The following is a 54,575-nucleotide window of genomic DNA, read 5'->3' on the forward strand; positions in this document are numbered from 1 at the left end:
GCTTTAACACATTCATGGAAGCATTCTCCCCAAAGTTATTGCCATACCGCCGTATATTAGAAGAGACGGCCGAAGAAGAAGCGGCCCGGGAGAAAACGGAACAATGAATAATTCCGTTGAAAATAGGTTTTTTGCGATCGTTTGCGGCGCGCTACTTGTATTTGTAGCCCCACTCTTCGTGCTTTTCCTTTTCCTCTCCTCCGAACGCGCCGACAAGGAAATCCGCGACCATATTTCCGTGTTGCTGGTCGCCAATTCGCAGGCGCTCGCCAAGCCGCTTTGGGATCTCGACGAAGACAGCGTCACGCAGATCTCCGCGACGATCGTTTCCCAGGGCGCCATCGTCAAGGTCGAGGTCCGCGACCAGTCCGGCCAGCTCGACGTCACCCAGAGCACCATTCCGAAGTCCTTCACCGGCGAGCTCGAGCAGGTCTCGCGCGCCATCATCTACAACAATGTCGATGGCCCGAAGAACCTCGGCAGCATCTCCGTCTACTATCCGAAACTCGGCCTTTTCGCCGGTCTGAAGCATGAGGAAGTGGTCTTCATCTCGATCTTCCTTTTCGCCGTGCTCGCCGTCTTCGGCAGCGCCCTGATCGGCAACCGCATCTTCGTCATCCAGCCGCTGATGCGCCTGATCGCCGCCATCGAGGCCACCAGCCAGCTCGGCTCGCGCCACCATGTCGACTGGCAGTCGGGCGACGAGATGGGCCGCCTCGCCAGCAGCTTCAACGACATGCAGACCAAGCTGGAGCGCGAGGAAAAGGAGCTGAAGCTCGCCCACCGCCGCGCCACCGATATCTACGACCTGACGCCCGCCATGCTCTTCTCGCTCGACGAGGAAGACCGCATCACCGCCGTCAGCGACTACTGGCTGGTCGCCACCGGTTACAGCCGCACCGACGCCGTCGGCCGCAAGTTCGCCGAGCTCGTGACAGCCGATACCCGCGAGATCTTCCTGTCGCGCCGCAACACCGCCGAGGAAGGCGCGCTCGACGTCACCGTCAAGTTCAGATGCGCCGATGGCCGCGTCATCGACGTGCTGGTGCTGGAATCCAACGCCGCGACCGGCGGCACCGACAAGCTGTCGCTATCCGTCATGACCGACGTGACCGAGCTCAAGGCCTCCGAAGACCGCAATCACCGCCAGGCGATCACCGATCACCTGACAGGCCTCCTGAACCGCCAGGGCTTCGAAGCCGTGCTCGACCGCAAGATTGCCGAAGCCGATGCAGCAGGCCAGGAACTCGCCTGCCTCTTCGTCGACCTCGACCGCTTCAAGTGGATCAACGACAATATGGGCCATGCAGAGGGCGACCGTGCGCTGCGCGAACTCGTCGACCGTTTCAAGACCCATCTGGCGCCGTCCGATGAGGCCGCCCGCCTCGGGGGTGACGAATTCGCCATCCTGCTGCCGGCGGCCGATGCCGAAAAGCGGGCGCGCGCCATGTGCGACCAGATCGCCACCATCTTCGACACGCCCTTCGGCCCTGACCTCCATCTCAGCGCCAGCGTCGGCGTCGCCATCTATCCGCGCCACGCCGCCAACGCCTCCGAGCTGCTGCAGAAGTCCGACATGGCGATGTATGCCAAGAAGCGCGACGGCAAGAATGGCGCCCGCCTCTTCGATGCCAGCATGCTCGACAAGGCCCGCGGCCGCGCCGAGATCGAAAGCTGCATCGAGGCCGGCCTCGCCGAAGACTGGTTCGAAGCCTATCTGCAGCCGATCGTCGGCCTGACGCATGGCAACATCGCCGGCTTCGAAGCGCTGATGCGCCTCAACCATCCGCAGAAGGGCCTGATGCCCCCTGCCGAGATCATCAACGTTGCCGAAGAGACCGCCAAGATCGTCCGCGTCGGCAATGTCATCATGGAAAAGGCAATCGCCAATCTCGCCCGCATCTCCCGCATCTCGGGCATGCAGGACACCTATCTGGCGATCAACTTCTCGCCGTTGCAGTTCGAGGCAGCCCTGCCCTCACGGCTCGCCGGCCTGCTCGGCCGTCACGGCATCCGCCCGGAACGCATCGTCGTCGAAATCACCGAAGCCGTGCTGATGCACGACAATCCGCAGATCCGCATGATCGTGACGGAGCTGCGCCGCTTCGGCTGCCGCATCGCGCTCGACGATTTCGGCACAGGCTACTCGTCTTTGAGCTACCTCAATCGCTTCCCGGTTGATATCATCAAGATCGACCAGTCGTTCACCCGCGCGATCAACGACGCCAACGACAATGTCGGCCACAAGAGCCGCATGCTGATCGAGGCGATCACCACGCTGTCGCACAAGATGAACTGCACTGTGATTGCCGAAGGTATCGAGACCGAAGAGGAATGCCGCACGCTGCAGCAGATGGGGCTGGACTATGGACAGGGCTATCTCTTCCACAGGCCGCAGACTGCAGCGCAGCTGATCGAGAAACTGAGCGGTGTGATCCCCTTCGTGGCGCGTGCCTCATAAACCAACGACGGAGCCATGCGAATGAAAAAGCTGCTGCTTCTCGCCTTTCTGATGTTGCCCACAGCAGCTGCCGCCGAGACGGTGTCCTTCTTCACGGAAGAATATGCGCCGTTCAACTACCGCGACGGCAAGGTGATCAAGGGCGCGACCGTCGAGCAGGTCGAAAAGGTGATGGCCGATATCGGCGTCGATTATACACTGGAGCTGGTTCCCTGGGCCCGTGCCTATGGCATGGCGCAGACGACGCCGATGACCTGCGTCTTCGCCACCGCCCATAACAGCACCCGCGATCCGCTGTTCAAATGGATCGAGCCCCTGCTCGTCGACCGCAACATCCTGATCACCAAGACCGGTTCCGGCGTCAAGGCTGATACGCTCGACGAGGCCAAGCAATATACGGTCGGCACCCAGCGCGAGGATTATACGGAGACCACGCTGAAGGAGAAGGGCTTCACCAAGCTCGACGTCGCCAGCGACTTCAACGCCACGCTGCGCAAGCTGCTGGGCGGCCGCATCGACATGATGCCGATCTCCGAGCTCTATTTCGACAAGCTGAAGCAGGAACAGCCGCTGGAGATGGTGACAGTGCTGTCGACCCAGCCGATGGGTATCGCCTGCCAGAAGGATTTCCCCGACGATCTCAGGCGCAGGATGCAGGTCGCCCTCGACAAGCTGATCGCCGACGGCACGCAGCGGCAGATCTTCCAGAAATACGGCCTCACCCTGCTGCACTGAGGCGCATTCGCCCCTTAGCGCTTGACTTCGTGCCCGTTTCGCGGTGGTGAAACGGGCATCATCGTTTCAAGGAATGGATTGGCTATGCTGATCATCGCGGGTCTCGGCAATCCCGGCAGCAAATATGCCGGCAACCGGCACAATATCGGCTTCATGGCGCTCGATGCCATCTACCGCCGCCACAGCTTTTCGCCCTGGTCGAAAAAGTTCAAGGCTGAGATCGCCGAAGGCGAGCTCGAGGGCGAGAAGGTGCTGCTGATCAAGCCGCAGACCTACATGAACCTCTCGGGCGAATCCGTCGGCGAAGCCATGCGCTTTTACAAGCTGCAGCCTGCCGATCTCGTCGCCATCTATGACGAACTCGACCTGGCGCCCGGCAAGGCGCGGCTGAAGACCGGCGGCGGTCATGGCGGCCATAACGGCATCAAGTCGCTCGATGCCCATTGCGGCCGCGAATACCGCCGCCTGCGGCTCGGCATCGGTCATCCCGGTGTCAAGGAAATGGTGCAGCATCATGTTCTCGGCGACTTCGCCAAGGCCGACCAGAGCTGGCTGGAACCGCTGCTCGACGCCCTGGCCGATAATGCCGGTATGCTGGTGCGCAATGAGGATTCACAGCTGATGAACAAGCTGGCGCTCGCCGTCGGCGGCAAGGCGGAAGAGGAAAAGCCGAAGGCCGAGAAGAAGCCTGCGGCGAAATCCCATATCCATCAGGCCCGCAACCACAACCAGCCGAAGATCCTGCCGGCCACCGGCCCGATGGCCGAGATGCTGAAGAAACTGCTCGGCAACAAGGGCGACTGATCACATGAGCGAAGCGCTGGCCATTCGCACCGCCGGGGCCGGCGACCTCGCCGCCCTGCTCGCGCTCTATGCCGAACTGAACCCGTCCGATCCGCCGGTGGAACCAGCGATCGCCAAAAAGCAGATGGATGCCATCCTCGCCCAGCCCGGCATGCAGATCTTCATCGGCTTTTCCGGTGAGGAAGCGGCGGCGACCGTCACCCTGTCGGTCATCCCTAACTTAACGCGCGCAGGCGCCCCCTACGCGCTGATCGAGAACGTCGTGACGCTGTCGGCCAATCGCAAGAAGGGCTATGGCGCCGCGCTGATCGCCCATGCGATCGAAACCGCCTGGCAGGCCGGCTGCTATAAGGTGATGCTGCTGACCGGCTCGAAAACACCGGCGACCCTACGCTTCTACGAGAACTGCGGCTTCACGCAGGACAAGACCGGCTATCAGGTCCGCCGCCCCGCCGGCCGCTGACGCCTATAGGCCGATGCTGTGCAGCCGGTAGAGGAAGAGGTTCCACAGCGCCGAAAACCCGCTGTCGATCATCCAGGCAATCGCGCCCGAGGCTCCCGGCGAAAACAGCATGACCAGCAGACCGCCGACCGTGCTCAGCATCACCGAGATCCGGAAATTCTTCAGGCTGTCGAGCCGGTAGTAGCCGTTGTCGTCATATTCGGTGCCGAACAGCAGGTCGGGAAGGTTGTAGCCGCTGGAGAGCGGCAGATCCATCAGCGGCCGGTCGGTGATGCGATCCGGCAGCACGTTGAACACCGCCCGGCACACATGGCCGATGGCCCCGAGCAGCGCAAAGATTGCCGCTGCCACGAAATAATGCCAGGTCGCCGCTTCAGCAGGCATGAGCACCTCCTCGTTTCGCCCATCCTGCGGCAAAACAGCGGAGATCGGATGAAGAGGACTGGTTAAGAGATCGCCAAACTATTCTTCCGGTTCGGCCGTCAGCATCAGCGGAAAGCCCGCTTCCTTGGCATAGTCCATCGCCTCCTTGACCTTGGTCTCGGCGATATCCTTCGCGCAGACCACGACGACGCTCGACCCCATCTTGTGGGCGGTCAGCATGATCCGGTAACCGGCCTCTTCGCTCATCCGGAACACGGCCTTCAGCACCATCGTCACGAATTCACGCGGCGTATAGTCGTCGTTGAACAGGATGACCTTATAGAGCTTCGGCCGGTCGAGCTTCGGCTTGGTCTTGGTTTTTGGCTTCAACGCAATATCGTTGTCACTCATCGGAAGTCCATCATCAATGACAGGGGGAAGCCTCGCGCTACCCCTATTATATTGCATCGCCACACACGGGTTCAAGGGAAAGACCCGCCAGAGGGGCCGAGTTTGGCGCGAAAAGCTTGACCGGGGGGCGCCATTCCCCCATAGGCAAGGCAACGATTTCAGCGAATACGGACATTCAGCCATGGGCTTCAAATGCGGTATCGTCGGTCTGCCGAATGTCGGCAAGTCGACCCTCTTCAACGCGCTCACCAAGACGGCAGCGGCGCAGGCGGCAAACTATCCTTTCTGCACGATCGAGCCGAACACCGGCGAAGTCGCCGTTCCCGATCCGCGCATGCAGAAGCTGGCGGCGATTGCCGGCTCCAAGGAAATCATCCCGACCCGCATCTCCTTCGTCGATATCGCCGGCCTGGTGCGCGGCGCGTCGAAGGGTGAAGGCCTCGGCAACAAGTTCCTCGCCAACATCCGCGAAGTTGATGCCGTGGTGCATGTGCTGCGCTGCTTCGAGGACGACGACATCACCCATGTCGAAGGCCGCATCAATCCGGTGGGAGACGCCGACACGATCGAGACCGAGCTGATGCTCGCCGACCTCGAAAGCCTGGAGCGCCGCGTCGAGCAGACCCGCAAGCGCGCCGCCAGCAAGGACAAGGATTCCGTGGCGCAGCTGCCGATCATGGAAGCCGTGGTCAAGCTCCTCAACGAGGGCAAGCCCGCCCGTCTTCTCCTGAAGACGCTGGCACCCGAGGAAATCGAGATCCTCAAGGGCCTCAACCTCCTGACCTCGCACCCGGTCCTTTACGTCTGCAATGTCGCCGAGGCCGATGCCTCCACCGGCAACGAGCACACCAAAGCCGTCGCCGAAATGGCCGAGAAGCAGGGCGCCGAATGCGTCATCATCTCGGCCGCGATCGAATCCGAAGTGGCGCAGCTGCCGGAAGAAGAATCCAAGGAATTCCTCTCCGCGCTCGGCCTCGAGGAAGCCGGTCTCGACCGCCTGATCCGCGCCGGTTACCACCTGCTCGACCTGATCACCTATTTCACCGTCGGTCCGAAGGAAACGCGCGCCTGGACGATCGTGCGCGGCACCAAGGCCCCGCAGGCCGCCGGCGTCATCCACACCGATTTCGAACGCGGCTTCATCCGCGCCTTCACCATCGGCTACGACGACTACATCAACTTCAAGGGTGAAGTCGGCGCCAAGGAAGCCGGCAAGGGCCGCGACGAAGGCAAGGAATATATCGTTGCCGACGGCGACGTGATCCACTTCCGCTTCAACACGTAAGCGTCCGCGCTCTAGCAGGCGTTCGCGCGATCGCTGGGAGGGCGAAGCGAAATGAAGCTAGCATTTGAAGACTTCGAACCGGGCCGTAGCTTTCCGCTCGGCCCGATTCCGGTGACAGCCGAAGAGATCATCGAGTTCGCCACCGAATTCGACCCGCAGCTGATGCATACGTCCGAGGCCGCCGGCAAGGCCAGCATCCTCGGCGGTCTCGCCGCCTCCGGCTGGCATACGTCGGCGCTGTTCATGCGGATGATGGCCGAGGGCTACCTGCTGAATTCCTACTCGCAAGGCGCCCCGGGCATCGATCTGATGGAATGGAAGAAGCCGGTGCTGGCCGGTGATACGCTCTCCGGCCGCTCGATCGTGCTGGAATCCCGGCTGATGCGCTCGCGCCCCGGCATCGGCATCGCCCGTTTCAAGCACGAGATCGAGAACCAGCGCGGCGAGCTCGTCTGCTACTCCGAAAACTGGATCATGTTCAGCACCCGCGAAGCGGGGGAGACGCGCGCATGAGGATGACCGAGCTCTACACCGTCGGCCAGAAGATCGAAATCGGCAGCTACACCTTCACCGAAGAGCGGATCGTCCATTTCGCCACCCGCTTCGATCCGCAGCGCTTCCATGTCGATCGTGAGGCCGCAAAGCACACGCTGTTCGGCGATCTCTGCGCCTCCGGCTGGCACAATTGCGCAGCCTGGATGCGGACCTTCCTGGATTACTGGATGGCGCAGAGCGTGCGCCTTGCCAAGGAGGGGCTCGCCGCCCCGAAGCTCGGCCCCTCGCCCGGCTTCGAGAAGCTGCAATGGCTGAAGCCCGTCTTCGTCGATGAGACGATCGCCTATTCGGTGACCTTCCTCTCCAGCCGCCCGCTCGCATCGCGCCCGGGCTGGCATCTGAACAAGATCCTCAACGAGGGCGTCAACCAGGACGGCGTCCCGGTCATCCGCTTCGAAAGCAGCGTCCTCGAATTCGAATAGGATAAGCCGGGTGATTAATGCCCTGCAAATTCCACCAGCGTATAAACATCGACGCCGAGCTCCTCGAGCTTCTTGCGGCCGCCGAGATCCGGCAGGTCGATGACGAAGCAGGCGCCGACGACTTCGGCGCCGATCTGGCGCAAGAGCTTGGTCGCGCCGACAGCCGTGCCGCCCGTGGCGATCAGGTCGTCGACGAGAATGACCTTCTCGCCCGGCTGCACCGCGTCGCGATGCATCTCCATTTCATCGACGCCATATTCCAGGCTGTAGGCGATGCGCACGGTCTCGTGCGGCAGCTTGCCCTTCTTGCGGATCGGCACGAAGCCGGCCGACAGCTGGTGCGCCACGGCGCCGCCGAGGATGAAGCCACGCGCCTCCATGCCGGCGATCTTGTCGACCTTCAGGCCCGCATAGGGCTGCACCAGCTCGTCGACGGCGCGGCGGAAGGCGCGCGGATTTCCGAGCAGCGTGGTGATGTCGCGAAAGATGATGCCGGGCTTGGGATAGTCCGTAATGGAGCGGATGCTGGCGGCAAGCTCCGAGGCAATGGTGTTCATGGAAAGTCCGTCTGTCTGCGAGGGCACAAAGAGGCTGCACCCTATCAATTGCCCGAGGCGGAACCAACAAAAAAGGCGGCCCGGAGGCCGCCTTTTGCAATCGGTATCGAACCCGCTCAGTGGTCCTTGCTGGCGTAGACAGAACGCTTCGTCAGGAAGATGAGACCCGAGAAGATCAGCAGGAACACCATGACCATGAAGCCGGTGCGCTTGCGCTCTTCGAGATGCGGCTCTGCAGCCCACATCAGGAAGGCAGAAACGTCGCGCGAATACTGGTCGACGGTCTGCGGCGAGCCATCGTCATAGGTGACCTGGTCGTCGGAGAGCGGCTTCGGCATCGCGAAGGCTGCAGCGGCATGGAAGTACGGGTTGTAGTGCGCACCAGCCGGAACCTGGAAGCCAGCCGGCGGATCCTGGTAGCCGGTCAGCAGCGAGTGGATGTAGTCCGGGCCGCTTTCCTGGTACTGGGTGAAAATGTCGAAGACGAACTGCGGGAAGCCGCGCTCGACTTCACGAGCCTTGGCGAGCAGCGACATGTCCGGCGGCGCCGCACCGTTGTTGGAGGCTGCAGCCGCTTCCGCATTCGGATAGGGCGACGGGAAGTGGTCGGACGGAACAGCCTTGCGGGTGAACATTTCACCGTTGGCATCAGGACCGTCCTGGACTTCGTAATTTGCCGCGAATGCCTTCACCTGCGCGTCCGAGTAGCCGAGGTTGCTCAGCATGCGGAACGGCACGAGGTTCATCGAGTGGCAGGCAGAACAGACTTCGGTGTAGACCTTCAGACCGCGCTGCAGCTGGCCCTTGTCATAGTGACCGAAGGGACCTGCGAAGCTCCACTTTTCCTCGGTCGGCTCCTTCAGGGGATAGTGCGGGGTCGCACTTTCCTCGTGATGGGCCGGAGCTGCACCGGCGGCCGGTGCTGCATCCTCGGCGAAAGCAGCGCCGGCAAAAGCGGCGACGGCTGCGAGCGACAGAATGCTTGTAACAAGCTTTTTCATGTTTCTATTTCCTTCCGCCGCTCGATTATGCCTTGGCCGCAGACTTGGCACGCTTCTCAAGCACCGCTTCAGTGATCGAGTTCGGAATGCGGCGCGGCGTCTCGACGAGACCAAGCACCGGCATGGCGACCAGGAAGAAAGCGAAGTAGAGCAGAGTGCAGATCTGCGAGATGGTGGTGAACAGGCCTTCGGCAGGCTGGGAACCGAGCCAGCCCAGGATGATCGCGTTGATCACGAACAGCCAGTAGAACAGCTTGTACCACGGACGGTAAACGGCCGAACGGACCTTCGAGGTGTCGAGCCACGGCAGGAAGAACAGCACGATGATCGCGCCGAACATCACGAGGACGCCGCCGAGCTTGGAGTCGATCGGACCGACATTGAAGGTGATCGAGCGCAGCATCGCGTAGAACGGCAGGAAGTACCATTCCGGAACGATGTGAGCCGGGGTCTTCAACGGGTCAGCCGGGATGTAGTTGTCGGCGTGACCGAGGAAGTTCGGCAGGTAGAAGACGAAGTAGGCGTAGACGAGCAGGAAGATCGAAACGCCGAGCGCATCCTTGAGCGTTGCGTAAGGCGTGAAACGGACGGTGTCCGTCTTCGTCTTGACTTCGACGCCGGTCGGGTTCGTCTGGCCGGTGACGTGCAGCGCCCAGATGTGCAGGATAACAACGCCTGCGATCATGAAGGGCAGCAGGTAGTGCAGCGAGAAGAAGCGGTTCAGCGTCGGCTGATCGACGGCAAAGCCGCCGAGCAGGAACTGCTGGATCCACTCGCCAACCAGCGGGAAGGCCGAGAAGAAGCCGGTGATAACGGTCGCGCCCCAGAAGGACATCTGACCCCAGGGCAGAACGTAGCCCATGAAGCCCGTCGCCATCATCAGGAGGTAGATGACAACGCCGAGAATCCAGAGGATTTCGCGCGGTGCCTTGTACGAGCCGTAGTAGAGGCCGCGGGCAATGTGCAGGTAGACGGCAACGAAGAAGAACGATGCGCCGTTGGCGTGCATGTAGCGCAGCAGCCAGCCGTGGTTGACGTCACGCATGATCTTTTCAACCGAGTTGAAAGCGATCGACGTGTCGGCGGCGTAGTGCATGGCAAGCACGATACCGGTCAGGATCTGAACGACCAGCATGACCGAAAGCATGGCACCGAAGGTGTAGGCATAGTTCAGGTTACGCGGAACCGGGTATGCAACGAAGCTGTCATAGATCATACGCGGCAGCGGAAGGCGCGCGTCGATCCATTTTTCCAAGCCGGTTGATGGCTCGTAGCTGGAATGGCCACTCATGTATCAGTCTCCCCTCAACCGATCTTGATCTTAGTGTCGGACACGAACGAAAAGGTCGGAATCGCCAGGTTCTGCGGCGCCGGACCCTTACGGATGCGGCCGGCCGTGTCGTAGACCGAACCATGGCAGGGACAGAACCAACCGTTATATTCGCCGGCCTGACCAAGCGGCACGCAGCCGAGATGGGTGCAGGTACCGATCATGACAATCCAGTTTTCCTTGCCCTTGCCGCCCGAGCGGTCGATGCCGGTCGCCTGAGCGTCTGCAGGAAGGTTTGCGTTGCGTGCAACCGGATCCTTGAGGTCTGCCATCGGCGTATCGTCGGCAGCCTTGATCTCTTCCGGCGTACGGTTGCGGATGAAGATCGGCTTGCCGCGCCACTTGACCGTCAGCGACATGCCGGGCGTCAAGCTTGTAACGTCGACTTCGATCGACGCCAGTGCCAGCGTCGATGCATCCGGGCGCATCTGATCGATGAACGGCCATGCGACCGAAACAGCGCCGACTGCACCCGCCATACCTGTGGTGAGATAAAGGAAATCACGGCGAGTGGGCTCTGCTGAAGCCCCGCTTGTCGTATCGTGTTCGCTCACGGCTAAACCATCCTCTGCGAATTTTTGCGGAATTCCGCCCTGCCCCTCTCGACGGCGAATCAGTCAAAGACACAATTCGGCCATAGATTCCCCGCCAATCCGGCGCGTTCTATGCTTGATCGCAAATTATGTCCAGCCTTGACAAGGGGCTGACGGCACAATGTCGCGGGAATTTTCAGATGAAATTTTCAAGTCAATCCGCAGGCTTCGCGGGTTTGCAGGGCGTTTGCGCCTAAGGTCTAGACCACGCTCGCCTCACGCCCGCTTTGCGCCCCGGCGTCCCCATCATCCGACGCGAGGAACCCGCCCGACTGGCGCGCCCACAGCTCGGCATAGAGCCCGCCCCTCCCAATCAGTGCCTCATGCGTGCCTTCCTCGATGATTTTGCCCTGATCGACGACGATCAGCCGGTCGAGGGCCGCAATGGTCGAGAGCCGGTGAGCGATGGCAAGCACGGTCTTGCCGTCCATGATCCGGTTGAGGTTCGACTGGATCGCCTCTTCCACTTCCGAATCCAGCGCCGAGGTTGCCTCGTCGAGCACAAGGATCGGCGCGTCCTTCAGCATCACCCGGGCAATGGCGATGCGCTGCCGCTGGCCGCCGGAGAGCTTTACGCCGCGCTCGCCGACATGGGCGTCGAAGCCCTTGCGGCCATTCTGATCCTGCAGCCGGTCGATGAAGCCCATCGCCTCGGCTCGGGTCGCCGCCTCGATCAGCTTGCCCTCACCCGCATCCGGACGGCCGAAGAGGATGTTGTCGCGCACCGAGCGGTGCAGCAGTGAAGTATCCTGGCTGACGACGCCGATCTGCATGCGCAGCGTTTCCTGGCGCACCGCAGAAACATCCTGGCCGTCGACAAGAATCCGTCCACCCTCGACGTCGTACATCCGGAGCAGCAGGCTGACGAGCGTCGACTTGCCGGCGCCGGAGCGGCCGACGATGCCGACCTTTTCGCCCGGCGCGATCGTCAGCGAGAAATTGTCGATGACGCCTTTGCCCTTGCCGTAGTGGAACGAGACATTCTCGAAGCGGATGCTGGGCTCGCGGATCACCAGTTCCTTCGCATCCGGCCTGTCGACCAGACCCAGCGGCTGCGAGATCAGTTCGGCGGCGTTCTGGATCGTGCCGAGATTGCGCATGATGCCGTTGAACTGCGTCATCAGGCGACCGAGCAGGAAGTTGAGGCGCAGCACGAGCGCCAGCGAGAAGGCAACGGCACCGGAGCTCACGAGACCGCGCAGCCAGAGATCGACGCTGAGGCCCGCCATCGTCACGATCATCAGACCCGACAGCAGTGCCATGGAGGCACGCACGCCGGTGATGAAGCGCGTGAAGCGCAGCACCGTTTCCTGGTACATATCGAAGCCCTGCCGCATGTAGCGGTCGCTTTCCTCGTCACGGGCGAAGAGCTTCAGCGTCTGGATATTGCTGTAGGAATCGACCATGCGGCCGTTCAGCATCGAGGCGGCCTCGGCCGTCTCGCGGGAGTGATAGCGGATGCGCGGCACGAAATAGCGTGCCAGCACGCCGAAGGCGATGAGCCAGAAAAGCACGACCGCCGCGAGCGAGAAATCCAGCCGCGCGACGAGAAACAGCGTCGTCGCCGCATAGATGCCGACGAACCAGACGCTCTCCATCAGCGACGTCACGAGGTCGCCGACCGCCTGCCCTGCCGACCACACCTTGGTGACGATGCGGCCTGAAAAATCGCTCTGGAAGAAATGCAGCGATTGGCGCGAGACATGCAGATAGGACTGCCAGCGCGCCAGGTTGTAGAAGCCCGGCGTGATCACCTGCTGATCGACCAGCGCCGTCAGGAAGGCGACGACGAAGCGCACGATGCCGATCAGCGCCAGCATGCCGAAGATCTCGCCGCCGTGATCGGCGAGCAATCCGCTCCAGCCGACACCCGGTTTGATCGTGCTGAGGATATCGACCAGCCGGCCGACGAACCAGAACAGCGCCGCCTCGATCGCCGCCGAAATTCCGCCCAGGATAAGCATGGCGACGAATGGCCAGCGCGCCTGGCCGATATAAAACCAGATGAAACCCAGCGTCGAACGCGGCGGCTGGATCTTGGCGCGCGGACGGAAGGGATCGACCCAGTTTTCGAACAGGCTGAGGATGGGGCGCAAGAACATATCGCCGATATAGGCTGAAACCCAAAAGCGGCAAAGAGCATCGCCTCTCGCCACAACCTTATATTTTGGTAATATTCGATAATATCGGCGTGAGGGCCGTTGAATGCCGCTGACCTCAACACAATCTCGGAGTACAATCGCCGCTCAACGGAGATACCCCGGCATGGAAACGAAAATGCTGAAAGCGCATATTCCGCTTCCGCTTGCGGAAAGACTTCAGGACGTCGCAAATCATCTCGGCATCGAACCATCGGCCATCGTCGGCGAGGCGATCGCCGCATGGCTGGAACGCGAGGAAGAACGCCGCCTCCTCGACCTGCGCTCACTGGCCAGCGCCAACGCCATGTTCGTGGTCGAAACCCACCGCGTCACGGATTGGGCGGATAGTTTGTAGGCAGGCTTGATTGCTTGCGATTTGTGATTTATAAATCACACATATGTCTATCAAGCTCTCGCAGACCGATACCTATCGAAAGTGGGAGCGAAAGCTGAAAGACGAGCGCGCCCGCGCTGCGATTGCTGCACGGCTCACGAGATTAAGCTACGGCCTGATGGGCGACGTTCAGCCGGTTGGCGGCGGGATCAGCGAACTGCGAATCCACTATGGTCCTGGCTATCGCGTATATCTGACGTGGCGAGGCACCGAACTGGTCGTCCTGCTTTGCGGCGGCGACAAGGGTTCGCAGACGCGTGATATCGCACTCGCTAAGAAACTCGCCGAGGAGTTGGATCAAGGAAATGCCTGAGAAGCTACATGCCTACGACCCAGCAGATGCGCTGAAATCTGATGCTGCTATCGATGAGTTCATGAAAGACGCGTTTGAAAGCGGAGACGCTGGCTACATCGCCCACGCACTGGGCATCGTTGCCCGGGCGCGCGGAATGAGCGAGATCGCCAAGGAAACAGGCCTCGCCCGCGAAGCTCTGTACCGCTCCTTTGCGGAAGACGGCAACCCGACGCTGAAGACCGTTCTGGCGGTCATGCAATCTCTCGGCTTCGAGCTGACGGCCAAACGTCATAGCGCATAGTAAAAAGGCCCTCCCCGCTTTCGCCGGGAGGGCCTTTCCGAATCACTCCGCCGCTTCTTCCGGCTCCGCCTCGTGATCGGCGAGGAAGCCGCCGGACTGGCGGGTCCAGAGGTCGGCATAGATGCCGCCGTGGCCGACGAGTTCGCCATGCGAGCCTGACTCGATGATCTTGCCCTTGTCGAGCACGATCAGCCAGTCCATCTCCGTCAGCGTCGACAGGCGGTGGGCGATCGCGATCACCGTCTTGCCTTGCATCAGCGCGAAGAGGTTTTCCTGGATCGCCGCTTCCACTTCGGAATCGAGCGCCGAGGTTGCCTCGTCGAGCACCAGGATCGGCGCATCCTTGAGGAAGACACGGGCGATGGCGATACGCTGGCGCTGGCCGCCGGAGAGCTTGACGCCGCGTTCGCCGACCTGCGCATCCAGCCCCTTGCGGCCATGCATGTCGGAGAGCCCTTCGATGAACTCCCAGGCATTCGCCCGCTTCGCCGCCTCGATCACCTCCGCGTCCGTCGCTTCAGGACGTCCATAGGCGATGTTGTCGCGGATCGAGCGGTGCAGCAGCGAGGTATCCTGCGTCACGACGCCGATCAGCGCGCGCAGGCTTTCCTGCGAGACCGCCGAGATATCCTGTCCGTCGATGGTGATCCGCCCGGCTTCCAGATCATAGAAGCGTAAGAGCAGGTTCATCAGCGTCGTCTTGCCGGCGCCCGAGCGGCCGACCAGACCAACCTTCTCGCCGGCCTTGATGTCGAGCGACAGGTTTTCGATGATCCCCTTGCCCTTGCCGTAGTGGAAGCCGATCCGTTCGTAATGGATCGCGCCGCGCTTGGCCTGCATCGGCGGCGCGCCCGGCTTGTCGGTGATGTCGTGGCTCTTCGTCATCATCTCCATGCCGTCATAGACGGTGCCGATGTTTTCGAAGAGCGCCGAAACCTCCCACATGATCCATTGCGACATGCCGTTGACGCGCATTGCGAGACCAATGGCAATGGCGATCGCGCCGACCAAGATCTGGCCGTTCAGCCAGAACCAGATCGACAGGCCGGAGATCACGAACAGCGCCACGCAGTTGTTGATGTAGACGGACATGTGGAACAGCGTCACCCGCCGCATCTGGCGGTAGACCGTCTGCAGGAACTCGTCCATGCCTTCCTTGGCGTAGCTTTCCTCCCGCCCGGCATGCGAAAACAGCTTCACCGTCGCGATATTCGTATAGCTGTCGACCACGCGCCCGGTCATCATCGAGCGGGCATCGGCCTGCTGCGCGGCGATCTTGCGCAGCCGCGGCACGAAATAGGAAACGATGCCGACATAGATGCCGAGCCAGGCGAGGATCGGGATCATCAGCCGCCAGTCCGCCGCCGCGATCACCACGATCATCGAGATGAAATAGGTGACGACATAGACGAAGACGTCGAGGATCTTCATCACCGTTTCGCGCACCGCCAGCGACGTCTGCATCACCTTGGTCGCAACGCGTCCGGCGAACTCGTTGGCAAAGAAGGTCATGCTGTGACGAAGCAGGAAGCGGTGCATCTGCCAGCGGGCGATCATCGGGTAATTGCCGAGCAGCACCTGATGCATGATCAGCGAATCCAGACCCGCCGCCAGCGGCAGGCCGATCAGGATCAGGGCGCCCATCATCGCCAGCCGCGGCCACTCGGTTTCGAGGAAGGTCGCCTTGTCGGCATTTGTCAGCCAGTCGACGATATCGCCGAGAAACTGGAAAAGCGCCACTTCGCCGATAGCAATCAGCGCCGTCAGCACTGCCATGGCGGTCAGCCAGGGCGCTGCCGGCTTCGTATAGTGCCAGCAGAAGGCAAAGAGCCCCCGCGGAGGCGCAACGGGCTCCTCGACGGGAAAGGGTTTCAACCGCTGTTCGAACCAGCCAAACATGAAAATGCTCCGGAACTTATCGTCCCGCCTCCCGGCTCGCGCAAATCCGCGCATGAGCTCATATGGGAGCGGGACGCTTTGGGAACGAGGCCATAACAGCCGCGCAATGGATCAAAATGGGGGATTTTGAGAAAACGATGCGCCTTAAGCGCGCCGTGTCACCAGTGGTCGTTCGACGACTGGAAGGCGCATAAGCAGCACAATATTCATGTCGGCCCTCCCTGCTGGCGATTGAAGATGTGCACCGATAACGCGAAAATCGCGTAATTTCCAGCCGAAAATCGGCGGAAATTGAACATTTCGGGGTCAAAATGCGCCTTGTTGCACCCGAAACACACATGTTCTAGGACCGGTCGACATTGTTCTGGAGACTGCGATGACCGACCTCAGACTGGCGCTGTACCAGCCGGACATTCCCGGCAACACGGGAACGATCCTGCGATTGGCCGCCTGCCTCGGTTTCGGCGTCGACCTGATCGAGCCCGCCGGCTTCGACATTTCCGATCGCAATCTGAAGCGCTCGGGCATGGATTATCTCGCGATGGCGGCGCTCACCCGCCACGTCAATTTCGATCGTTTCGAGGAATGGCGCGCAACCACAGGGCGCCGCCTCATCCTGGCATCGACCAAGGCCTCCAGCCCCTATACCAGCTTCGCCTTCCGCCCGGATGACATCCTGCTCTTCGGCCGCGAAAGCGCCGGCGTGCCCGACCACGTCCACGACAAGGCAGACAGCCGCATCCTGATCCCGATGGTCGAAGGCCAACGCTCGATCAACGTCGCGGTGTCCGCCGCGATGATGACCGGCGAAGCGATGCGCCAGACGGTCTGGGGCTGACGGTTCCTACGAGGCCTGTCGCACGAAGGCCGCGATGCGCGAGGCGACCGGTTCGATGAAGGCCGGATCGAGCGCATGCCCCATATCCGCAACGATGGAGAGCTCAGCTCGCGGCAGCATGTCCGCTGCCCATTCGGCATGGGCAGACGGGAAGATCGGGTCCATGCTGCCGTGAATAACAAGGCAGGGCAGATCGAGGCGAGCTAGATCCGCAGCCGTCAAAGCCGCCGTCGCGATCTGCGCCTTGCTGTGATTGCTGTGGTTCGCCATCTTCGCCAGCCCGGCATGGCGGCGCGCGACGACCGCCCGCCCCATCGCCAGCCAGAAGCCCTCGTCGAACGGCGACTTCGGCCCAGCCGCCAAGCGAAAGTTCTCGACAAAGCGCCGGGCTGCATCCTCATCCGATTGCGCCGGGACGCTGTTCAGCGCAATCACCGCCCGGACGTAATCAGGCGCCGGTCGCGGCAGCTGTCCCGGTTTTTCTGGCTTACCGGTGAAGGCATCGTTCTTGGGTCCGAGATCGGGAGACGACATCAGTGTCGTGATGCTGGCAACACGCGCTGGATATTTGAGCCCCGCCATCAATGCGGTCACCCCACCCTGCGACAGACCGGCAACATGGCAGCGTTCGATGCCGAGACAATCGAGCAGCCCGAAGGCATCGCTGACGAGATCGTCGAGCGTATAGGGCCGCTCCTCGAAATCGACATAGGTCGAAAGCCCGGTATCGCGCTGATCGTAGCGGATGACCCGAAGCTCCGCATCCGCAAGGACCTCGCAGAAGCGATCCGGCCAAACGATCCCCGGCGCACTATTTCCCATCATCAGCAGGATAACAGGATCGCCATCGCGGCCGAACTGGTCGAAGGCCAGCTTGATACCACCAACATTCACAACACCGCTTTCCATGCTCGCTCACTCAAATTTATCATCGATAAGTTCACTTATCGATGATAAATTCCGCCGTCAAGTTGGAGCCGCCATGAAGATCACACAGACAGATATCGTCCGCGAAGCCCTCGTCCTCCTGAACGAGGTGGGTCTCGACAAGCTCTCGACCCGGATGGTCGCCGCCCGGCTGGGCGTGCAGCAACCGGCGATCTACTGGCATTTCAAGGGCAAGCGCGAACTGATGGACGCGATGAACGCAGCAATAATGCACTCGTCCCACCAGGCCCGCCTTCCCGATGACGGCGACGATGCCAGATCCTTCCTCGTCAAAAGCCATCAGAGCTTCCGGCGCGCGCTTCTGAGCGTCCGCGACGGCGCTCGCATCCATGCCGGCTCACGGTCCGAAGCATCGGACAACGACGCGGCCGAACGGCAGCTCGCCTTCCTGGTGGCTCGGGGCCTCACCGCCAATCTCGCGCTCCGCATCCTGATCACGCTGTCGCGTTTCACCGTCGGCTTCGTCATGGAAGAGCAATCGGAAGCCGAGCACCCGCCGCAGCTGTCGCCCGACGAAAGCGGTACGCACCCGCTGCTGACGGCCGCCTTCGCGGACTACGCCAGCCTGTCGCAGGATCAGCTTTTCCTCGATGGCCTCAATGCCATTCTCGACGGCTTCCTGGCGCAGAGCGGCAATATCGGCATCGGCGGCGCGAGTAATGCGACGGCCTGAAACTGAGATTTCAGCAGCTCCATCCAAGATTCCATCTTGAGACATAGAGAAAATCTGATTTACTGCGCCCAACTGCTTGGCTTGGGGGAAATGGCCGATGGAGTTTAAGCGCAGGGATATTATCCGCGGGGGCGTTGCGTTACTTGGTGCCGGTGCATTTCAGCATCCGGCATTTGCCGCGCCAGCCTCCTACTTTGCCGGACCCGCCGTCGATAATGGCGTGACCTACCAAAGCACGAATTTCGCCAAGATCGACAAGCGCTGGCGCCGCCAGGTCGTCAAATATTTCAGCACCGAGCCGATCGGCACCGTTGTCGTCGATACGCGCCACCACTTTCTCTATGTGATCATGGAGAACAAGACGGCGATCCGCTATGGCGTCGGCGTCGGCCGCGAGGGCTTCCAGTGGTTCGGCCGCGCCACTGTTGACGCCAAGTCGCTCTGGCCGCGATGGACGCCACCGCCGGAAATGCGCAAGCGCCATCCGGAACTGCCGGAATTCGTCGCCGGCGGCTCGCCGAAGAACCCGCTCGGGCCGCGCGCCATGTACCTGCACCGCGACGGCGTCGATACCGGCTACCGGTTCCACGGCACGCTCGAGCCCTGGAGCATCGGCAAGGACGCCTCCAGCGGCTGCATCCGCATGTTCAATGAGGACGCGATCGACCTCTACCAGCGCTGCCCGATCGGCACCGCCGTACAGGTCCTGCCGCATATCGCCGATCAGGCTGAAACGGCGGCGCAGGTTGCCCAGCCTGCAACGGCTGCCCAGCCGCCGGTTCAATGAGGAAAGCGCCCCGATGATCGCAACGAACGGATCTCTCAGCCGCCTTGCCTGCATGGCGGCCATCCTGCTCTCGCTCTCTGCCTGCACCACCAGCAATCTCACCGCCTCCGTGGAAGAGCCGCCCGCCACGCCGATGACCGGCGAGACCAACGACCCCGCGCCCGGCTTCGAGAATGTCAGCGCCGGAAGCGAGGAAGACTTCATCCTCAATGTCGGCCGCCGCACCTATTTCACGCAGGACTCCGCCGCCCTCGATTCCGTCGCCAAGGCGACGCTCGACAATCAGGCGGCATGGCTGGCGCGCAATCCAACCTGGCTGATCAAGCTGCAGGGTTTCGCCGACGATTCCGGCTCGCCAGCGGCGATGCAGTCGCTGTCGCAGAAGCGCGCCGATGCGGCCATGGCCTACCTCGTGTCGAAGGGTGTGGACCCGAAGCGCATGTGGGCCAAGGGCTATGGCAATGACCGCGAAGTGCGCGATTGCACCGACCGCTCCTGCAAGGTGCAGAACCGCCGCGTCGTCACCAACCTCAGAACCACGCCCGACGCCGTCTAGCCGTAGGCCCGCGTGAAAGCGATGCCGGCCAGAAGCCCCTCCGCCGGCATCGAAACGATATGAAAAGCTGAGACATGTCCGCATTGCGAGGGACATCGCGTGCATTGGTCCAAACCCCTGCGACTGCATCTCGGCGTCCTCGTCGTGGGATCGCTGCTCTGCACCTCCACGCCGATCATCTGGCTGGCATTCAGCCACGGCAAGCAAGCCGCCGTCAGCGCCGGGGCGCAGCAGATGCGCGAGATGAGCCTGCGGCTGATCGAGGGCTACCGCAACACGCTGCAGGGCGGCACCGAGACCGTAGCGCTGGCCTCCACGCTACCGCAGCTCGCCTCCCCGCCGCTGCAGGATCTGCAGGCCAAGCAGGATTTCTTTCTGGAAGTGCTGCGCAACATCCCGAACGCCACCAGCATCTATACCGGCTATCCTGACGGCTCCTATCTGCAGGTGATCAGCACCACGCGGCGCGACGTCCGCCAGACGCTGGCCGCCCCTGACGGCGCCGCCTTCGCAATCCGCACGATCGCCGGGCGGCAGACCGGCAGCGTCACCTCGACGCTCCGCTTTCTCGACAATCAGTCCGCCTCGCTGGGTGAACGGCCCATCGACTATGCCTCCTTCGATCCGCGCGAGCGGCCCTGGTACCGTTCCGCAATAGAGGGCCGCGCGGCAATCTCGGTCGGCCCCTATGTCGCGGGAACGCTGGGTGTCCCGACGCTGACGGTCGCGGCCCCGATGCGCGACGATCCCACCGTCGTGGTCGGCATCAACATCCACCTCCAGACGGTCAGCCGCCTGCTTCATGCGGAAGGCATATCGCCGAATGCGCGCGCCTATATCGTCAATGGCAGTGACGCGCTCATCGCCCATTCCGATCCGGGCGTCATGGAGAAGCTGCTGCGGGCTTGGACGAAAGGCCCGGGCACAGGCGATGCGACCGCCGGCAGTCTCGACACCAGCCTGCAGACCGTCGCACGGCTTCGCCACGATCCGGCCTTTGCCAATGGCGGCCTGGCGCGGCTGCAGATCGAGGGCGCCCCTCACCTGATCCAGATCGCTCCTGTCGAAGTCTCCGGCCTGTTCAAGGGCGATGTCGCCGCGATCATCGTTCCGCTCGACGATCTCGTCTCGCAGGCCGACCGGCTGCTCGTCCATAACCTTTTGATCGCCGCCGCCTTCCTGATCGCCGGTGTCGTGGCGTCGATCGCGCTATCGCGCATGGTCAGCCGCTCGCTGAACCGGCTGGCGGATGAAGCGCGCCTGATCGGCGATCTCGACATGCGCGAAAAGCCCGTCTCGCATTCCTGGATCACCGAGATCAACACGCTGGCAATGGCACTGGCCGCAAGCCGCCACGCCATCCGCCAGTTCGCGCTCTACGTTCCCCGCGAGGTCGTCCGGCGCATCGTCAATTCCGACGGGCGAGCGCTCGCCGAAGCCAAGCGGCAGGAGGTGACGGCGCTCTTCACCGATATCCAGGACTTCACGACCATCGCCGAGCGGCACTCCCCCGAAGATGTCGTCGATACGCTCTCGGCCTATTTCGAGCTGCTGAACGCGATCGCCGAACGCCACGGCGGCACCGTCGTGCAATATCTCGGCGATTCCATCTTCGTCATGTGGAATGCGCCCGTGCCGGACGAAGATCATGCCGAACATGGCTGCCGTTGCGCGCTTGCCATGAAGCAGGCGATCGGCGTCCTGAACGAAAAGAACCGGAGGAGCGGCCGCCCGGAACTCTTCACCCGTTTCGGCCTCCACACCGGCCCCGCCGTCGTCGGCAGCTTCGGCGCCATCTCGCGGCAGCAATACACGGCGATGGGCGACACGATTAACGTCGCCTCCCGCCTCGAGGGCCTGAACAAGCAGTTCGGCACCTCGATCCTGGTCAGCGCCGCAACCCGCGACGCCGTCATCGACAGCTTCGAATTCCGCCCGCTCGGCCTCGTCGAGGTGAAGGGGCGCGCCGAGAAGGTCGATATCTGGGAGCTCGCCGGCGTCGCGGCTAGCGATGGAAGGTCAGGTGGATGACGCCGCTCGGCGCCGTTTCCGACGTGACCGTATAGCCAGCCTCCAGGCCGCGCAGATCCTCCCACAGGCATATGCCGCGCCCGAGCAGGATCGGCGTGATCGCCACATGCAGGCGGTCGACCAGCCCAGCCTTGAGAAACTCGCGAACGACGGTCGGGCCGCCGCCGACCCGCACATCCCGGCCGTTGGCCACCGCTGTGGCCTGCTTCAGCGCATCCTGCGGCGTCATGCTGATGAAATGGAAGGTGGTGCCACCGGCCATTTCCAGCGACGGGCGGGCCTTGTGGGTGAGCACGAAAACCGGAACCTGGAACGGCGGCTGGTCACCCCACCAGCCCTGCCAGTCGGGATCGTCAGGGTGATTGTGAAGGCCGAACATGCCGGCACCCATGATCTCGGCGCCGACATTCTCGAAATATTCCCGGGCATAGTCGTCATCGATATCAGTCGTCCCCGCCCCGCTCGTATCCTTGAAGACCCGCTCGCGAAACGTCCGCGTCGCCATATAGGCGCCGACGAGACGCGGCCAGTCTTCACCGAACGGAACTTCGGGCGTCTGGTCCGTCGTCGTTGCGAAACCATCGAGCGAGATCATGAGGTCGACACGTACTGCCACTGGAACCCTCCTTGCGAAGTTGCACCTAGCCGCCCCAATCATTGAAGCACGAATACTAAGGCAAGTGCCTTTATATAGATCCGAAACACTAAGGCAAGTACCTTATGGTCGTTGACTGCGGGGTGAACTCGTTTTACTGATTCACATGCCTTACCATTCGACCCCACTCGACCTCGCCTTTCACGCCCTCAGCGACCCGACGCGGCGCGCCGTCGTCTCGCGGCTGATCGAGGGCGAAGTCCCGGTCACCGTGCTTGCCGAGCCTTTCGACATGACGCTCCCCTCCTTCGCCCAGCATCTGAAGGTGCTGGAGGATTGCGGCCTGATCGCCAGCGAGAAGCGCGGCCGCAGCCGCTGGTGCCGCCTGGTGCAGGCCCGTTTCGACGAGGCCGCCGACTGGATGATATCGGAACGCAAGCGCTGGACCGGCCGGCTCGACCGGCTGGAAGCCTATATCGACAGCCAAGAGGATGATGAAGGACATGGCAAATCCGTTTGACACCTGGTCGCTCGACCGGGAAATCGTGCTGGTCAAGGTGCTGAACCATCCGCGCCACAAGGTCTTCGCAGCCTGGATGGACCCAGCTGCGCTGGCGCAATGGTATGGCCCCAAGGATCTCGCGATCGAGAACCATGAAGCCGACATCCGCGAGGGCGGCATCTGGCGCTTCGACATGGTCGGCTTGTTCGAAGGCAAGCAGCAGCGCTTTGCCAATTTGATCCGCTTCCTCGAGATCGTGCCGGACGAGCGCATCGTGATGGAGCACGGAGCGGAGGATTCGGATGATCCCAATCGTTTCCGCGTCACCGTCACCTTCGACGAGCAGTCCGACGGCAAGACGGTACTGACCATGCGCCAGCTCCACCCCACCCCCGAACGCCGCCGCTTCGTCATCGGCTTCGGCGCGGTCGAATACGGCCTGCAGACGCTGGATGGCCTCGCGGCCTGGCTGGACCGGTGAACGCACGAACATGCAACTGCTGATCGGTACTTGACTTTCGCCCGGCTCGCGCAATCCTCCACATCGAAGTGAGGGCGCAGCCGGGGAGCATCGGTCATACTCAATTTTCCGCCGCTATATTCGACGGCGCGCTGTGACGCGATCGCCAGGCTTGTCGAGAACAACTATCCGATCGAAGCGCCCGTCTCCTGCCAGATGCTGGAGCGCGGGCTGAACGATGTCTACCGCATCACCGGCCAGAACGCGGAGCGTTACATATTCCGCCTGTCGCAGCACCGGGCACGCGGCCCCGCCGATGTCAGAAGCGAGACCGCATTCCTGACACACCTTGCCCGATCAGGCGTTCCCGTCGCCGCCCCGATCGAGACGCGGGACGGCCGCTTCTTCGTCGAAACCGATGCGCCCGAGGGTCCGCGCCCCGGCGTTCTCTTCCAGGCGCTGGATGGGCGCGAACCGGATGCGGCTGACCTCGACGACGCACGCGCCCACGGCAAGACGCTGGCAATGCTGCACAATGCGGCCGAAAGCTTCTCTGCCGAAGAGGCGCGCTACCGGCTGGAACTAGACTACCTGCTGTGGCAGCCGCTGGCCCGGATAGGCCAGAGCGGCCTCGTCGAAGACCCCGATGTCTTCAAGGAGTTCGAGCGCCTGGCGGAGGAGACCAGCAACGCAATCAAGGCCTTCGGCGAGCTGACATGGACCTATTGCCATGGAGACTGCCACGGCTTCAACGCCCGCATCGATGCCGCCGGCGAAGCCGTTTTCTTCGATTTCGACGACAGCGGCCCCGGCTACCTTGCCTACGACCTCTCCGTCTTCCTGTGGGCAAACGTCTCCTTCGGCCGAAGTTCGACGCGCAGATGGTCGGCCTTCATCGAGGCCTATCGCGCCATCCGGCCGATCAAGGCTGACGATTTCGAGGCCGCCCTGCACTTCGTCATCGTCCGCCATTTCTGGCTGATGGGAGAATACGCATCCCGCGCCGATGAATGGGGACGCAACACCGTCCGCTGGGTCGCGCGGGAAGCGGAGTTCCTCAAGGCGTGGCAGGCTTCGCAGCTCAGCGGCCGCCTGCTCTAGCGCCGCTCGACGCCGAATGTCATTCGATGTCGGAACCTGGATTGCTCGCACGTCTTCAAGACAGACAATCCACAGGAGGCAGCCATGACGATCACCATCACCGCCTTTGAATGCTCCCCCGACCGCGGCCGGGGCCTGGCGCGGGACATGCGGGTGCGATGGGCGCTCGAAGAGACCGGGCAGCCCTATGACGTCCGCCTCGTCACCTTCGAGACGATGAAGCAGCCCGCCCACCTGGCGCTCCAGCCCTTCGGCCAGATCCCGACCTATGAGGACGGCGCGTTGGCAATCTTCGAATCCGGCGCCATCGTGCTCCATATCGCCGAACAGTTTCCGGGCCTGCTGCCCACCGACCAGATTGGCCGCGCCCGCGCCATCGCCTGGCTCTTTGCCGCCGTCAGTACCGTCGAGCCTGTCATCGTCGAGCGCGAAGCGACCGGCTATGCGGAGCGCAACGAGAGCTGGTACGAGCAACGCCTGCCCCTTCTCACCGATCGCATCCGCAACCGGCTGACGGAGCTCGCGAACAGTCTCGGCACCGGCGATTGGCTGGGCGGCGATTTCAGCGTCGGCGACCTGCAGATGGTCTCGGTTCTGCTGCGGCTGAAAAGCTCCGGCCTGCTCGAAGAATTTCCAAGCCTCGCGGCCTATGTCGCCCGTGGAGAAGCCCGCCCAGCCTATCAGCGCGCCTTCGAGGCTCAGCGCGCCGTTTTTCTCGCCTCGCAGGCGCGTTGATCTTCACGTTTCGGCCGCAAATCATCTGCAGCCGATGAGCGTAACAGACTACCAATACCATTGATTTCCAGCGGCTCCGCCGTAGATGACGGAGCATCCCCGCAATATGTCGCAAACGGCGTTGTGTTGCGGTCAAATCGGCCTATTATTATTAGCCGGGCAAACAAAAATCCGTCACTGCGCAGCAATTTCAACGAATTGGCAATGACGTGATTCGAAGATTGCACAGCATTGCAAACACCAGTGAAGAAGAAGACTGCTGATAATGGAATCCACGATCGTCATGATAAATCTGTTCGGTGCCGTAGCCTTGCTGCTGTTCGGCCTCGCGCAGGTGAAGGACGGCGTGTCGCGGGCCTTCGGCGCCAAGCTCAGAACCGGGCTGGCAACCGGTACCCGCAGCGGTCTCCGCTCCTTCCTCTCCGGCTTCGTCGCCACCATCGCGCTGCAGAGCTCGACGGCAACGGCGCTGATGGTCGCCTCCTTCGTCGAGCGTGAGCTGGTCAAGCCGCGCATGGCGCAGATCGTGCTCCTCGGCGCCAATGTCGGCACCGCCGTCACCGCCTGGATCGTCGCGACTGGCATCGAGTGGCTGTCGCCGCTCGTCATCCTTGCCGGCATCGTGCTCTATCGCAGCGGCTCGACTTCCCGCCAGGGCGGCGGCACGGCGCTGATCGGCATCGGCCTGATGCTGTTGTCGCTGCATCTTCTCAGCAGCGCCACCGAGCCGATGCGCCAATCGCCGGCGCTCGCCGCCTTCATCGGCCTGCTCGACAATGCCTGGCCGGTGGCGCTGGCCTTCTCCGCCGGCATCGCCTTCATTTCCTCCTCCAGCCTTGCCGCCGTCGTGCTGATCCTGTCGCTCGCCTCGACCGGCATCCTCTCGGCAGGCCTGATCATCGTGCTGGTGCTCGGCGCCAATCTCGGCGGCGCCATTCCGCCGGTCGTCGCCTCGCTCTCCGGCCCGCCTTCGGCAAAGCGCGTCACGCTCGGCAATCTGATCGTGCGCGCCATCGGCTGCGCTGTCGCGCTGCCGCTCGCAGGCTACGGCGCCGATATTCTGGAAATGCTGCCGCTCTCGCCCGCCAAGCTCCCGGTCGACGCCCATCTCGGCTTCAACCTGATCCTCGCCGCACTCGCCTGGCCCTTCTCGCGCCTGCTGTCGAAGCTGATGCTGCGGCTGGTCCCGGAAGAAGCGCAGCCCGACAATGCGCCGAAATATCTCGATCAGGGCGAGCTCTCGACGCCGGTCGTGGCGCTCGCCAGCGCCACCCGCGAAACGCTCGGCGTCGGCGATCTCATCGAGCGTATGCTGATGCGCGCCTCCGACGCCTTCGAGAAAGACGATCTCGCCAAGCTCAAGGAAATCCCCTCGCTGGAAAAGCGCGTCGACAGCCTGCAGCAGGAAGTGAAGATCTATCTCTCCAAGCTCGGCCGCGAGGGCCTGAGCGAGGAAAACGGCCGCCGCTCGATCGTCATCATCGACTACGCGATCAACCTCGAGCATATCGGCGACATCATCGAAAAGGGCCTGCTGCCGCAGGTCACCAAGAAGGCTTCGCTCGGACTGAAATTCTCCGAGGACGGCTATGAGGAGCTGAAGAAGCTCTTCCACCTGACGATCGACAACCTGCGCATCGCCCAGACCATCTTCGTCACCCGCGACTTCAAGCTCGCCAAGCAGATGATGGAAGTGAAGGTCGAGGTGCGCCGCATGGAGAAGCAATCCTCCGAGCGCCATCTGGAACGCCTGCGCGACGGCCGCGCCGACAGCCTGCAGACCAGCTCGCTGCATCTCGACATGCTGCGCGACCTGAAGCGCATCAACGCCCATATCGTCTCGGTCGCCCACCCGATCATGGACGAGCACGGCCTCCTCATCGAAAGCCGTCTCAAGGATGCTGCTGAGTAAAGACGATCAATCCGCCGATGGCAGCCGCCGCATGGTGAACTCGATCTGGTCATTGTCGAGCTGGCGCCAGCTTTCGACCTCGGTCCAGTAAGCCGCCTTCGGATATTCGGCAAACCACTCGCGGGCCTTCGCCCGCGCGTCGAGGAGCGCCAGTCTGTATGTTTCGCGCACGAACCGGTCGCCGCCCGTCCGGGGCGTCCCCTCGGCGCGGTGCCGCTCTATCCTGCGCTTCAAGCCGTCGAATGACGGAGGTCCCGGAATTTTATTCATGAAACCTACCTCTGCCGGAAAAACGTAGTATCGAACCCGCTAATTTGCGAGTCGAATCTTGACTGCGGCCTTCCGCCCGCTGGCGACTGGCGCTCCTAGCTGATAGGAGGCGTCGCAATCAGGAATGACGGGTTGCGGCTTTGGCTGCGGCCTATGGGGGTAAGTATGGAAAGACCAGTATTGCCGGCAGGCCTTCCCGCCGACATCGAAGACAAGAAGCTCGCGGCGCAGACCTGGTTCCGGCAGCTGCGCGATACGATCTGTTCCACCTTCGAGACGCTGGAAGATGAACTCGCCGGACCAATGTCCGATCGCGAACCGGGCCGCTTCGTCGGCAAGGACTGGTCGCGCGACAATGGCGCGGGCGGCGGCGGGCGCATGTCGATGATGCATGGCCGCGTCTTTGAGAAGGTCGGCGTCCACACCTCCACCGTCTATGGCGAATTCGCACCCGATTTCCGCGCCCAGATCCCCGGCGCCAATGAGGACCCGCGCTTCTGGGCCTCCGGCATCTCGCTGATCGCCCATCCCGTCAATCCGAACGTCCCCGCCGTGCACATGAACACCCGCATGGTCGTCACCTCCACCCGCTGGTTCGGCGGCGGTGCGGACCTGACGCCGGTTCTCGACCGGCGCCGCACGCAGGAGGACGCGGATACGCAGCTCTTCCACAAGGCGCTCGAGCTCGCCTGTCGCCAGCATCAGGGCATCGCCGATTACGATGCCTACAAGAAATGGTGCGACGAATACTTCTTCCTGAAGCACCGCAACGAGCCCCGCGGCACCGGCGGCATCTTCTATGACTGGCTGCATTCCAGCCCCGAAGCCGGCGGCTGGGATGCCGATTTCGCCTTCACGCAGGATGTCGGCAGGGCCTTTGCCGCAGTTTATCCACAGATTGTTCGCGCCAATTTCAACAAACAGTGGACGGAACAGGATCGTGAGGAACAATTGATTCGTCGCGGTCGATATGTGGAGTTTAATCTCCTCTATGATCGCGGTACCATCTTCGGGCTGAAGACGGGTGGCAACATCGAGTCGATTCTGTCGTCCATGCCGCCGACAGTAAAATGGCCGTAACCGGAACACTGTACGATAACGTACGGGTAAAAACCCGGTGACTGGCCTTCAAGAAGTGTGAACGCGTTCTAAATCAATTTGTATGTGCATAACAATCGGAGGAGGATTGTCGATGACGATACAAAGCGGTTCATCCGCGGATGCAGAGCAATCATCCCGCATAATCGAAGCCCCGGAATTCCTGAACCGTCTTGCCGAAGACATGCGCGCAAAGAGCGGTTCAGACCTGCCTCTCTCCTGCTATATCGAGCAGGTGAAGCTGCAGCTTGCAGGCGGTAAATCGCCGGAAGAGCTGCAGGGCCAGACCCGTGAAAGCGCCAATTCCAACACGCCCTACCAGTCTTCGGACTGCTACCGTTTCTGGGCGATGCCGGAATAAAGCGAAATCCATGCCGGCCGGTCCTGTCAGATCGGCCGGAACCTTCTCCCCTCTTTGCACATTCAAGCTACGCGTGAGTTTGCGCGATCCTGTCATGTTCCGGATCAAGGAGGATAAAATGCGACTTTTCGAATGTGGTACGCTCGTTCCAGGCTGTGACTGGCACACCCGCGCCAATGACGACGCCGAAGTCGTCCGCCGCGCGGTCGAGCATATGAAAACCGCTCACGGCGAAACCACCATCCGCGAAAACATGGTCGACAATATCAAGGCCCGCATCCGCAACGAAGCGAACGCGGCCTGATCATTTGACGATGCCATCCAGCCGGGCGAGCAGCGCCGCCCGGTCGGCAGCGAAATTCTCATCCACCCACTGGCTCTCCAGCGTCTGCAATATCTCGCCGACGCGCGGCCCCGCCGTGACGCCGGCCGCCATCACGTCGCCGCCGCTCAGCGGAAACTTCGGCTTGGTCCAGGCCTCCGCCTGTTCCAGGAGCTTAGAGAGCCGTGCCGAACGGCTCATCTCCTTCATGTCACCTTCCGCCTTGCCGCGCGCAATCGCCAGCGCCAGCTTCAGCCGCGCGATCACGCCTTCGGGGGCGCTGCGATAAAGCACGCGGTCGAAGGCCGCAGCCGTCAGCTCGTCATTGACCGGAACGGTCAGCGCCCAGGTCTTCAGCCAGGCGGCTTCCGCATTGGCAAGCTTGAGACGCCCCGCCATCTCCGAGAGCCGCGGCACGTCGGGCGGCACGATCGAGGCAAGCCTCAGCAGCGGATCGGGCTTCCAGCCCAGCGCCTGCTCGGTGGCAACAAGCGCCGGGATCGCGTCGATGCCCCATTTCTCCGTCTCCGGCAGGATCTCATTCAGCACCGAGACCGTCCGCATCCAGAGCAGTGCCCGGCCCGGGTCATCGGCAGCCAGCAGCTTGCGCATTTCCGACCAGACGCGCTCGGCAGACAGCGTCGAGAGCTTGGAGCGCGCCGCCGAAGAGGCCTTCAGCCCCTCGGCATCGGGACGCCCGGTGCCGTAATAGGCAAAGAAGCGGAAGAAGCGCAGGATGCGCAGGTAGTCCTCGGTGATCCGCGTGGCGGCAGTACCGATGAAGCGAATGTTGCGCTTCTCGATATCGGCCAGACCGTCGACGAGATCGATCACCTCGCCCGCCGCATTGGCATAGAGCGCATTGATCGTCAGGTCGCGGCGCTCGGCATCGGCCTGCCAGTCGGTGCTGAAAGCAACCTTGGCATGGCGCCCGTCGGTCTCGACATCGGTTCTGAGCGTCGTCACCTCGAAGGGCTTGCCCTCGAGCACCAGTGTCACCGTGCCATGCGCGATCCCGGTCGGCACCGCCTTGATGCCGGCCGCCTTCGCCCGCTCGATCACGGCATCAGGCGTCAGCGTCGTCGCCATGTCGATATCGCTGACCGGAATGCCCATCAGGCTGTTGCGCACCGCGCCGCCGACGACGCGGCCCTCGCCGCCATCGGCATTCAGCAGCGAAAAGACGCGGGAAAGGCGCGGGTCCTGAAACCAGGCTTCGTGAGCCACACTGGTCATGCATACATTCTTTCGTAAATCGTGCGGATGATGCCGGCGGTAATGCCCCAGATCATCCATTGCTCATAGGGCATGCGGTAAAACTGGCGCTGCACCCCGTTCCAGGGGCGACTGTCGAGCGTGTGATTGCCGGGATCCATCAGGAACGACAACGGCACCTCGAAAACGCTCTCCACCTCATCCGGGCTCGGCGTCAGCGTGAAACCGGGGCGGACGACGGCAAGGATCGGCGTGATCCGGAAACCGGTCGCCGCCAGATAATCCGGCAGGCGGCTGATGGGCTCGATGAACATGTCGGCAAGGCCGATCTCCTCGCCCGCCTCGCGGATCGCCGCCATCTCCAGGGAGTCGTCGGTCGGATCCCTCGAGCCGCCGGGAAAGGCGATCTGGCCGGAATGCTTGCGCAGCGTCTCCGTGCGCTTCGTCAGGATCACCCGGGCATCGTCTCCGTCATCGATAACGGGCACGAGAACCGCCGCGTCGCGCAGCTTGATGTTCTCGACATAGGGCAGCAGATCCTGATTGATCAGGTGATCGCCGTGATCGCGCCAGGCGAGATCGATCGGCCCGCCCTTCTGGTTGAGGGCGCGGCGGCGGAATTCATCGGCCGAATAGAGCGGATAGCGGGAGGCAATGGGATCGGTCATCGGGAAAGCGCATCCAGTTCGTCTGCCGGCATGACCGGGAATATGCGGCCGCCGGAGCAGAGGCAGAACATCTGGCGCCCCTCGACCTCGATCACCTCGCCAAGCTCGACCAGCTCATACATCACAGGACGCGCCACCAGCGCCTCCAGCCGTCCGCGCACATGCAGATAGGGCTTCAGTTCGCTGTTGTCGCCATGGATCACGAAGCGCAGCGCATGCTCCTCGCCCGCCTCGACGACATCGCCGGTATTGGTGCGGAAGGTCAGCAGCGGATTTCCGTCGCGCTCCGTCACGCTCATCTCGACCGCCAGGAACGGCGCATCGACGACCCGGATGCCGACTTTTTCCACAGGAGTCACGAGGTAGGTCTTGCCGTCCTCGTCCTTGCGCAAAACCGTCGAGAACAGCCGCACCAGCGGCGCGCGGCCGATCGGCGTGCCCATGTAGAACCATGTGCCGTCGGCGCGGATTTCCATGTCGATATCGCCGCAGAAAGGCGGATTCCACTTGTCCACGGGCGGAAGACCGCGGCTCTTGCCACCGGTTTCGCCAGCCGCGCGCGAAATCAGTGCGGCCAGCCCCGCGGCATCTTCGCTCGCCCTGATCTCTTCGCCTGCCATTCTTCTGTCCCGGTTTGCTCTTAACGAGAAGGAAGTCACGAGATAGTCATTCGAAACGAACTTGTCAGCCCGCAACATCTTCATAACTCTATCGGGTATGAGGCAGAGGTGTAAGTCCGCCGATTCGCGACGAATGATTTAGCCGTTGGAGATGCCTGATGGGTATGATGAAGACCGAAGACAGCCTCGATGAAAAGGCGATCATCGCCGCCGCCGAAAAGGCGCTTGCCGATATCGCCCTTGTCCGTGAAGAAGTCTCGAAGGTGATCTTTGGTCAGGAGAGCGTGGTCGAGAACACGCTTCTAGCCGTGCTTTCGGGCGGCCACGCGCTGCTTGTCGGCGTTCCCGGCCTCGCCAAGACCAAGCTCGTCACCACGCTCGGCGAAGTTCTGGGCCTCGGCGCCAACCGCATCCAGTTCACGCCCGACCTGATGCCGTCGGATATTCTCGGTTCCGAAGTGATGGACCAGGACGAGAGCGGCCGCCGCTCCTTCCGCTTCGTCAAGGGACCGGTCTTCGCCCAGCTGCTGATGGCCGACGAAATCAACCGCGCCTCGCCGCGCACGCAGTCGGCGCTGCTGCAGTCGATGCAGGAATATCACATCACCGTCGCCGGCCAGCGCTACGACCTGCCGACGCCGTTCCACGTTCTCGCAACGCAGAACCCCCTGGAGCAGGAAGGCACCTATCCCCTTCCCGAAGCCCAGCTCGACCGCTTCCTGATGCAGGTCGACGTCAATTATCCGGAACTCGCCGCCGAGCGGCAGATCCTGCTCGAGACGACGGGCCTTTCCGAAACCAGGCCGCAGGCGGTGCTGAATGCCGAGCGGCTAATGCAGATCCAGAGCCTCATTCGCCAGATGCCGGTCAGCGACAAGGTCGTTGATGCCATCCTCGGCCTCGTGCGCTCGGCCCGTCCCGGCCAGGGCCATGCCTCGACCGACAAGCACGTCGCCTGGGGCCCCGGCCCGCGCGCCGGCCAGGCAATGATGCTCTGCGCCCGCGCCCGCGCGCTCTACGAAGGCCGCCTCGCGCCGTCGCTCGACGACGTCTATGCTCTGGCAGAACCGGTGCTGGAACACCGCATGGCACTGACATTCGCCGCCCGTGCCGAAGGCATGTCGGTGCGTGATGTCATTGCCGGTCTGGTCAAGCAGGCCCGTGGATAAGAGACAGGGATAAGCAACGCGTGGCCTCTATCGGACAGATCGTCAATCCGACACCCGGCAGCGATGCGCTTGCACGAGCAAGGCAGCGCGCCTCGCTGGTGCCGGATTGCCTGGTCGAGGCCAAGCGGATCGCTAACACCGTGATCGCCGGCTGGCACGGCCGCCGCAAGCGCGGCATCGGCGAGAATTTCTGGCAGTTCCGTCCCTATACCGAAGGCGAGAGCCTGGCGCGCATCGACTGGCGCCGCTCGGCCCGCGACGACCACACCTATATCCGCGAACGCGAATGGGAAGCCGCCCACACGATCTGGCTCTGGGCCGACATGTCGCCGTCGATGATGTACAAGTCGACGCTCGGCAACGTCTCCAAGGAAAGCCGGGCGCTCGTCATCATGCTGGCGCTCGCCGAAATCCTCGCACGTTCCGGCGAACGCATCGGCTGCCCCGGCGTCATGGAACCCGTTTCGGCCCGCAATGCCGCCGAGCGCCTGGCAACGGCACTGATGCATTCGCAGCTGACCGGCGGCCTGCCTGAGGTGGCGATGATCCGCGGCTGGAGCGACCTGGTGCTGATCGGCGATTTCCTCGATGAGGCCGATGCAGTGATGGCGCGCCTGACGCCGCTTGCCCGCCGTGGACTGCGCGGCCATGTCGTCGAAGTGGCCGATCCCGCCGAAGAGGTCTTCCCCTATAGCGGCCGAACCGAATTCAGCGATCCCGAGACCGGCTCGAAGCTCGTATCCGGCCGCGCCGAGAATATCCGCGAGGCCTATACCCGCGCCTATCTCGCCCGCCGCGACAATCTCGGCCAGTCGCTGCGCCATCTCGGCTGGACATTCGTGACTCACAGGACCGACCATCTGGCCTCCGAAGCCCTCGTCGCGGTTCACATGTATCTCTCCGGCATGCCGGCCAAGGCGACGCATGGAGGGCAGCTGTGAACGCCCTTCCCTTCGCTTTTGCCTATCCCGCAATTCTCGGCGCCCTCGTCGCCCTTCCGGTCATCTGGTGGCTGCTGCGGCTGACCCCGCCGCGCCCGAAGACCGAGGTCTTCCCGCCGCTGAAGATTCTCGCCAGCGTCCTGAAGCGGGAGGAGACCCCGGCGCAGAGCCCTTGGTGGCTGACGCTGCTGCGCATGCTGCTTGCCGCCGCCGTCATCCTGGCGATCGCAGACCCGGTCTTCAATCCGCGCACCAATTCGCTGGTCGCTGGTGGCCCGCTCGTCCTCTTCGTCGACAATGGATGGGCGACCGCACCCGACTGGGAACGCCGCGTCCAGACCGCCGAAGCGCTGATCGACGATGCCGATGCCGCCGGCAGCCCCGTCGCCATCGCCTTCACCGCCGACCCGACCAATGACGCGGTACCGGGAAGCGCCGCCGCCGCCCGCGACAAGCTGCAGGCCGCCGAGCCGAAGCCGCTGGTTCCGGATCGCCAGCGCGCCTTCGAGGCACTGCGCGCCGCGCTGAACGGCACCAAGCCCGGCACGCTCGCCTTCCTCGCCGATGGCGCTGCCGCCAGGGACAACGAGACGACCGTCCGCGATCTCGCCAACCTGCAGCCCGCCGAACTGCGCCTGATCGAAGGCGATGCCGAACAGACGATCGCCATCACCGGCGCAAGCAACGCCGCTGACGCGATGACCGTCACCGCGACACGTCTCGACACGTCAAGTGCGGCGCAACTGCCGCTGACGGCACAGGATGCGCAGGGCCGCGCCATCGCCGCCGGCTCCGTCTCCTTCCAGCCGGGACAGTCGACCTCGATCGGCTCGATCGCCGCACCCTTCGAAATGCGCAACGATTTCGCCCGCGTCAGCATCGATGCTCATGCGACCGCAGGCTCCGTCCATCTGCTCGACGATGGCTTCAAGCGCCGCCGCGTCGTGCTGCTCTCGGGCGAGGCCCGCGACGAGTTCCAGCCGCTCCTCTCGCCGCTCTATTACATCCAGCGCGCCCTGCAGCCCTATGCCGATCTGATCGAGCCGAACTCGCCCGATCTCGCCACCTCGATCCCCGATCTCCTGTCGCAGAACCCTTCGGTGATCATCATGGCCGATATCGGCCGCCTGCCGCAGGAGACATACGAGCCGCTGCAGCGCTGGATCGCCAATGGCGGCACGCTGATCCGCTTCGCCGGTCCGCGCCTTGCCGCTGCGCCGGCCGACGATCCGCTTGTTCCTGTGATCCTGCGCCAGGGCGAACGCGCCCTCGGCGGTGCCCTCTCCTGGGCCGAACCGCAGCCGCTCGCCGATTTCCCGAATTTCGGCCCCTTCGCCGGCATGGCGAAGCCGACCGATGTGACGATCAAGCGCCAGGTTCTCGCCGAGCCGACGCCCGACCTTGCCGAACGCACCTGGGCAAGCCTTGCAGACGGCACGCCGCTCGTCACCACCAAGCCGATCAATGCCGGCCGCATCGTGCTCTTCCATGTCAGCGCCGAAGCGACCTGGTCGAACCTGCCGATCTCCGGCAATTTCGTCGAGATGCTGCGCCGTATCGTCCAGCTCTCGCGCTCCGGCGGCGTCACGTCCGAAGCAGGTGCGGCATCGGCCGCCGAAGCCCTGCCGCCCTTCCGGCTGCTGACGGCCAAGGGCGTGATGACGACCGAAACCGGCACCGCCCGCCCGCTGATCCCCAATGCCAAGGCAGCTCCGGTCTCGAATTTCGACAATCCACCCGGACTCTATGGTTCAGAAGATGGCTTTACCGCGTTGAATGTATTGCCTGATAATGCCGAACTGAAGCCGCTCAATACCGCCGGCGTCACCGTGGTGCGCGCCGGTCTGATCGGCGGCGAGACATGGTCTGCCAAGCCCGCGCTCTTCCTGATCGCCTTCCTGCTGTTGCTTGCCGACAGCCTGATCGTCATGTTCATGAGCGGCGCCTTCTCGCGCCTTCGCCCGGCAGCGCGCAGCGCAGCGCTGATCGCGATCGCCATCGCCGCCGGCCTGTTCCTCGCCCCCCATGACCTGCGCGCCGATGATTCCAAGCCCGGCGACGATCAGATCCTGCAGCGGCTCGACAACACCCACCTCGCCTATGTCGTCACCGGCGAACAGGATGTCGACAATATCTCCGAGCGCGGCCTCGAGGGCCTCACCGAGTTTCTGACCTACCGCACGACGCTGGAACCGGCCCCGCCCGTCGGCCTCGACATCGCCAAGGACGAGCTCGCCTTCTACCCGATCATCTACTGGCCGATCTCGGCATCGGCGCCGATGCCGTCGACCGCAGCGATCAACCGCATCGACGCCTATATGCGCGCCGGCGGCACCGTGCTTTTCGACACCCGCGACCAGTTCTCGGCACTCGATAATTCCGGTGGCGCCCAGAGCGCCAATGGCGAACGTCTGCAACAGATCCTCGCCAATCTCGACATTCCGCCGCTGGAACCCGTCCCCTCGGATCACGTCCTGACGAAGTCCTTCTATCTATTGTCGAGCTTCCCTGGCCGTTATGCCGGCAGCCCGCTCTGGATCGAGGCTCGCCAGGACAATCGCGCCAGCGACCCGAAATCCGCAGCCTCCGCCGATGGCGTCTCGCCGATCCTGATCACCGGCAACGACTTCGCCGGCGCCTGGGCGGTGGATGAGAACGGTACGCCGATGCTGCCGACCGTGCCGCCGGATGAGGCGCAGCGCGAATATGCCTACCGCGCCGGGGTCAACATCATGATGTATATGCTGACCGGCAACTACAAGACCGACCAGGTCCACGTCCCCGCCCTCCTCGAACGTCTGGGGCAGTGACATGACGCTGGATTTCGCACCCTTCATTCCCTGGCCGATCCTTGCTGCGCTCGCCGTCGTTGTCGCCATCGTCGCCGTCTTCGCCATATGGCGCGGCGTGCGTGGCGCCTGGATCCGCACGGTCGCCGCCATCGCCCTGCTCGCCGCGCTTGCCAATCCGCTGCTGATGCAGGAGGACCGCGAGCCGCTGTCGACTGTTGTCCCCGTCATCGTCGACCGCAGCCAGAGCCAGCAGACGCCCGAGCGCATCAAGATGACCGACGATGCGCTGGCTCAGCTGAAGGACCGGCTGTCGCGCTTCCCGAATATCGAGCCGCGCTATGTCGAGGCGACCGAGCCCGAAGACTCCGACGCCCCCTCAACCCGCCTCTTCAACGCTCTCTCCGCCGCCGTCGCCGACGTGCCGCCCGCCCGTATCGGCGGCGCGATCATGCTGACCGATGGCGAGGTTCACGACGTCCCCGGCGTCAATCAGGCGCTCGGCTTCGACGCGCCGATCCATGGCCTGATCACCGGCAAGCCGAACGAATTCGACCGCCGCATCGAGGTCATCAAGGCGCCACGCTTCGGCATCGTCAATGAAGAGCAGCAGCTCGTATTGCGCGTCTTCGACGACGGCCCGAGCCCGGGCGGTACGGCGACCGTCACCGTCAAGCTGAACGGCGACGAGATCGCCACGCTGCAGGCGACACCCGGCCAGGATACGCCCTTCTCCTTCCGCGTCCCGCGCGGCGGCAGCAATGTCCTGGAATTCGCGGTTGCGGCCCTGCCCGGCGAAGTGACGGAGGCCAATAACCGCGCCGTCCACGTCATCGACGGCATCCGCGAGAACCTGCGCGTCCTCCTCGTCTCCGGCGAGCCGCATGCGGGCGAGCGCGCCTGGCGCAATCTGTTGAAATCCGACGCCTCGGTCGATCTGGTGCATTTCACCATTCTGCGCCCGCCGGAAAAGCAGGACGGCACGCCGATCAACGAGCTGTCGCTGATCGCCTTCCCGACCCGCGAGCTCTTCGTCGACAAGATCAAGGACTTCGACCTGATCATCTTCGACCGCTACCAGCATCGCGGCGTGCTGCCGATCCTCTATTACGACTACATCGCCCAATATGTCGAAAACGGCGGTGCGCTCTTGATCGCCGCCGGCCCTGAACATGCCGGCCAGGATTCGATCGCGCTGACGCCGCTGCAATCGGTCCTGCCGGCCGCGCCCACCGGCCAGATGATCGAGAAGGCCTTCTATCCGCGCCTCTCCGACGAGGGCCGCAAGCATCCGGTCACCCGCGGCCTCGATGGCTCCGCCGACGAGCCGCCGCATTGGGGCCGCTGGTTCCGTTCTGTCGGTGTCGAGCAGCCGCAGGGCCAGACGGTCATGGTCGGTGCCGATAACAATCCGCTGCTGGTGCTGAACCGTGCCGGTCAGGGCCGCGTCGCCATGCTGCTCTCCGATCAGGGCTGGCTTTGGGCCCGCGGCTTCGAAGGCGGCGGCCCGCATGTCTCGCTTTATCGCCGCATCGCCCACTGGCTGATGAAGGAACCGGCGCTTGAGGAAGAGGCGCTGACCGCCCGCGCCCAGGGCCGCACGCTTGAGATCACCCGCCAGACGATCGGCGGCGATCCCGGCCCGGCCACCGTGCGCTACCCCTCCGGCAAGACCGAAGACCTGCCGCTCGCCCAGTCCGAGCCCGGCCTCTACAAGGCCGAGAAGAAGATGGACGAGATCGGCCTCTTCGAGATCCGCAACGGCGACCTCACCACCCTCGTCCATGTCGGCGCCGTCGATGCGCCGGAATTCAAGGCGATGGTCTCGACCACCGATGTGCTGAAGCCGATCACCGACAAGACCCGCGGCCTTGACGCCCGTGTTTCGGATGCCAATGGCGCGATCGAAGTGCCACCGGTTCTCCCCGTCCGCGGCCAGATCCGCGTCGCCGACAACGAGCGCATGCAGATCAAGCTCACCAACGAGACGGTTCTGAAGGGTATCAACACGCTGCCGCTCTTTGCCGGTTTCGCCGGTGTCGGCGTGCTGCTGCTCGCCTTCGGCGCCATGTGGTGGCGCGAAGGACGCTGAGCCATTTTGTCGAACTGACGACTCTGATATCGGCAGGCGATAGAGATCGCCGCCGAAAGGTTCAGCCATGGCCCCGCAGAAGCTGAAGGTCACCAAGGTTCTCTCCAAGAAGGACCGCAAGAAGATCGCCGACCCGCTGATCGCCTATAACGTAGCCCGCTTCGGCGAGAGCGGCCGCGAGAAACTGGCGATCCGCCTGCGCGGCGACGACGGCGAGATCAATGGCGGCCTCGTCGGTTATACGGCCCGCGACTGGCTCTATATCGAGATGCTCTTCATTCCCGAGGAGATGCGCGGCAAGGGTCTGGCCGGAACGCTGCTGCAGATGGCGGAAGACGAAGCCAAACGCCGCGGCTGCATTGGCGCCTTCATCGATACGATGAGCCCCGACGCCCTCGGCGTCTACCGGCGCTACGGTTATGAGACGATCGGCTCACTCGGCGAGTTTGCCGGCGGCCACACCTTCACCTGGCTGAAGAAGCGCTTTCAGCCAAGCGAGGCCTGACGCGTCTCCGCGTCGATGGCGAGCGCCGCAATGGCGGCAATGACCAGCAACCCGGCAAAGAGCCCGATCGCCACGCCGAGCCCCATCGACACCACAAAGGTCATCACCGACGGCGCCACCAGTCCGCCGAGACGAGCCATCGCACCCGCCGCCCCCATGCCGGTCGCGCGCGATCCGGTCGGGTAAAGCTCCGGCGTATAGGCGTAGAGCGCACCCCAGGTGCCGAGCAGCGCAAAGCTCATCAGCAGCAGCGAAGCGCCGATCAGCACGTCGTCAGGCGACAGCACGAACAGTAGGCAACCCGCCGCCGACAACAGGCAGAATCCGATCAGCGTCGGCCGCCTGCCCCAAGCCTCGACGCCATAGGCGGCGAGCGCATAGCCGGGGATCTGCGCCAGCGCCACGAAGACCAGGAAACCATAGCCGCGCACGAAGCCGAAGCCATCGCCCGCAAGCCGCGCCGGCATCCAGGTGAAGACGCCGTAATAGGAAACCGAGACGAGGAACCAGATCGCCAGGATCATCAGGCTGCGGCGGCGAAGCGGCGGCGAGAACACCCCCTCGGAATCCGCATGCGGCGCGGCGACGATCTCCTCGCCGGCGGCAAGCGGCGGCTTGCCGTGGGCTTCCAGCATCCGGTTGACGATTGCCTTGGCATCGGCCCCCCGGCCGGAACGCAGCAGATAAAGCGGCGATTCCGGCACGAAGAAGCGCAGCGCCACGCCGAGGATCGCCGGCACCGCCGTCACGGCGAAGATATAGCGCCAGGCATCGGCCACGCCCGCAACACTCGCCGCCCAGGCCGCGAGCGCCACGATCAGCGTTCCCACCGCCCAGAAGCCTTCGAGCATGACCAGCCAGCGCCCGCGGTTCCTCGATGGCAGGAATTCGGCCATCATCGCGTAGTCGACCGGCAGCGTGCCGCCGACCGCCATGCCGGTCAGGAAGCGCAGGATCAGCAAGCTGGTAAAATCGGGAGCAAAGATCGACAGCAGACCGAACAGCGCGTCGCAGGCGACGGTCAGGATCAGCACATAGCGCCGTCCCCAGCGATCGGCCAGCCGGCCGAACACCATGGCGCCGATCAGCATGCCCAGAAAGAAGAGCGTTCCCGTCTGCAGCGCCTGCGCCACCGTCAGCTGGAATGTCGCAGCGATCGATGCGGCGGTAAAACCGACGGCGAGCACCTGCATGGCATCGGCAGCCCAGACGAGACCGAATATGCCCATCAGCCGCTTTTGGAACGCCCCCGTTCCGGCGCGGTCGAGCGCCTCGTCCATGGAAATGCCGCTCATTCGCCGTCCCCCGTCACGCAGCCCTGGTGAGTCCCAAGGAAATCAGGGGTTTGATAGACGATAAGCTCTATTTACGCCAGCTAATTGAGCCCTTGAGACGCTGATGAGTGTCGTCGCTGACCGGCACGACGAGAACACGCGCCGGATCGACCGGACCCGGGAAGTTGAGCGCGTTGTGGGCGACCCGTTCGAACCCGAGTTGGCAGTAATAGGGCGGGTCGCCAACCAGAATGATCGCCTCAGACCCCCTGCGCTTGGCGGCTTCGACAGCGATCCGCACCAGTTCGCGCCCGATGCCCCGGCTTTTATGCGACGGCCGCACGGCGAGCGGCCCGAGCAGATGCGCCTTGACGCCCCCCGCCTGCACCGGCGTCATCCGCACCGAGGCGATGGTCTCGCCGTCGTCGGCGCAGATGAAGGAAAGCGAACGGTCATGCGGCCCCTGCTCGCGAATACGAGCGGCAGCGCGGGTATGGCGGCCCGGACCGAATGCTTCTTCGTTGATGAGTTCGATAGCGGCGTCGTGAGACGCATCCTCAGTGAGGTAGACCAGATCGTGCTTGTGCATGATGAGACAGAAACCGGATAGACAGACAGCATGGGTTCTCGAACACGCCCTTCAGGCGTTCGGGAGCTTCAGCGTCGTCGCAGGCTTCTGATTGCGTACATCAAATCGGGTTCCGCAGAAAAATGTGAAATGGCCGATAGCAGGAAAAATTTCCGCCGTCCAACGCAAAATGCGGCGGGGTGAAAATCGCTGTGACGCACTGTTCAATCTTTGCCCACTGCAAAGCGCGCGCGGCTGCGATATCTTTGCGTCAACGAGACCAATTCGAAGGAAACGCACAATGGGCATGCTGGTGGAAGGCGTCTGGCATGACGTCTGGTACGATACGAAGGAAAGCAAGGGGCACTTCAAGCGCGCTGCCTCGCAATTCCGCAACTGGGTGACGAAGGATGGCGAGGCCGGTCCTTCCGGCACCGGCGGCTTCAAGGCCGAGGCCGGGCGCTATCATCTCTATGTGTCGCTCGCCTGTCCCTGGGCGCACCGCACGCTGATCTTCCGCAAGCTCAAGAAGCTCGAAGACCTGATCTCCGTCTCCGTCGTCGATCCGCTGATGGTCGAGAACGGCTGGGAGTTCAAGATCAGCGACGGCGCCACCGGCGACCATCTGTTCGGCGCCAAGGCGCTCTGGGAAATCTACGTGAAGGCCGATCCGAACTATTCGGGCCGCGTCACCGTTCCCGTCCTCTGGGACAAGCAGACCGGCACGATCGTCAACAACGAATCGTCCGAAATCATCCGCATGTTCAACAGTGCCTTCGACCACCTGACCGGCTCGACGCAGGATTTCTATCCTGAAAACCTCGCTCCCGGGATCGATGAAATCAACGCGCTGGTCTACGACACCGTCAACAACGGCGTGTACAAGGCGGGCTTTGCGACGACGCAGGAAGCCTACGAGCAGAATGTCGTCAAGCTGTTCGGCACGCTGGATGCCCTGGAAGAGCGCCTCGGCAAGGGCCGCTATCTCCTTGGCGACCGGGTGACCGAAGCCGACTGGCGGCTGTTCACGACGCTGGTGCGCTTCGACCCCGTCTATGTCGGCCACTTCAAGTGCAACATCCGCCGCATCGACGACTACCCGAACCTGTCGGCCTACCTGCGCGATCTCTACCAGACGCCGGGCGTCAAGGAGACGGTGAACATGCGCCATATCAAGGAGCATTATTACCGCAGCCACAAGACGATCAACCCGACCGGCATCGTCCCCGTCGGCCCCGATCTCGATCTCGACCGGCCGCATGGCCGCGCCAAGCTGGCGGCTGCCGCCTGAGGATCACCAGTAATGAGCGGCGGGTTCCTCGCCGCTCAGCTCCCGGAGGCGGCGTTTCGTCGCCTCGGTCGTGCCCTCGGGCAATGCATCGAGCGCAAAGAAGCCGCTCTCGACGATCTCCGCATCCGGCTTGCGCGGCGCCGTCTGCTCGACATCGGCGCGGTAGAAGACCACGTGGTCGCGGCGGCTCGCCGACGTATTCAGATAGACCTGAAAGAGCTTCGGCTCGCCGATGATCCTCAGGTTCCCCTCTTCCCGCAGTTCCTTGACCAGCGCATCATGCGAGGTCTCCCGCCGCTCGATGCCGCCGCCCGGCATATGCCAGCCCGGCACATAGCTGTGTCGCACCAGGAAGACGCGGCCCAACGGATCGAAGCACGCAGCCCTCACGCCCATCGTCATTCCCCGCGTCGCGGCGAAATAGACGTGGACGACCCGCATCAGAATTTTCGATTGCCAGGACCTGATCTCGTTGCTCGCCATCGTTCCGTTTTCACTATTTCGTTCAAGCGGATGTGTTTGAATTGTAAATATCCTGGTCTATGTGTCGTAGCATGTTCAAGCTCGCGCATATCTCCGATATTCACCTCGGCCCACTTCCCCGTCTTTCGATCCGCGAGCTCTTCTCGAAGCGCATCACCGGCTTTGTGAACTGGCACCGCAACCGGCGCAAGCATCTTTTCGGCGGAACGCTCGACCTGCTTCTGGATGATATCCGCGCCCGCGAGGCCGATCATCTCGCCGTCACCGGCGACCTCGTCAATCTCGCAAGCGGCCTCGAGATCCGCTCGGCCGCCGCCTGGCTTCGCGAGCTCGGCGATCCCGAGGAAACCTCGATCGTCCCCGGCAATCACGACGCCTATGTGCCCGGTGCCTACGAGAAATCGATGCGCGCCTGGTACGACTACGTGCGCGGCGATCTGGCGCCGCCGCAATGGGAGGAAGACCGCCACATCTTTCCCTATCTGCGCATCCGCGGCAAAGTCGCGATCGTCGGCTGCTCGACGGCCGTCGCCACCCCGCCTTTTGCCGCCAGTGGCTTCTTCGGCCAGCGCCAGGCTCGCGAGGCGGTCAACATGCTGCGCGCCGCCGGTGAGGCCGGCCTCTTCCGCGTGGTGATGATCCACCATCCGCCGATCCGCGGCGCCACGTCTTTCCACAAGCGGATGATCGGCATCCGCCGCTTTGCCGCCGTCGTCACCAGCGGCGGCGCCGAGCTCGTGCTGCACGGTCACACGCATCTGAACACGCTCTACTGGCTGAAGGGCCAGACCGGCCCCGTGCCCGTCGTCGGCATCGCGTCCGCCTCACAGGGACCCGGCGGCATGAAGCCGCGCGCCGCCTACAATCTCTTCTCGATCGACGGCTCACCCGGCGCCTGGGAGCTGAAGGGCGAGCGCTTCAGCCTCAATGATCGCGGCGATGGCGTATCGCCCGAAAGCGTCGATATTTTCAAGCTTTAGCAGCAAGAGCGGAATCAGTTTCGCCGCTTGTTGAATCGCTTTCTGAGGATTTTGCCGATCCGGCGATCCTGCCCTTGGTATTTCCAAATCGAGGCGTACAATCCCGCCATCGACGCCGACCAGGGAGCCCGCCATGCGCATCGCCGCCAATCGTATCTGCCGCCTCACCCTCGCCTTCGGCCTTGCCGCCGCGCTTGCCGCACCGGCCTTCGCGGTCGGCGACGAGAGCGACGAAACCAAGCCGCCGCCGAAGACAGAGACGACGACCAAATGCGCCGACGGTAAGGTCTGGGACAAGCAGAAGAAGGAATGTGTCGACGCCAAGAAGCAGAGCTTCAACGACGACGAGCTCTACCAGTTCGCCCGCGAATTCGCCTATGCCGGCCAGTATGAGAATGCCATCAACATCCTCAACCTCGCCAGGAACCAGAACGATCCGCGCATCCTCAACTATCTCGGCTATTCCAACCGCAAGGCCGGCCGCTTCGAACTCGGTATGTCCTACTATCGCAAGGCGCTGCAGGCCGACGAGAATTATATTCTCGCCCGGTCATACATGGGCCAGGCTTTGGTGGAACAAGGAGACGTGCAGGGTGCCAAGGTTCAGCTCGTCGAGATTCGCGATCGCGGCGGTGAAAATACCTGGGCCTACCGCGCTCTGCTGCAAAGCCTGAACGGTTACCGGACCTATTGAAAACAACTGAACGTGATGAGCGGCAGAAAACCTTTGGGAAACTGCCGCTTAGCCGCTGTTCCTGTTGCGGAGCGCGTCAAACTTGTTTCATAAAGGTCACATACGCGATATAAAAATACGACCCGCACCGGATGCTTCGCTCCGGACATGTTCATGAAATGAGATTATGCGTCAGCCCGTAACGACCATCGACATCAGACGCGACCTTGTAGGCCTGCTGCCTCGGTTGCGCCGCTTTGCGATTGCGCTGACGGGCGATACGGCGAGCGCCGACGAACTGGTCCAGACCGTCTGCCAGCGCGCCGTCGCCAAGAGCCATCAGTGGAACGGCGAAGGCCGCCTGGAAAGCTGGGTCTACACCCTCGCCCGCCAGCTGTGGAACGAGGACGGCCGCAAGCGGCGCGCCCGCACGGCAGCCCCCAAGGGCAACGTCACCGATATCCGTGAAGCCGCCCGCGAGCGGGCCACGGTCACCGATACCGATCTCATCCACCGCATGCTGGCAGAGATGCCGGAAGGCCTGGCGAGCATCTTCCTGCTGACCGTGGTCGAAGGCCACAGCTACGAGCAGACCGCCGATATCATGGGCATTCCGGCAACCGGCGTTTCGGCGCAGCTTGCCGCCGCCAGGCTGCATTTCGCCAGCCTCGCAGACGATTTTCACCACAGGTACTGACCTTGCCGGATTTCAAGAAACTGCCGCTCGATGCCCAGCTGACTGCCCTCCTCGACGGCGAGACGACGCCGGAGGAGAAGCATGAGCTGGAAGAGCGCATCGCCAGTGACGAAGGCGCCCGCAGGCTTTACGACAAGCTGCGTCACGGCGCCGATTTCGGCCGCCGCCGCCTCGACGACGTGCTGAAGGAGCCCGTGCCGCTGGCGCTCGTACGCTCGATCAAGAGCGTGCAGCCACCGAAGGCGCCCCTCGCCCCGCGCGCCACCCGTCCGGCCCTCAAGTTCGCGCCGTCAGGGCGCAAGTCGCTGGCCGCCGCCATTCTCCTGTTCGTTGCCGGTTGCGGCATCGGCTATCTGGTCGGCATCGGCCCCGGCGATCCGACACCCTCGGACGACCAGCACATTGCCGACGACAGCGGCCGCAGCAAGGATTGGCTGGCCGATATCGCCGGCTACCAGCGCATGATCATCCGCCAGCCCCGCCATCTGGTCGAAGTGCCGGCGTCGCAGGCCGAAGAGATTTCCAGCTGGCTCACCTCGACGGTCGGCGTCGCCTTCCGCGTTCCCGATCTCAGCAATGACGGCTGGACCTTCCAGGGCGCCCGCGTCGTGCTCGGCGACGGCAAGCCAACCGGGCAGCTCGTCTATTCCAGCGCCGATGGCGACCTGATCACCATCTACTTCCGCAAAGACACGCAGCAGCCGGAAACCGAAGATTTCAAGGAAACGATCAAGGACGAGATCGGCCTGGTGACCTGGCACAATGCCGGCACCGCCTACGTCCTGGTCGGCCCATCGGCCGAAGCATCGCTCAGCCAGATCGCCATGGAAATCGCAGCCACGATCTAGATTCGCGTCGCCTGGCCCAAACGATCAGTAAGACCCTTCCGTAAAACATCGACGGGGCGCGCTTATGAACTCAAGCCTTGGCCTGCCGACCGAGCGCATCTCCCGAGTGTTTGGCTGGAGAGAATTTCCGCACGCGCTGTTTTATCAGGCACAATTCGCATTGCGTTTTGAACTGGCCGAAGGCATTCGGGAAGAACCGCTCTGTTTCCTGCAGGCGATCGATCGCGCCCGCGAGCTGGCCAATGCCGCATTTGCGGACTCGGAGAAGCTCACCGCTGTCGTCAGCTACTACGAGGGCGAGCGGCGAACATCGAAGTCGACGGCCTCATTTCGAACGCTCAGAGAAATGGGCTTCAAGGCTGATTTTGGCCCCGCCGAAAAAGGCAGCCCCGACGATGAACAGAGCGACCGATACCGATACTGGCATGTCGCAGACTTTCGAAACGAACCGGGCCTGATCGACATTCTTCTTTGGGCAAGCATCGCGAGAGAGTTGCCCGTATCGCCCAAACCTCGATCATTGACCGAGATCTATATCGTCGACTTAGAACGCGGCATTGCAATGCTGGCCTACGATGATCGGGGGGCGGATATTATCGCCATCGACCGCGCGCCCTTGCAGGCTCTCTACGAGCGATACGGCCATTGGCTGCTGGAGTACGACCGCTTAAAAATCGACGCGACTTTCTCGCAGGCTTTTTTAAGCTGACGGTCTTAGACATCAAGGGCGCAGCGGATCTCTCCGCCGCGCCCTTTGCTTTGTTCAGTGCTTTCCGGCCTTCACTTCGAGCACGCGGTTTGCCGCCGAGACGATCGCTTCGAGCGAGGCGCCGACGATATTGGTGCTGATACCGGCGCCAAACAGCTTGCCGCCCGGATAGGCCGTCTCGACATAGGAGATCGCGGCGGCGTTCGAGCCGTTCTGCAGCGAGTGCTCGGAATAGTCCTGCACCGACATTTCGATGCCGAGATAGGCCGAGAGCGCGTTGATGAAGCCGTCGATCGGGCCGTTGCCGTGGCCTTCGATATGCTTGGTCACGCCATTGTCAGTGATCTCGGCCGCCACGACGCGCACGCCCTTGCGGTCGATATGCGCGAAAGTGTGGTGATCGACGAACTTGATGCGGCCGGTCGGCTGCGTCACGTAGCGCTCGATGAAGCGCTCGTAGATGCGCTTCGAGGGAAGTTCCTTGCCTTCTTCATCGGTGATCCGCTGGATGTCTTCGCGGAACTCGACCTGCAGGTTACGCGGCAGGTTGATGCCGTAGTCCTGCTGCAGGATGTAGGCGATACCGCCCTTGCCCGACTGCGAGTTGATGCGGATGATCGCCTCGTAGGAACGGCCGACATCCTGCGGGTCGATCGGCAGATACGGCACTTCCCAGACCGGGTGATTGGCAACCTTGATCGCCTTCATGCCCTTGTTGATCGCATCCTGGTGCGAGCCGGAGAAGGCCGTGTAGACCAGTTCGCCGACGTAGGGATGACGCTCGCCGATCGGCATCTGGTTCGAATATTCGAAGACGTCCTTCATGCGCACGATATCCGAGCAGTCGAGCTCGGGATCGATGCCCTGCGTGAACATGTTCAGCGCCATCGTCACGACGTCGACATTGCCGGTGCGCTCGCCATTGCCGAACAGCGTGCCTTCGACACGGTCTGCGCCGGCCAGCAACGCCAGCTCGGCAGCGGCGATACCGGTGCCGCGGTCGTTATGTGGATGCAGCGAGATGATCAGGTTCTCGCGGTTGTCGAGGTTGCGGCACATCCATTCGATCTGGTCGGCATAGATGTTCGGCGTCGCCATCTCGACGGTCGACGGCAGGTTGATGATCAGCTTGTTGTCAGGCGTCGGCTTCATCTCGGCGATGACGGCGTTGCAGATTTCCAGCGCCACGTCGAGCTCGGTGCCGGTGAAGCTCTCCGGCGAATATTCGAAGCGGTAGCCGCCACCGGCCTTGGCCGCCATGTCGGAAATCATCTTGGCGGCATCGACGGCGATCTGCTTGATGCCGTGGACATCCTTGGCAAACACCACGCGGCGCTGCAGCTCGCTGGTGGAATTGTAGAAATGCACGATCGGCCTGTTGGCGCCCTGCAGCGCCTCGAAGGTGCGGGTGATCAATTCGGGGCGGCACTGGACGAGAACCTGCAGCGACACGTCGTCAGGCACATTGCCCTCTTCGACGCACCAGCGGGCAAAGTCGAAGTCGGTCTGCGAGGCTGAGGGGAAACCGATCTCGATTTCCTTGAAGCCCATGTCCAGCAACAGCTGGAACATGCGGGCCTTGCGGTCGTGGCCCATCGGGTCGACCAGCGCCTGATTGCCGTCGCGCAAGTCGACGGAGCACCAGATCGGCGCCTTGGTGAGCGTCTTCGTCGGCCAGGTACGATCGGGAATATTCACCTGCGGATAGGGGCGATACTTCACGCCGGCCGACTGCATGCCTTTTGCGGGAGTTTGAGTCTTAGAGTCCATCGTCTTCTCTCCTCAGCCCGGCAATTTGCGTCTTAGACCATCACGAATGGATTGGCGACAGCAACCGCGGACCTCATTTCGGTCAATCTTAGTTCTTTGGGATTAGTCGCGAGGAGCGTTGGCCTGCGGGGCTTTTCGGCCGCCGGGCGCTCCTCAACGGACCCGGCAACCGCGCGTAAGGCCGAGGAGAAGAAGCGAGGTGAGCGCGCGCGTATTGTCGCGCAGGGCGATACGCCCGCGTGCAATCGTGCCAGAAATCATTGCGCCTGTCGTCTTCATGCTCGGGCTTATATCCGCGGGACCAAAAACTGGCAACCCCCTCTCCAATGCTTTCCGGCTTCTATCGCTTCGACGCCTTAACCAGTTGCTGCAGCGCCATCATCAATCCACCGGCAAGCAGCCCCCAGAAGGCGCCGGAAATGCCGCCGAAGGAAACGCCCGACGCCGTGACCAGGAAGGTGATCGCCGCCGCTTCCCGCGTCTCGGGCGCCTGGAAGGCAGACATGGCCGAGCTCGAGAAGGCCCCGACCAGCGCCAGACCGGCCACAGCCTGGATCAGGATCGGCGGCGCCAGCGCCACCGCGGTCGTCACGGCACCCGCGAGCGGCCCGAGGATGAGGTAGCAGATGCCGCAGACCAGCACCGCCCAGTAGCGCCGCGCTGGATCCGGATGCGCATCCGGCCCGGCGCACATCGCCGCCGTGATCGCCGCCAGATTGACCGCATGGCCGCCGAACGGCGCCGCGAACAGCGAAAACACGCCTGATACTGCAAACAGCGGCCCGGGCTTCGGCTCATAGCCATTGACCTTCATGACCGCGATGCCGGGAATGTTCTGCGACGCCATGGTGACGATGAACAGCGGCAGCGCGATCGAAATGAAGGCCGGGAGATTGAAGACGGGCGTGACGAACTCGACGGTCGGCAGCAGCGCCCGGCCGACGGCCGCCCCTGCCCCGTCGGGAATATCGACGCCGAAGGCCACCACCAGCCCGAAGGCGGCAAGTGCCGCCGGCACCGCCAGGAGCCGCTTGAAGGCGCCGACCACCATCCAGGTCAGCACGATCGGCAGCCCGAGCCATGGATTGAAACCCACAGCCTTCACCGGCGCAAAGCAGAGCCCGATCAGCACGCCCGAAAGCATCGCATTGGCAAGCGGCGCCGGAATGGCGGCTACTGCCCGGCCGAGCGGCTTGAACAGGCCGGCAACGACGATCAGCAGCGCGCAGACGATAAAGGCGCCGACAGCCGCATTGAAGCCGCCCTCGACGATCCCGGTGCTGGCGAGCAATGCCGCCCCCGGCGTCGACCAGGCCATGCTGACCGGCAGCCGCGTCGTGAAGCTGAGCACGATGGCGCAGATCCCAAGCCCGAGCGACAGCGCCATCAATCCCGAAGCCGCCTGCGCCTCTGTGGCGCCGACCGCCTGCAACCCGTGCAACACGACGGCAAACGAACTGGCAAAGCCCGCGAAAGCCGCGAGCACGCCCATGAACAGGCTTTGAACGGAGAAATCTTTGAGCATCGCGGGACTCGGGGGGCGTGAAACGAATACCGCATGGAGCATGGAGAACGGGCCGCAGGCAAGTGCATGCGGCCCGGCAGCCGTTCGCCCACCGCTATCTGGTCGCGAATGACGGAAGCGGCTTGTCCTTGCTCTCCTTGAACCGCGCGATGAGCGCAGCCTGGGCTTCAAGATCGACGGGCTGCTCGATCTGCTGCGACGAGCCATCGGCGAAGCTGATAGTGGCGGTCTTGTACAAGCCCTGGATCGTCACGCTGTCATCCGGATGACCGTCGAAGGATATAACGGTTTTGCCATCCTTGTGCTCGACGCGCATCTTGTCGGCGCTCAGTCCTTTCCCGAACTCGATGCTGGCGCTGCCTACCGCCCAAACAGTGTCTTGGCCATCACCGGCGGCAAACCGCACTGTTGCATCACCTCCAACGGCAATCGTATCATTTCCTTTGCCGCCGACAGCGACACTGCCGGAATGAACTACAATCGTGTCGTCCCCCAAGCCACCATCGACGTAGCTGTCCGACCACGCGTCGATTACATCGTCGCCCTCCCCGCCATCGACGCGTCCGTCGGAGAAAACACTGATGACGTCATTGCCATTTCCGCCGCTGACGGTTCCGGACACCGCCCGGATATCATCATTGCCATCACCACCATCGACATAGCTGCCACCACCTCCTGCTTCGATCATGTCGTCACCCGCGCCACCGGAGACGCGGCTGTCGGCCCACGCCTTGATGGTGTCGTTGCCAGCACCGCCGTCGATCTCGCTGCCGCACCAGGCATCGATCTCGTCATTGCCCTCGCCACCGTAGATGACGCTGTCCGACCAGGCGCCGATCGTGTCGTCACCGGCGCCGCCATCGACGAAGCTCTTCTCTCCGACGGTCACCGTGTCGTCGCCTGCCCCAGCATCGACGACGCTATTGGCTGCGGCCGAAATCGAGTCATCCGTCGCCCCGCCGATCAGGATGCGGATCGCGGTCGCCTGCCAGCGATCCGCCGCATTGCGAAGGTCTGCCGATGTCACCTTGGTTTCGTCTGCGGATTTGGCACTCGACGATCCAGTCGCTGCTGAGTGCATCTTGTCGAAGTCCGGCGGCTGTGGAACCCTGTCCGGCATGCGCCACAGAAGCGCGAAACCTGTCGTAACACTGCTCGTATTCGTCATGGAATCTTCCCCCGAAAATTCGTCTGCCGGTGACCGGCCCAAAACCTCACGCTGAAAATGCATACACGGGCAATACGGCAATCATGCCGCGCCAATCATGCGCAAAACTTGCGCTCAGGTTGCGCAATCAGGGATGGAATGTGGTGTGGGATTGGTTTTGCCACAGCCGGATGCGCGGCCATCCCCCGCAGAGGCGATTTGGCGTTTGCCGACAACGAACACGCCCGGTCGAGCAAGGATGTGGCAAATGCTTGCTATGCGAGCAAAAAAGCCTAATTTAGTTGCGGTGGGAAGAACACAAAAATCCAGGTGAATGAATGTCGGACGATCCCGATGATATCAGCAGAGCAGCAGTGGGCCTTTCTTCGGCCGCCATTCTCGCATCGCTGATCAAGACTTTGAACGAAAAGAAACTCATTTCGGACGACGAGGAGAACGCCGTCTACGATGCAGCGATCGCGCTGCTCGGCGACAATGCCGGAGATGACGAGGAAGGCATCTTCGAGCTGGCGCAGGAAATCATCGAAGAGCGCTGGAAGCCGGCGAACTGACCGCCGGGCGGAAAGGAAAACGGGGCGCGAACGCCCCGTTGAAAATCAGATCTCGCTCTGCGAGGTGATGATGCGCGACACCAGGCCGTAATCCTTGGCCTCTTCGGCCGAGAGCCAGTAGTCGCGATCCGTATCCTTGGCGATCTTGTCGACCGGCTGGCCGGTGGCGACGGAGAAGATCTTGTTCAGGCGCTCGTTCATCTTGATGATTTCGCGAGCCTGGATCTCGATATCGGATGCCATGCCGCGCGTGCCGCCGGAGGGCTGGTGCAGCAGGAAGCGGGTGTTCGGCAGGCAAAGGCGCTGTTCCTTCGGAGCCGCGACATAGATGAGCGCGCCGGCCGAAGCGACCCAGCCCGTACCGATCATCCAGACCTTCGGCTTGATGAACTTGATCATGTCGTGGATCGAATCGCCCGACTCGACGTGGCCGCCAGGCGAGCTCACGTAGATGCGGATGTCTTCGTCGCTGGCTGCGGCAAGCGCCACGAGCTGCGAGCAGACCTTCTGGCCGAGTTCCATGGTGATCGGGCCGTAGATGAAGATCGAACGCGATTTGAAGAGGTTAGCCTCTGCGTCTTTCCCCAAAGACAGTTCCTTGGTCTTGTCTTCTTGTTCTTCGTCGTTCATTCGAACCTCTCTCAGCTTCATTCGGGTTTCCCGGACATAGTGTGACTCAATGCGTAAAACAATGCGGGAAAAAGACAAGCCACGGAACGGGTGAAGATATTCTTATGACAAACGCCGGATCTGTCAGCATTATGCTGCTATCCCCAGGCGGGAGGAAAAGATGACATCGCTTTTGCTTCATCGGGCGGTCAAAAACAACGCGCTCTGGTGCGACGCCGTCTGCGCCGCGCAGGGTCAGCGCGGCGAGTTCACCCGCACCCTCTGGCTCCACCGCCAGGGCACCCCGCCCTTCTATCCCGACGCCATCACGCTGACCGGTGCCGAGAGTGCGGCCGAACAGGAAGAGGCGGTCGCCGTGCTCACTCGCTCGCGGTCCGGCGGCTGGGGCATCAAGGACAGCTATTGCACCCTCGATCTGGCGCCGCAGGGTTTCCGCGTGCTGTTCGAGGCCGAGTGGATTGGTCTCGACGCCGATGACGATTTCGATGAGGAGGACGGCAGCCTGACGTGGAGGCGGATCGAAACCGCCGAGGAGCTCGCCGACTGGGAGAAAGCCTGGGCAGGCGGTGAAACTCAGGCAGCGCCCGTCTTCGGCGAACCGCTGCTCCACGCCCCGCAGATTGCCTTCCTCGCCGCCTATTCCGGCAAGGTGCTGCAGGGCGGCGCCATCCTCAATCATCAGGCCGATGTCACCGGTCATTCCAATGTCTTTGCCATCAGGGGAAAGCATGGCCCCGTCCGCGCGGGGCTGGTGCGCGAGGCGCGGCGGCTTTTCCCCGGCGAGCCGATCGTCGGCTATGAGAGCGGCGACGATCTCGAGAACGCGCTGGCATCGGGCTTTACGGCGCTCGGCTCCCTGCGCATCTGGGCACGCGACTAGCTTACCGAAATGTAAGTTGCCAAGGCTTTGAAAAGCCTGAATCGCTTCCTACCTCATCCTCACGCCGGCGCGAATGCCACAGGAGCAAGGGAGACAGTCATGTCACCGGAAGAACGCCAACTGCTGACCATCCTTTTTGACCGGGTACGCACCGCATCCGCCACGCCGCGCGACCGCGATGCCGAAGCCCTCATCGAACAGGGCGTGCGCGAACAGCCCTACACGACCTACTACCTCGCCCAGGCCGTCATCGTGCAGGAAAAGGGCCTGGAGGCCGCCTCGAAACATATCCAGGAACTCGAAGAGCGCGTCCGCCAGTTGGAAGCCGGCGAGAGCGAGCACCGCCAGGCCGAACAGGGCGGCGGCTTCCTGAGCTCGATCTTCGGCAGCGGCCAGACCCAGCAGGCCGCCCAGCCCTCCGGCCCCTGGGGTAACGCACCGCGCCAAAGCTATCAGGACCGCGACTATGACGACAACGTCCGCCCGATGCGCCCGCAACAGCAGCAGCCGTCCGGCCCGTGGAACCCGCAGCCGTCAGGCCCATCCGCAGGCGGCAGCTTCCTGCGTGGCGCGCTCGGCACGGCGGCAGGCGTGGCAGGCGGCGTGCTGCTTGCCAATTCGCTGAGCGGCATTTTCGGAAATCACATGTCCTCGCTCGGCTGGGGCTCGCCCTTCGGCGCCAGCCCGTTCGGCAATACGCCGGCACCGACGGAAGAAACCGTCATCAACAATTACTACGGCGACCAGAACCCGCAGAACGATACGGCGGCGGACCGCGATGACGACAAACACGATAACGGCAGCATTCAGCAGGCCGATTACAGCAACGACGACGACGATAACGATTATGACGACGGAAACGACCAGTCCGGCGACGGCAGCTTCGACGTTTAACTGCCAATAAAAAAGCGAGGGCGTCACCGCCCTCGCCTCAATCTCTCATCAGCCGCGGCCGCGATACGTCGCGACACCCTGATCCGGCAGCCAGACATTTTCCGGCGGCTTGCCGGTCTGCCAGAAGACGTCGATCGGGATGCCGCCGCGCGGATACCAGTAGGCGCCGATGCGCAGCCACTTCGGGTCGAGCAGTTCGACGATGCGCTTGGCGATATAGATCGAGCAGTCCTCGTGGAAGGCGCCGTGATTGCGGAAGGAATGCAGGAAGAGCTTCAGCGACTTCGATTCCACCAGCCACTCATTGGGGATGTAATCGATGACGATATGAGCGAAATCCGGCTGCCCGGTCATCGGGCAGAGCGAGGTGAATTCCGGCGCGGTGAAACGCACGACGAAATCGGTGCCCGCCTGATTGGACGGCACCTTTTCGAGA

At 62.9% G+C, this 54,575-nt stretch carries 59 protein-coding genes (1 of these 59 cut by a window edge); 37 read left to right on the forward strand and 22 right to left on the reverse strand.

Translation table 11 applies throughout. The annotated features are described in order from the left end of the window. Positions 1–103 precede the first annotated feature (103 nt). The 4 genes from ACEN84_RS21950 to ACEN84_RS21965 all read left to right on the forward strand — a co-directional run bounded on the left by ACEN84_RS21950 (position 104) and on the right by ACEN84_RS21965 (position 4,463). On the forward strand, positions 104–2,461 hold the full coding sequence (locus ACEN84_RS21950) for an EAL domain-containing protein (RefSeq protein ID WP_130277838.1): 2,358 nt from the start codon (positions 104–106) through the stop codon (positions 2,459–2,461). Between the two features lie 21 nt (positions 2,462–2,482). Continuing rightward, a complete protein-coding gene (locus tag ACEN84_RS21955; RefSeq protein ID WP_112719326.1) occupies positions 2,483–3,196 on the forward strand; it encodes a substrate-binding periplasmic protein in 714 nt (237 codons plus the stop codon). Positions 3,197–3,280: 84 nt separating this feature from the next. Continuing rightward, positions 3,281–4,000, forward strand: coding sequence for an aminoacyl-tRNA hydrolase (gene pth / locus ACEN84_RS21960; protein WP_413709904.1), 720 nt, complete (start codon positions 3,281–3,283; stop codon positions 3,998–4,000). Between the two features lie 4 nt (positions 4,001–4,004). Next, entirely contained in the window at positions 4,005–4,463 is a 459-nt protein-coding gene (locus ACEN84_RS21965) for a GNAT family N-acetyltransferase (RefSeq protein ID WP_413709905.1), read from the forward strand. Between the two features lie 3 nt (positions 4,464–4,466). Here ACEN84_RS21965 and ACEN84_RS21970 read toward each other — a convergent pair whose 3' ends face one another. Both ACEN84_RS21970 and clpS read right to left on the reverse strand, forming a co-directional pair. Then, positions 4,467–4,847: a hypothetical protein gene (locus ACEN84_RS21970; protein WP_199627090.1), complete on the reverse strand. Its 381-nt coding sequence runs from the start codon at positions 4,845–4,847 to the stop codon at positions 4,467–4,469. A 78-nt stretch (positions 4,848–4,925) separates the two neighbouring features. Next, positions 4,926–5,237, reverse strand: coding sequence for an ATP-dependent Clp protease adapter ClpS (gene clpS, locus ACEN84_RS21975; RefSeq protein ID WP_413709906.1), 312 nt, complete (start codon positions 5,235–5,237; stop codon positions 4,926–4,928). A 181-nt stretch (positions 5,238–5,418) separates the two neighbouring features. Here clpS and ychF point away from each other — a divergent pair, with 181 nt between their 5' ends. From ychF to ACEN84_RS21990, 3 genes are read left to right on the forward strand one after another with little or no spacing between them, the layout of a single operon-like run. After that, the gene (gene ychF / locus ACEN84_RS21980; RefSeq protein ID WP_112719333.1) at positions 5,419–6,522 is read left to right on the forward strand and encodes a redox-regulated ATPase YchF; all 1,104 of its coding nucleotides are present in this window, start codon (positions 5,419–5,421) and stop codon (positions 6,520–6,522) included. Between the two features lie 51 nt (positions 6,523–6,573). After that, a complete protein-coding gene (locus tag ACEN84_RS21985) occupies positions 6,574–7,035 on the forward strand; it encodes a MaoC family dehydratase (protein ID WP_413709907.1) in 462 nt (153 codons plus the stop codon). After that, positions 7,032–7,499 (forward strand): MaoC family dehydratase, encoded by a 468-nt coding sequence (locus tag ACEN84_RS21990; RefSeq protein WP_112719335.1) that lies wholly within the window; start codon positions 7,032–7,034, stop codon positions 7,497–7,499. The genes ACEN84_RS21985 and ACEN84_RS21990 overlap by 4 nt, the downstream gene beginning before the upstream one ends. 14 nt (positions 7,500–7,513) lie before the next feature. Here ACEN84_RS21990 and ACEN84_RS21995 read toward each other — a convergent pair whose 3' ends face one another. From ACEN84_RS21995 to ACEN84_RS22015, 5 genes are all read right to left on the reverse strand, one after another. Next, on the reverse strand, positions 7,514–8,056 hold the full coding sequence (locus ACEN84_RS21995) for an adenine phosphoribosyltransferase (protein ID WP_413709908.1): 543 nt from the start codon (positions 8,054–8,056) through the stop codon (positions 7,514–7,516). Between the two features lie 116 nt (positions 8,057–8,172). After that, a complete protein-coding gene (locus tag ACEN84_RS22000; protein WP_112719337.1) occupies positions 8,173–9,057 on the reverse strand; it encodes a cytochrome c1 in 885 nt (294 codons plus the stop codon). A 25-nt stretch (positions 9,058–9,082) separates the two neighbouring features. Then, positions 9,083–10,348, reverse strand: a complete 1,266-nt coding sequence (locus ACEN84_RS22005) for a cytochrome b (RefSeq protein WP_112719338.1) — start codon at positions 10,346–10,348, stop codon at positions 9,083–9,085. A gap of 14 nt (positions 10,349–10,362) precedes the next feature. Next, positions 10,363–10,941 (reverse strand): ubiquinol-cytochrome c reductase iron-sulfur subunit, encoded by a 579-nt coding sequence (gene petA, locus ACEN84_RS22010; RefSeq protein ID WP_112719339.1) that lies wholly within the window; start codon positions 10,939–10,941, stop codon positions 10,363–10,365. 239 nt (positions 10,942–11,180) lie between these two features. Next, positions 11,181–13,082: an ABC transporter ATP-binding protein gene (locus ACEN84_RS22015; RefSeq protein WP_413709909.1), complete on the reverse strand. Its 1,902-nt coding sequence runs from the start codon at positions 13,080–13,082 to the stop codon at positions 11,181–11,183. A 163-nt stretch (positions 13,083–13,245) separates the two neighbouring features. Between ACEN84_RS22015 and ACEN84_RS22020 the strand changes: the two genes are divergently transcribed. The 3 genes from ACEN84_RS22020 to ACEN84_RS22030 are packed head-to-tail and all read left to right on the forward strand — an operon-like array spanning position 13,246 to position 14,111. Continuing rightward, positions 13,246–13,476: a CopG family transcriptional regulator gene (locus ACEN84_RS22020; protein ID WP_130277828.1), complete on the forward strand. Its 231-nt coding sequence runs from the start codon at positions 13,246–13,248 to the stop codon at positions 13,474–13,476. Positions 13,477–13,519: 43 nt separating this feature from the next. Continuing rightward, the gene (locus tag ACEN84_RS22025) at positions 13,520–13,828 is read left to right on the forward strand and encodes a type II toxin-antitoxin system RelE/ParE family toxin (protein WP_413709910.1); all 309 of its coding nucleotides are present in this window, start codon (positions 13,520–13,522) and stop codon (positions 13,826–13,828) included. Then, positions 13,821–14,111 (forward strand): addiction module antidote protein, encoded by a 291-nt coding sequence (locus ACEN84_RS22030; protein ID WP_130277826.1) that lies wholly within the window; start codon positions 13,821–13,823, stop codon positions 14,109–14,111. The genes ACEN84_RS22025 and ACEN84_RS22030 overlap by 8 nt, the downstream gene beginning before the upstream one ends. 42 nt (positions 14,112–14,153) lie before the next feature. Here ACEN84_RS22030 and ACEN84_RS22035 read toward each other — a convergent pair whose 3' ends face one another. Further along, the gene (locus ACEN84_RS22035; protein ID WP_413709911.1) at positions 14,154–16,010 is read right to left on the reverse strand and encodes an ABC transporter ATP-binding protein; all 1,857 of its coding nucleotides are present in this window, start codon (positions 16,008–16,010) and stop codon (positions 14,154–14,156) included. Between the two features lie 376 nt (positions 16,011–16,386). On the opposite strand from ACEN84_RS22035, the gene ACEN84_RS22040 reads away from it, so the two are divergent. Continuing rightward, positions 16,387–16,848 (forward strand): tRNA (cytidine(34)-2'-O)-methyltransferase, encoded by a 462-nt coding sequence (locus tag ACEN84_RS22040; protein WP_413709912.1) that lies wholly within the window; start codon positions 16,387–16,389, stop codon positions 16,846–16,848. A gap of 6 nt (positions 16,849–16,854) precedes the next feature. Here ACEN84_RS22040 and ACEN84_RS22045 read toward each other — a convergent pair whose 3' ends face one another. Next, on the reverse strand, positions 16,855–17,757 hold the full coding sequence (locus ACEN84_RS22045) for an alpha/beta fold hydrolase (protein ID WP_413709913.1): 903 nt from the start codon (positions 17,755–17,757) through the stop codon (positions 16,855–16,857). A 73-nt stretch (positions 17,758–17,830) separates the two neighbouring features. On the opposite strand from ACEN84_RS22045, the gene ACEN84_RS22050 reads away from it, so the two are divergent. From ACEN84_RS22050 to ACEN84_RS22065, 4 genes are all read left to right on the forward strand, one after another. Continuing rightward, complete coding sequence (locus ACEN84_RS22050) at positions 17,831–18,469, forward strand: TetR/AcrR family transcriptional regulator C-terminal domain-containing protein (RefSeq protein WP_413709914.1); 639 nt, start codon at positions 17,831–17,833, stop codon at positions 18,467–18,469. Between the two features lie 97 nt (positions 18,470–18,566). After that, positions 18,567–19,256: a L,D-transpeptidase gene (locus tag ACEN84_RS22055; RefSeq protein ID WP_112719347.1), complete on the forward strand. Its 690-nt coding sequence runs from the start codon at positions 18,567–18,569 to the stop codon at positions 19,254–19,256. 13 nt (positions 19,257–19,269) lie between these two features. Next, on the forward strand, positions 19,270–19,812 hold the full coding sequence (locus ACEN84_RS22060) for an OmpA family protein (RefSeq protein ID WP_413709915.1): 543 nt from the start codon (positions 19,270–19,272) through the stop codon (positions 19,810–19,812). A gap of 99 nt (positions 19,813–19,911) precedes the next feature. Further along, complete coding sequence (locus ACEN84_RS22065) at positions 19,912–21,843, forward strand: adenylate/guanylate cyclase domain-containing protein (protein WP_413709916.1); 1,932 nt, start codon at positions 19,912–19,914, stop codon at positions 21,841–21,843. Here the strand turns inward: ACEN84_RS22065 and ACEN84_RS22070 are convergent. Further along, positions 21,818–22,459 carry a dihydrofolate reductase family protein gene (locus ACEN84_RS22070; RefSeq protein WP_413709917.1) on the reverse strand — a complete coding sequence of 214 codons (642 nt, stop codon included), beginning with the start codon at positions 22,457–22,459 and terminating at the stop codon, positions 21,818–21,820. The two genes, ACEN84_RS22065 and ACEN84_RS22070, sit on opposite strands and share 26 nt — an antisense overlap. A gap of 145 nt (positions 22,460–22,604) precedes the next feature. On the opposite strand from ACEN84_RS22070, the gene ACEN84_RS22075 reads away from it, so the two are divergent. The 5 genes from ACEN84_RS22075 to ACEN84_RS22095 all read left to right on the forward strand — a co-directional run bounded on the left by ACEN84_RS22075 (position 22,605) and on the right by ACEN84_RS22095 (position 27,148). Next, positions 22,605–22,958 carry an ArsR/SmtB family transcription factor gene (locus ACEN84_RS22075; protein WP_413709918.1) on the forward strand — a complete coding sequence of 118 codons (354 nt, stop codon included), beginning with the start codon at positions 22,605–22,607 and terminating at the stop codon, positions 22,956–22,958. After that, positions 22,933–23,421 (forward strand): SRPBCC family protein, encoded by a 489-nt coding sequence (locus tag ACEN84_RS22080; RefSeq protein WP_203430094.1) that lies wholly within the window; start codon positions 22,933–22,935, stop codon positions 23,419–23,421. The genes ACEN84_RS22075 and ACEN84_RS22080 overlap by 26 nt, the downstream gene beginning before the upstream one ends. 96 nt (positions 23,422–23,517) lie before the next feature. After that, entirely contained in the window at positions 23,518–24,501 is a 984-nt protein-coding gene (locus ACEN84_RS22085; protein ID WP_413711341.1) for a phosphotransferase enzyme family protein, read from the forward strand. Between the two features lie 84 nt (positions 24,502–24,585). Beyond that, positions 24,586–25,236: a glutathione S-transferase family protein gene (locus ACEN84_RS22090; protein ID WP_413709919.1), complete on the forward strand. Its 651-nt coding sequence runs from the start codon at positions 24,586–24,588 to the stop codon at positions 25,234–25,236. Positions 25,237–25,501: 265 nt separating this feature from the next. After that, positions 25,502–27,148, forward strand: a complete 1,647-nt coding sequence (locus ACEN84_RS22095) for a Na/Pi cotransporter family protein (protein WP_112719354.1) — start codon at positions 25,502–25,504, stop codon at positions 27,146–27,148. A 6-nt stretch (positions 27,149–27,154) separates the two neighbouring features. On the opposite strand, the gene ACEN84_RS22100 is transcribed toward ACEN84_RS22095, so the two are convergent. Further along, positions 27,155–27,418, reverse strand: coding sequence for a hypothetical protein (locus ACEN84_RS22100; protein WP_112719355.1), 264 nt, complete (start codon positions 27,416–27,418; stop codon positions 27,155–27,157). A gap of 165 nt (positions 27,419–27,583) precedes the next feature. Between ACEN84_RS22100 and hemF the strand changes: the two genes are divergently transcribed. From hemF to ACEN84_RS22115, 3 genes are all read left to right on the forward strand, one after another. After that, on the forward strand, positions 27,584–28,498 hold the full coding sequence (hemF, locus tag ACEN84_RS22105) for an oxygen-dependent coproporphyrinogen oxidase (RefSeq protein WP_112719356.1): 915 nt from the start codon (positions 27,584–27,586) through the stop codon (positions 28,496–28,498). A 112-nt stretch (positions 28,499–28,610) separates the two neighbouring features. Further along, on the forward strand, positions 28,611–28,877 hold the full coding sequence (locus ACEN84_RS22110) for a hypothetical protein (RefSeq protein ID WP_112719357.1): 267 nt from the start codon (positions 28,611–28,613) through the stop codon (positions 28,875–28,877). A 118-nt stretch (positions 28,878–28,995) separates the two neighbouring features. After that, positions 28,996–29,181: a DUF1059 domain-containing protein gene (locus ACEN84_RS22115; RefSeq protein ID WP_112386239.1), complete on the forward strand. Its 186-nt coding sequence runs from the start codon at positions 28,996–28,998 to the stop codon at positions 29,179–29,181. Here ACEN84_RS22115 and ACEN84_RS22120 read toward each other — a convergent pair whose 3' ends face one another. From ACEN84_RS22120 to ACEN84_RS22130, 3 genes are read right to left on the reverse strand one after another with little or no spacing between them, the layout of a single operon-like run. Then, a complete protein-coding gene (locus ACEN84_RS22120) occupies positions 29,182–30,435 on the reverse strand; it encodes a CCA tRNA nucleotidyltransferase (protein WP_413709920.1) in 1,254 nt (417 codons plus the stop codon). Continuing rightward, a complete protein-coding gene (locus tag ACEN84_RS22125) occupies positions 30,432–31,082 on the reverse strand; it encodes a CoA pyrophosphatase (RefSeq protein ID WP_112719359.1) in 651 nt (216 codons plus the stop codon). The genes ACEN84_RS22120 and ACEN84_RS22125 overlap by 4 nt, the downstream gene beginning before the upstream one ends. Then, positions 31,079–31,702, reverse strand: a complete 624-nt coding sequence (locus ACEN84_RS22130; RefSeq protein WP_413709921.1) for a DUF1285 domain-containing protein — start codon at positions 31,700–31,702, stop codon at positions 31,079–31,081. The genes ACEN84_RS22125 and ACEN84_RS22130 overlap by 4 nt, the downstream gene beginning before the upstream one ends. A gap of 158 nt (positions 31,703–31,860) precedes the next feature. Here ACEN84_RS22130 and ACEN84_RS22135 point away from each other — a divergent pair, with 158 nt between their 5' ends. From ACEN84_RS22135 to ACEN84_RS22155, 5 genes are all read left to right on the forward strand, one after another. Further along, positions 31,861–32,871, forward strand: a complete 1,011-nt coding sequence (locus ACEN84_RS22135; protein WP_199627134.1) for an AAA family ATPase — start codon at positions 31,861–31,863, stop codon at positions 32,869–32,871. A gap of 20 nt (positions 32,872–32,891) precedes the next feature. Further along, positions 32,892–33,812 carry a DUF58 domain-containing protein gene (locus ACEN84_RS22140; RefSeq protein ID WP_413709922.1) on the forward strand — a complete coding sequence of 307 codons (921 nt, stop codon included), beginning with the start codon at positions 32,892–32,894 and terminating at the stop codon, positions 33,810–33,812. Then, on the forward strand, positions 33,809–36,622 hold the full coding sequence (locus ACEN84_RS22145; protein ID WP_413709923.1) for a DUF4159 domain-containing protein: 2,814 nt from the start codon (positions 33,809–33,811) through the stop codon (positions 36,620–36,622). Before ACEN84_RS22140 ends, ACEN84_RS22145 begins: the two co-directional genes overlap by 4 nt. Before the next feature lies 1 nt (position 36,623). After that, positions 36,624–38,693 (forward strand): hypothetical protein, encoded by a 2,070-nt coding sequence (locus ACEN84_RS22150; RefSeq protein WP_130277809.1) that lies wholly within the window; start codon positions 36,624–36,626, stop codon positions 38,691–38,693. Between the two features lie 67 nt (positions 38,694–38,760). Beyond that, on the forward strand, positions 38,761–39,198 hold the full coding sequence (locus tag ACEN84_RS22155) for a GNAT family N-acetyltransferase (RefSeq protein ID WP_413709924.1): 438 nt from the start codon (positions 38,761–38,763) through the stop codon (positions 39,196–39,198). On the opposite strand, the gene ACEN84_RS22160 is transcribed toward ACEN84_RS22155, so the two are convergent. Together ACEN84_RS22160 and ACEN84_RS22165 are read right to left on the reverse strand one after the other, a co-directional pair. Next, the gene (locus ACEN84_RS22160; protein ID WP_413709925.1) at positions 39,180–40,493 is read right to left on the reverse strand and encodes an MFS transporter; all 1,314 of its coding nucleotides are present in this window, start codon (positions 40,491–40,493) and stop codon (positions 39,180–39,182) included. The two genes, ACEN84_RS22155 and ACEN84_RS22160, sit on opposite strands and share 19 nt — an antisense overlap. 67 nt (positions 40,494–40,560) lie before the next feature. Then, positions 40,561–41,061, reverse strand: a complete 501-nt coding sequence (locus ACEN84_RS22165; RefSeq protein ID WP_413709926.1) for a GNAT family N-acetyltransferase — start codon at positions 41,059–41,061, stop codon at positions 40,561–40,563. A 280-nt stretch (positions 41,062–41,341) separates the two neighbouring features. Here ACEN84_RS22165 and ACEN84_RS22170 point away from each other — a divergent pair, with 280 nt between their 5' ends. Continuing rightward, positions 41,342–42,331 carry a glutathione S-transferase family protein gene (locus tag ACEN84_RS22170; protein WP_199627149.1) on the forward strand — a complete coding sequence of 330 codons (990 nt, stop codon included), beginning with the start codon at positions 41,342–41,344 and terminating at the stop codon, positions 42,329–42,331. Between the two features lie 3 nt (positions 42,332–42,334). Here the strand turns inward: ACEN84_RS22170 and ACEN84_RS22175 are convergent, their stop codons facing one another. Next, on the reverse strand, positions 42,335–42,814 hold the full coding sequence (locus ACEN84_RS22175; protein ID WP_413709927.1) for an NUDIX domain-containing protein: 480 nt from the start codon (positions 42,812–42,814) through the stop codon (positions 42,335–42,337). Positions 42,815–42,885: 71 nt separating this feature from the next. On the opposite strand from ACEN84_RS22175, the gene ACEN84_RS22180 reads away from it, so the two are divergent. From ACEN84_RS22180 to ACEN84_RS22200, 5 genes are all read left to right on the forward strand, one after another. Then, complete coding sequence (locus tag ACEN84_RS22180; protein ID WP_112719369.1) at positions 42,886–43,794, forward strand: metallophosphoesterase family protein; 909 nt, start codon at positions 42,886–42,888, stop codon at positions 43,792–43,794. A gap of 133 nt (positions 43,795–43,927) precedes the next feature. Beyond that, complete coding sequence (locus ACEN84_RS22185; RefSeq protein WP_130277803.1) at positions 43,928–44,488, forward strand: tetratricopeptide repeat protein; 561 nt, start codon at positions 43,928–43,930, stop codon at positions 44,486–44,488. A 166-nt stretch (positions 44,489–44,654) separates the two neighbouring features. After that, entirely contained in the window at positions 44,655–45,164 is a 510-nt protein-coding gene (locus tag ACEN84_RS22190) for an RNA polymerase sigma factor (protein WP_112719371.1), read from the forward strand. Positions 45,165–45,166: 2 nt separating this feature from the next. Next, entirely contained in the window at positions 45,167–46,012 is an 846-nt protein-coding gene (locus tag ACEN84_RS22195) for an anti-sigma factor family protein (RefSeq protein WP_413709928.1), read from the forward strand. Between the two features lie 64 nt (positions 46,013–46,076). After that, complete coding sequence (locus ACEN84_RS22200; RefSeq protein ID WP_413709929.1) at positions 46,077–46,721, forward strand: DUF3885 domain-containing protein; 645 nt, start codon at positions 46,077–46,079, stop codon at positions 46,719–46,721. A 54-nt stretch (positions 46,722–46,775) separates the two neighbouring features. On the opposite strand, the gene leuA is transcribed toward ACEN84_RS22200, so the two are convergent. From leuA to ACEN84_RS22215, 3 genes are all read right to left on the reverse strand, one after another. Further along, positions 46,776–48,491: a 2-isopropylmalate synthase gene (gene leuA / locus ACEN84_RS22205; RefSeq protein WP_203428421.1), complete on the reverse strand. Its 1,716-nt coding sequence runs from the start codon at positions 48,489–48,491 to the stop codon at positions 46,776–46,778. A 340-nt stretch (positions 48,492–48,831) separates the two neighbouring features. Further along, positions 48,832–50,016, reverse strand: a complete 1,185-nt coding sequence (locus ACEN84_RS22210) for a benzoate/H(+) symporter BenE family transporter (protein ID WP_413709930.1) — start codon at positions 50,014–50,016, stop codon at positions 48,832–48,834. Positions 50,017–50,110: 94 nt separating this feature from the next. Beyond that, the gene (locus tag ACEN84_RS22215; protein WP_413709931.1) at positions 50,111–51,184 is read right to left on the reverse strand and encodes a hypothetical protein; all 1,074 of its coding nucleotides are present in this window, start codon (positions 51,182–51,184) and stop codon (positions 50,111–50,113) included. 317 nt (positions 51,185–51,501) lie between these two features. Between ACEN84_RS22215 and ACEN84_RS22220 the strand changes: the two genes are divergently transcribed. After that, complete coding sequence (locus ACEN84_RS22220; RefSeq protein ID WP_112719378.1) at positions 51,502–51,735, forward strand: hypothetical protein; 234 nt, start codon at positions 51,502–51,504, stop codon at positions 51,733–51,735. 45 nt (positions 51,736–51,780) lie between these two features. Here ACEN84_RS22220 and ACEN84_RS22225 read toward each other — a convergent pair whose 3' ends face one another. Continuing rightward, positions 51,781–52,365 (reverse strand): ATP-dependent Clp protease proteolytic subunit, encoded by a 585-nt coding sequence (locus tag ACEN84_RS22225; protein ID WP_112719379.1) that lies wholly within the window; start codon positions 52,363–52,365, stop codon positions 51,781–51,783. A 160-nt stretch (positions 52,366–52,525) separates the two neighbouring features. Here ACEN84_RS22225 and ACEN84_RS22230 point away from each other — a divergent pair, with 160 nt between their 5' ends. Beyond that, positions 52,526–53,245 (forward strand): hypothetical protein, encoded by a 720-nt coding sequence (locus tag ACEN84_RS22230; RefSeq protein ID WP_413709932.1) that lies wholly within the window; start codon positions 52,526–52,528, stop codon positions 53,243–53,245. Positions 53,246–53,344: 99 nt separating this feature from the next. Beyond that, on the forward strand, positions 53,345–54,139 hold the full coding sequence (locus ACEN84_RS22235) for a DUF2076 domain-containing protein (protein ID WP_413709933.1): 795 nt from the start codon (positions 53,345–53,347) through the stop codon (positions 54,137–54,139). A gap of 48 nt (positions 54,140–54,187) precedes the next feature. On the opposite strand, the gene queF is transcribed toward ACEN84_RS22235, so the two are convergent. Next, positions 54,188–54,575, reverse strand: the 3' portion of a protein-coding gene (gene queF / locus ACEN84_RS22240; protein ID WP_112719382.1) for a preQ(1) synthase. It continues 77 nt past the right edge of the window; only the last 388 of its 465 coding nucleotides appear in the window; its start codon lies off the right edge, out of view — the gene reads right to left on this strand; its stop codon occupies positions 54,188–54,190.

It is taken from the genome of Rhizobium sp. Rhizsp82 (assembly GCF_047325115.1).
Lineage (GTDB): Bacteria > Pseudomonadota > Alphaproteobacteria > Rhizobiales > Rhizobiaceae > Rhizobium.

Bases quoted from the DNA above. Each gene is read 5' to 3' on its own strand.
- ACEN84_RS21950 (WP_130277838.1), top strand. From the start codon at position 104: ATGAATAATTCCGTTGAAAATAGGTTTTTTGCGATCGTTTGCGGCGCG.
- ACEN84_RS21955 (WP_112719326.1), top strand. From the start codon at position 2,483: ATGAAAAAGCTGCTGCTTCTCGCCTTTCTGATGTTGCCCACAGCAGCT.
- pth (WP_413709904.1), top strand. From the start codon at position 3,281: ATGCTGATCATCGCGGGTCTCGGCAATCCCGGCAGCAAATATGCCGGC.
- ACEN84_RS21965 (WP_413709905.1), top strand. From the start codon at position 4,005: ATGAGCGAAGCGCTGGCCATTCGCACCGCCGGGGCCGGCGACCTCGCC.
- ACEN84_RS21970 (WP_199627090.1), bottom strand. From the start codon at position 4,847: ATGCCTGCTGAAGCGGCGACCTGGCATTATTTCGTGGCAGCGGCAATC.
- clpS (WP_413709906.1), bottom strand. From the start codon at position 5,237: ATGAGTGACAACGATATTGCGTTGAAGCCAAAAACCAAGACCAAGCCG.
- ychF (WP_112719333.1), top strand. From the start codon at position 5,419: ATGGGCTTCAAATGCGGTATCGTCGGTCTGCCGAATGTCGGCAAGTCG.
- ACEN84_RS21985 (WP_413709907.1), top strand. From the start codon at position 6,574: ATGAAGCTAGCATTTGAAGACTTCGAACCGGGCCGTAGCTTTCCGCTC.
- ACEN84_RS21990 (WP_112719335.1), top strand. From the start codon at position 7,032: ATGAGGATGACCGAGCTCTACACCGTCGGCCAGAAGATCGAAATCGGC.
- ACEN84_RS21995 (WP_413709908.1), bottom strand. From the start codon at position 8,056: ATGAACACCATTGCCTCGGAGCTTGCCGCCAGCATCCGCTCCATTACG.
- ACEN84_RS22000 (WP_112719337.1), bottom strand. From the start codon at position 9,057: ATGAAAAAGCTTGTTACAAGCATTCTGTCGCTCGCAGCCGTCGCCGCT.
- ACEN84_RS22005 (WP_112719338.1), bottom strand. From the start codon at position 10,348: ATGAGTGGCCATTCCAGCTACGAGCCATCAACCGGCTTGGAAAAATGG.
- ACEN84_RS22015 (WP_413709909.1), bottom strand. From the start codon at position 13,082: ATGTTCTTGCGCCCCATCCTCAGCCTGTTCGAAAACTGGGTCGATCCC.
- ACEN84_RS22020 (WP_130277828.1), top strand. From the start codon at position 13,246: ATGGAAACGAAAATGCTGAAAGCGCATATTCCGCTTCCGCTTGCGGAA.
- ACEN84_RS22025 (WP_413709910.1), top strand. From the start codon at position 13,520: ATGTCTATCAAGCTCTCGCAGACCGATACCTATCGAAAGTGGGAGCGA.
- ACEN84_RS22030 (WP_130277826.1), top strand. From the start codon at position 13,821: ATGCCTGAGAAGCTACATGCCTACGACCCAGCAGATGCGCTGAAATCT.
- ACEN84_RS22035 (WP_413709911.1), bottom strand. From the start codon at position 16,010: ATGTTTGGCTGGTTCGAACAGCGGTTGAAACCCTTTCCCGTCGAGGAG.
- ACEN84_RS22040 (WP_413709912.1), top strand. From the start codon at position 16,387: ATGACCGACCTCAGACTGGCGCTGTACCAGCCGGACATTCCCGGCAAC.
- ACEN84_RS22045 (WP_413709913.1), bottom strand. From the start codon at position 17,757: ATGGAAAGCGGTGTTGTGAATGTTGGTGGTATCAAGCTGGCCTTCGAC.
- ACEN84_RS22050 (WP_413709914.1), top strand. From the start codon at position 17,831: ATGAAGATCACACAGACAGATATCGTCCGCGAAGCCCTCGTCCTCCTG.
- ACEN84_RS22055 (WP_112719347.1), top strand. From the start codon at position 18,567: ATGGAGTTTAAGCGCAGGGATATTATCCGCGGGGGCGTTGCGTTACTT.
- ACEN84_RS22060 (WP_413709915.1), top strand. From the start codon at position 19,270: ATGATCGCAACGAACGGATCTCTCAGCCGCCTTGCCTGCATGGCGGCC.
- ACEN84_RS22075 (WP_413709918.1), top strand. From the start codon at position 22,605: ATGCCTTACCATTCGACCCCACTCGACCTCGCCTTTCACGCCCTCAGC.
- ACEN84_RS22080 (WP_203430094.1), top strand. From the start codon at position 22,933: ATGAAGGACATGGCAAATCCGTTTGACACCTGGTCGCTCGACCGGGAA.
- ACEN84_RS22090 (WP_413709919.1), top strand. From the start codon at position 24,586: ATGACGATCACCATCACCGCCTTTGAATGCTCCCCCGACCGCGGCCGG.
- ACEN84_RS22095 (WP_112719354.1), top strand. From the start codon at position 25,502: ATGGAATCCACGATCGTCATGATAAATCTGTTCGGTGCCGTAGCCTTG.
- ACEN84_RS22100 (WP_112719355.1), bottom strand. From the start codon at position 27,418: ATGAATAAAATTCCGGGACCTCCGTCATTCGACGGCTTGAAGCGCAGG.
- hemF (WP_112719356.1), top strand. From the start codon at position 27,584: ATGGAAAGACCAGTATTGCCGGCAGGCCTTCCCGCCGACATCGAAGAC.
- ACEN84_RS22110 (WP_112719357.1), top strand. From the start codon at position 28,611: ATGACGATACAAAGCGGTTCATCCGCGGATGCAGAGCAATCATCCCGC.
- ACEN84_RS22115 (WP_112386239.1), top strand. From the start codon at position 28,996: ATGCGACTTTTCGAATGTGGTACGCTCGTTCCAGGCTGTGACTGGCAC.
- ACEN84_RS22120 (WP_413709920.1), bottom strand. From the start codon at position 30,435: ATGACCAGTGTGGCTCACGAAGCCTGGTTTCAGGACCCGCGCCTTTCC.
- ACEN84_RS22125 (WP_112719359.1), bottom strand. From the start codon at position 31,082: ATGACCGATCCCATTGCCTCCCGCTATCCGCTCTATTCGGCCGATGAA.
- ACEN84_RS22130 (WP_413709921.1), bottom strand. From the start codon at position 31,702: ATGGCAGGCGAAGAGATCAGGGCGAGCGAAGATGCCGCGGGGCTGGCC.
- ACEN84_RS22135 (WP_199627134.1), top strand. From the start codon at position 31,861: ATGGGTATGATGAAGACCGAAGACAGCCTCGATGAAAAGGCGATCATC.
- ACEN84_RS22150 (WP_130277809.1), top strand. From the start codon at position 36,624: ATGACGCTGGATTTCGCACCCTTCATTCCCTGGCCGATCCTTGCTGCG.
- ACEN84_RS22155 (WP_413709924.1), top strand. From the start codon at position 38,761: ATGGCCCCGCAGAAGCTGAAGGTCACCAAGGTTCTCTCCAAGAAGGAC.
- ACEN84_RS22160 (WP_413709925.1), bottom strand. From the start codon at position 40,493: ATGAGCGGCATTTCCATGGACGAGGCGCTCGACCGCGCCGGAACGGGG.
- ACEN84_RS22165 (WP_413709926.1), bottom strand. From the start codon at position 41,061: ATGCACAAGCACGATCTGGTCTACCTCACTGAGGATGCGTCTCACGAC.
- ACEN84_RS22170 (WP_199627149.1), top strand. From the start codon at position 41,342: ATGGGCATGCTGGTGGAAGGCGTCTGGCATGACGTCTGGTACGATACG.
- ACEN84_RS22175 (WP_413709927.1), bottom strand. From the start codon at position 42,814: ATGGCGAGCAACGAGATCAGGTCCTGGCAATCGAAAATTCTGATGCGG.
- ACEN84_RS22180 (WP_112719369.1), top strand. From the start codon at position 42,886: ATGTTCAAGCTCGCGCATATCTCCGATATTCACCTCGGCCCACTTCCC.
- ACEN84_RS22185 (WP_130277803.1), top strand. From the start codon at position 43,928: ATGCGCATCGCCGCCAATCGTATCTGCCGCCTCACCCTCGCCTTCGGC.
- ACEN84_RS22190 (WP_112719371.1), top strand. From the start codon at position 44,655: ATGCGTCAGCCCGTAACGACCATCGACATCAGACGCGACCTTGTAGGC.
- ACEN84_RS22200 (WP_413709929.1), top strand. From the start codon at position 46,077: ATGAACTCAAGCCTTGGCCTGCCGACCGAGCGCATCTCCCGAGTGTTT.
- leuA (WP_203428421.1), bottom strand. From the start codon at position 48,491: ATGGACTCTAAGACTCAAACTCCCGCAAAAGGCATGCAGTCGGCCGGC.
- ACEN84_RS22210 (WP_413709930.1), bottom strand. From the start codon at position 50,016: ATGCTCAAAGATTTCTCCGTTCAAAGCCTGTTCATGGGCGTGCTCGCG.
- ACEN84_RS22215 (WP_413709931.1), bottom strand. From the start codon at position 51,184: ATGACGAATACGAGCAGTGTTACGACAGGTTTCGCGCTTCTGTGGCGC.
- ACEN84_RS22220 (WP_112719378.1), top strand. From the start codon at position 51,502: ATGTCGGACGATCCCGATGATATCAGCAGAGCAGCAGTGGGCCTTTCT.
- ACEN84_RS22225 (WP_112719379.1), bottom strand. From the start codon at position 52,365: ATGAACGACGAAGAACAAGAAGACAAGACCAAGGAACTGTCTTTGGGG.
- ACEN84_RS22230 (WP_413709932.1), top strand. From the start codon at position 52,526: ATGACATCGCTTTTGCTTCATCGGGCGGTCAAAAACAACGCGCTCTGG.
- ACEN84_RS22235 (WP_413709933.1), top strand. From the start codon at position 53,345: ATGTCACCGGAAGAACGCCAACTGCTGACCATCCTTTTTGACCGGGTA.